Source organism: Pseudomonas sp. NFACC37-1 (assembly GCF_900101575.1).
GTDB classification, from domain to species: domain Bacteria; phylum Pseudomonadota; class Gammaproteobacteria; order Pseudomonadales; family Pseudomonadaceae; genus Aquipseudomonas; species Aquipseudomonas fluorescens_AA.
In genome coordinates this window covers 1-57,671 of the sequence record NZ_FMUZ01000014.1, presented here as the reverse complement: position 1 = coordinate 57,671, position 57,671 = coordinate 1, and the positions used below count along the sequence as shown (strand labels likewise).

The following is a 57,671-nucleotide window of genomic DNA, read 5'->3' as shown; positions in this document are numbered from 1 at the left end:
CACGCCATTCAAATCCGGCGTGACACATTCAATCTCATCAATGCCCGTCAGTCGCTGCGCGAGTGAACGCTGGCCATCGGTCGTCATGACGCAATCCTTGTTATGTGCGAGCCGCGAACGGCAACCCGTACAAAATAGGCTCCGGCTGTTCGGAATATCAAGCGCCCGGAGGCAATTAAAATCTTATGCAATACGACTGTGGGAGCGAGCTTGCTCGCGATAGCGCCGGTCCAGCCAATATTGAGTTGACTGATACACCGCTATCGCGAGCAAGCTCGCTCCCACAAGGGATTTGTGTTGCCAGGAATACTCATGGAAGGCCTGTTCAGGGCAAGTAAAGCCGGAACACCCCGCCGCCCAACACACCGCCATTGGCAATCTCGGTCCGTCCGCTCACGCCGCCGCGCTGGTGCAGCCCGGCGATTCGCGCGGCGAAGTACAGGCCCAGCCCGGTGCTGCCGCTGCTGTGGTTGATACCCTGCACATACTCGGCCTGACGCTCGATCATCTCTGGCGGATAACCTTCGCCGTCGTCATTGATGGTCAGCACCAGTTGCCCGGCTTCGTCACTCACACTGATCAGCAGCGCCTGGCGCGCATGGCGAATGGCGTTGTTGATGCAGTTGTCGAGCACCGAGGCCACCAGCTCGCGGTCGAAAAAGCCCAAGGGGCTGAGGGGATCGACATCGTAGGTGGCCATGATTCCGCGGCTGCGGAACACATCCTGATGCCCGGCCAGTTGTGCCTCGATGAAATCGTCCAGCTCGTGGTAGGCCGGGTGCAACGGCAACTGGTTGACGCCGAGCTTGTACAACCCCAGCAACTGCACCATGAGGCCATTGAGGTGGGCGAACTCGAACTCGATGACGCCCTGCTCCGAGGTCTGTCGCTCGGATTCGGGCAGGCGTTCGAGCCATTGCCCATGGGCCTGCATGAGCAAGGTCAGGGAGTTTTTCATGTCGTGCACGGTCGACGCGATCACCGTGGAAAAATCGAGGGCCTGTTCGCTGTCATTCATCGCCAAATGCCTTGCTTCGCAGTTTTTGATAACGCGCAAAACGCGCATCGGAGTCGGGCATCATGCCCACCAGTTTCAGGCAGTCGCGGCACTCCTGCAGCAGCTCCGACTCCACGCTGGTGTCGGTACCATGCAGCAGCGATTGCGCCATGTTCAGGGCAATACTGATGTTCTTCGGTTGCATCTTCAGCGCACGGCGGAACAGCTCCCGCGCCTCCGGCAATGCGCCGGTCTTGTAGACCCGCACACCTTCGCGGTTCAACTCGGCGGCGGCATTGCCCTGATTGAGGATGTTCGGGTCGTCGGTGAGCTTGGCAATGCCTTGCATCACCGCCGGGTCATCACCGTAGATTTCCGCGCAGTTCTTGAGCATCGACTCCCCGGCGCTGGTCTGGCCAAGCATTTGCAACTGCTTGGCCACCAGCAACGCGGCCTCGGCGCTCATGAACTGCTCCATGCCATCGAGGCGCTGCAAGGCCTGTTCGGTGAGCTTCTCGGCGGTTTCGGCATCGTTGAGCAACAGGCTGGTGGCCTTCATCAGCCGCGCCCGGACCTGCAACCCCGGGTCATTGAGGTTCTCCTTCGCCACGGCGCTGAGGGTCGTGTTGATCTCCAGCCGGGTGCGGGTATCGAGGCCTTTTTCGCTGCCCTTGCTGATCAGCGCGTGGGCCAGGCCGAGGTTGCTTTCCGGGTCCTTGAAGCGCGACTGCGCGCCCTGCCCGACCGCCTGGCGATAAGCCCGGGAAGCCGTGTCGTAGTCTTCGTTGGTCATCGCCAACTTGCCCAGCAACGACTGGCGACGCACGGCCAGCGGCGACAGGCGCACCGCCTCTTCCAGCACGTGCTGCGCCTGCTTGGTGTCACCTTCGGCCATCAACACTTCGGCCATGCCGTCGTACAACGCCGGCATCATAGGAAAGACTTTCAGGGCCTTTTCATAAACCGCCTTGGCCTGCCCCACCTGGCCGCGCTTGAACATCAACTTGCCCAGCCCCGCGTAGGCCCACGGCAACGGGCGATCCGCCAGGATGGAGTTGTACAGCCGCTCCAGGGCCTCGTTCTGATTCAGGTCACGCAACGCATCGGCCCGATAACGCAGGCACAACGGCCCGTAGCGCGGGTCCTGCTTGCACAAGGCGATGCAGGCATTGAGCACTTCCATCGGCTTGCCACGATCGAGGGCCTGCAGGATCGGCTTGAGCAGGGTCTTGCGCTGCTCGAGCCGCTCCAGCCGCTGGGCCAGGCCGGAGCGGTTGAACGGCTTGGTCAGGTAGGCATCCGGCTCATGCTCCAGGGCACTGAGCACCATCGCCTGGCTGGTCTCGGCGGTCACCATGAGGAACACACTTTCATGGCTGATCAGCTTCTCGACCATCAGGTCTTCCAGCACCTGCTGGCCATTCTTGCGCCCATCGCCCAGGTGATAGTCCTGCAAGATGAAGTCATAACGCTTCTGCGAGCACATGCGCAGCGCCACTTCACCGGTGTCGGCGGTGTCCACGTCCTTGACGCCCAGCTCACGCAGCATGGACCGGATCGAACTGCGGAAATCCGAGAAATCATCGACGATCAGAAAACTTTTTTGGTGGTACGCCAGCATCGAGGATGTCCAGGCAAGTAAGAAAATAACCCAATGGCATAACAACGAAACGCCGTGTCACAACCCCGAGGCGCGCAGATGATAGCCACCAGCCTGCAACGTTCAAGGGATTTCAGTAATCGCTTGGTCTGGCTGTGTCGTGACGCACATTGCGAGCCAAAACGAAGGAGACAACCGGGCTCATCGGGTTATCGGCAGCAGATGGCGTTCCGTTAAGGGGAAGGTGTGGGAGAAACCGAGTGCAGAGAATCAGACCGTGGCGAGGGAGCTTGCTCCCGCTGGGCCGCGCAGCGGACCTGTTTTTTGGCGGCTGCTGCGCAACCGAGCGGGAGCAAGCTCCCTCGCCACAAAGGATGATGTCAGGCTTCATCCCTCAAACAATCAGCAAATAACTTCACCCTCACCATTCACACCCTCCAGTAGCATCCCTCTGAGACCCGCACGCTCCAGCCGAAGCTTCACGTCCTCGCTAACGATCAATGCCCCCAAGTGTTTCTTGATACGAAAAATATGTTTTCCCTGGACCTTGGCAGGATCAATGACGAGATTCAGAAAAACGCTGTATTCGCCAGCTCGATCAGGTCGTACGGGATCATGGACCTCATATTTTTTGAAAGCGGAGCGTGATTCGTCTACGCAATCCAATTGGGTCTCGACAATCATCACATAGTAACGATCATGAGCTTGCTCGCCTGCAACCGACACAGGCTCGAGCACGACATTCATATACGGTTCATCAACGTCGGGAACGCCCAACAATGCATCCCTGGCTTTTTCACTCAAGACCGGCACAGAGGCATATCCAGCCAAGGAAAAATCCAGACTCACACCTTCCTCACGAACCTCAAGGGCGTAAGTACATGGCTCCATGTACTCAGAAGGGGGGTCGATGAAGAGCCAATTGTTGCAGTGCTTTATATCGCCCAAATACCAGCGTTCAGGAAACTGCACATCTTCCCGCAACAAGTAATACTTCATTTCAGCTCACCGCATGTCGTTGCTTAACTGAAAAGGGTCGCGCCTACGTTTAAAGCCCGAAGAAACGCTCGTAGGCCGTTTCCACCCGGACAGCAAGCTGATCAGAAATGATGACCAGGTGTTCTAGCGCAGCCGTCTCTGCGGACAATAAAGGGCTCGACACCGCTGGAACAGTTAAACCTAGCTGCTGTCGGACCTGGAAAATCGCGTGGATCTCCACAGGCAACAAATCGAAAGGCGCATATTTGAATTCAGGGTCCCACGCCCCACCGCGGTCTTCCGCATGGGTGAGGTGATATTGACATAGCTCTTCCAGAGCATGAGCCAGCCCTTGTTCATCTGTCCATTTGTCTATCACGTTTTGATAAATCCCCAGATCCATCGACTTGATTTCTGAAAGCGTCTCTCCTTGCGAATAGACTGAATAAAGCCAGAGCATGAAAGGCTCGAATCGACGCTGTTCAAGATAGCTGGAATCCACGGCGCCATTGATAGTCAGCATTCCGGCCAGCACATCGGCTACGGACGTGGCCAGATCTCGACGATCAGCCACTATCAACCCGGCCAGCAAGCATCCAGCAATGCTCAATTGGTTAGTCAAATTGGGGACGGTTTTGATGCCTTGAAGAAAACTCGTTTTTGAGAAAGTCTTGGCTTTGAGCATCAGCGCCCAATAACGGTACATTATCGAGCTTGAGACGTCTTCCCAACCAGAAGCCTCTCCATCACTGACCGCGACTTCGCCCCGAATGCCGTAATATGTCGCCAGCATCCCCAACGAGTCAGCCACATTGTTCAATCCGCTTAATGAGTCGCTGGCAAGATCCTCATCGATATAGCCAAGCTCTTGAGCCGTCAGGCCTACCGACTGGGAAAGCCAACGACGATGCCGATCAAGCCGGACGTTGATTTCATCCATTTCGATACACTCCTTTTACACCAGTACGACGTCCTTCCGCTCACCGTGCTCACTCAGGACCGCATCTGTCGAAGGATCGTTAAGTGAACCTCTAAATTGCACTTAACCAACTGATCCAGCGAAGCCGTCCCTCCAAAAAACAATGCAGGCTCAAAGCCATAGACCTCACGCTCGCCAAGTGCACCCAACTTCTCCAGCGCCCGTTCAAATAGAAACTCACCTTGATTATCCTCCAGATCATAACGCTCCTTATCAGACATAGCGAAAAATGTCTGAAGGGCTAGATCCGGATCTTTATTAGGCATTTTCAGTTTACTCATCAACGCGACGATAGAGCCCGTCGGACATGAAACTAAAATTTTCTGATTGTATTTCTCCCCCCAAGCATAAAGAGTCCCAAACTCGCTCCTTGCAATAACGTGATAATTATCTATCTGTAGAAATTCAGTACCCGCGAGCCACATATCGAGCAGATGTTTATAATCATCCGGGTTCACTGTCCAAAAAAGGCCATTGGCATATCCGCACCAACCCTCCTCCTGCCAATAGTCAAGCAGCGCGTCAGGGAGAACTTTACGGTACTTCGCAATTTGGGAATCAGACACCTGTCGATGAGATGTGGCCTCTCCCATCACGCTGATGAAATACTGGAAATCTTCATCCCTCAACTTGCCGGCGCTCCTCTGAGTAGCTCTGAAAAGAAAGGGACAGATCTATCTAAGAGCAATTAGATAATACCTACCCCCTTTCCTATCAATGCAATATCCTCGGCCCCCTACCTTCACAAAAAACCTAATCATCATAATTATAGTCAATACTAATTTTCATCCGCTCTACATCCAACGTAACTGCACACGAAGACCAAGCCTTTCCATTTTGGCACAATCCATTTTCAACATAATAGCGCCGAAGCTCAACCAACAACTCCGTCAAATCTCCCACGGCCCTGCTGTCTGGATCAAACCAACTTGAGCGGTTTGTCTTATCGAAATAATCAAACTCATAACTTCCTCCATCGCCCTCGGCAAAAAGTCTAGCTCTAACAACTATTTTCTGAGCCTCCGAGGGACCAGCGTCCAATAAAAGCTGGCCAATTTTTTGATACAGCCTCTGTTCACTCATCAGTTTCCACCTTTAGGTGCATTTTTAAAATCAACAATCACAGGACGTCCACCATCAATCGAGTACCTAACATTGAATCTATCCGGCCTGAGGCCAGCATCTGTATACACAGGCTCGATTTTTACGCTAACGTTCTTACCCTCCTTGAGTGCGGAAGCCCATGCATTCTCCATCACCTTCCACTCACCTTTGTTTAAATTCCCATTCATGGGAAGTAAATTTAACTTCTCACCAGGACCGTTAAAAATACTTGCAATCAGATGCCCTCCCTCATCACCAGCAACTCCGCATTTACCAGCGACACACTGCTGGTATGTGTTCCTATCATTTTTCACAAGCGAAAGTTCAGACTCAACCTTTTCAACGCGCCCCAAACTATCTGTTTGATATACTTTATTTCCATCAACCTTATAAATTGTATTAGGTTCAGGCTTATTGAGCTCTTTGGACCATGCGCCCTTACCACCAGAGTTAATTTCTACTTCGCGAAGCACTTTACTAGGTTTTTTTATCCCAGCACTGTAATCCCCAGGATTCTCGACAACCTTCCCATTAACGGTCGTCGTGCCAGGGCCATATCCCCCATCAAGCTTCCCGCTATACGCCCCCTCCACACTGGTCCAGTTCATCGGCTTACCAGCCGACGCTTCAGCTTTGGCAATTTTGGCCATATCGGCCATCTTTTCAAGCCCTTCCGCCCCCACCTTGATCCCGGCTTTCGCCAAGGTCAAGCCGCCCTTGGCCGCCGTCCCCACGCCCGTGACGATGGTGCCGACTTGCCAAACCAGTTCGCCAATATCCTGGCCCAATTGCACGGCACGTTCGTCGCCGCCGTGTTCCAGAGCGTCTTGGATGCGCTCGATTTTGGCGTTAGCGTCATTGACCAGGGAGTCGCCGAGTTTCTGGCGAGCCTCGGGATTGTCGATCAAGGCTTTGATCCCTTTGATCCCTTCAACCGGGTTAAGGAGGAATTGCGCCAGCCCTTCGACGTCGCTCCAACCCGCCTGCGCCAAGCCCTTGCCGATGCCGAACCGGGTCAGAACTTCTTGTTTTTGGTAGATGTACCCCCACTTGGCAACCACTTTAGCTTTACCCACCAGGTCAGCCTCAGCATATTCCTTCTCGGCCTGGACCAATTGCTGAGTCGCCAGCCAGTTGTTGTCCACCGCGGCGCCGGCCGCGCTGGTGGCGGTGGCCGGGTCCAGCGAGGAGCTGGTGGCGGCCAGCCCAGTGACGATGCTGACAATCAGGTTGCGCTTGGCTTCGCGCTGGGCTTCGCTTTCATCCGGGCTGGCTTCGGAGAACAGGCCGGTGAGCAGGCTCGATGCCGCCGCGCCCGCGGCGCCGCTGCCACAGCTCTGGCTGCTGGCGGCGGCACCTGCGCAGGCGACGATGCCGTGCAGGGCGGCGTGCAACGGCGAGCCTTCGGTGAGCTTGCCGTCCGCCACCAGGTCGCCGATGTAGCCGGCGCCCTGCTGTTGCACGTAATTGACCACCAGCCCTTGGACGAACGCACTGTTGCCGCCACTGATATTGCCGCTGGCCGCGCCCACCAGGGCAGTGGTGATCTGCCGGTAGGTACCGCCCGCGCCCCACTTGTCGGCGATGCCGCTGGCTTCGGCATTGAGGCGCTGAGCGTTGCCGAGCAGCGCCAGGCGTTCGGTGTCGGTGAGTTGGGCGTTGGGGTCCAGGGCCGCTGCCTGAGCCGCCTCGGCCTGTTTGCGCTTGAGGTCGACCTCCTTGGCCTTGTTGGCGAGCAAGGTGCTGGCCTCGTTGGCGAACGCTCCGACGATCTCGAAACCGGCACGGATTTCGTCTTCGTCGAAGATCGGCTTGAGCGTGTTGGTGGTGTCGCGGTCGCTGGAGACATCGCGGTTGAGGCTGGCGACGGTTTGCTCGCCATTCTTGCCGGTGCGCTTCTGTTGCTCGGCGTCGTTGCTGATGACGATGGTGCCGCCGCTGATGCCGCTGCGGGTGACGCTGCTGGCGTCGTCGCTGGCACTGATGGCAATCGGCATGGTGGCGCTGAGGTCGTTATCGTTCTTCGGCAAGTCGGTGCCAGGGGTTTGCGTGCCGCCGCTGGTGGCGTTGCCCTGCTGGTCCTTGCCGACTTCGCGATAGCCGCCACCGACGCTGACGGTGCTGGCGTCGTACTCGGCCTTGTTCTTGATGTCGCGGCTGGTGAGGCTGGCGGTGACCAAGCGGTTCTTGCCGTCCTGCACCGCCTTGTCGCTGCTGGCGATGACGCCGCCAACCAGGTCGGTGTTGCCGCCCACGCGAATGTCGAAGCCGTCGTCCCCGGCCTTGATGCCCGATTGCTCGGTCACGCTGGCGTAGTTGGAATCGATATCCGTGGCGCCGAAGCTGCCACTGGCACCGCTGACCGAACTCATGCCGTAGCAGAACGGCGGAATGCACAGGCTGATGCCAACGCCCAGGCTCTTCTCATCGACCACATAGGTGTTGGTGTCTTGCAGGCTTTCGATGTTCAGGTCGCCGCCGATGTCGGCCAGGACCTGTTTGCCGCTGGCCACCGCGCCTTTGAGGTTGGTGTCGCCGCCGGAGGCCAGCAGCAACTGGTTGCCGGCCTGGACATGGGTATTGGTGTGGGTGAGTCCATCGCCATCCGCTTGGCCGCGACTGCCGGATACCCCCAGGTCCAGGGTGAAACCGTTGCGGGTACCGCCCAGGGAAAAGCCGATGCCGATGCTCGCGCTGCTGCCTTTGCTGTCGGTTTCCTGCTTGTCGGTATTGCGGGCGGCGAGCAGGTTGATGTCACCGTCCGCCAGCAGGCTGGCGTTGCGTCCGGCCTTGATATCGCTGCCTTGCACGGTGATGTTGCTGGCGGCCCCGGCGCCCGTGGCGCGCAGGCGGATGTCATTGCCGGCGGTCATGGTCGAACCGGCCGCGCTGTCGCTGGTGTAGGTGGTCGTGCTTTCGTTCTTCTTGGTGCCCAGCGACAGGCTGATGTTGATCCCGCCGGCCGAACCCGGGTCCATCGCCACGGCGGTCGCCGCGTTGTTGGCGGCCAGCACGGCGGTGGCGGCGGCCAGGGCCTTCATGCGCCCGTCGTCGGTTTTCTCCGAGGCCTGTTTCATTTGCTGGGAGGTCTGGATCGCGCTGATCACCGGGTTGGTCACGGTGAGGGTGAACCCGGTCTGCTTGAACAGGGTTTCACGCTCACGTTCGCGGGTGTTGCGCGCCTCGACGACGTCGATGGTCTGCGCCGTGACGTCGATGTTGCCTTGTGGCGCCGACACCTGGCTGCCCACCTGGCGATAGCCCTTGCCCGCTTCGATCAACACATCGCCGGCGGTCGAGCCGACGGTGCTGGCCGCAGCCGTGTGCTCGGTGGTGAGGTCCTTGACGCTCTGTTGCTGGGTCCCCAGGGTGACGGCGATGCCACCGCCGCTGAACAGGCCGCTTTTCTTCACGGACTTGTCGTGGCGCTCGCTGCTGCTGGCGGTGTCGGCTTCGATGTTGACGTTGTTGTCCGCCACCAGAACCGTCTGGGTCGTGGACACCACGTTACTGCCCTTGAGGTTGATGTCGCGACCGGCCTGCACATAGGTCTGTTCGCCACTCAGGGTGGAGCCTTCGACCGAGGTCTGGCTGATCGTGTCACGGGTTGTGGTGGTCTTGCTGGAGAACATCCCGTTGCTGCCTTTGACCTTGTGCGCTTCATCGGCGAACTGGTAGTTCTGGCCGGCGGTCAGGTTGACGTCGCGCTTGGCCTCGGCGAATACCGCGCCTTGCTCGCTGGTGACACGGGCGGCGCGGGCGTTGAGGTCCTGGCCCGCGCTCAAGCGCACGTCGCCCTGCCCTTGGACCAGGGAGCCGACTTCGGTCCGGCTGGCGTCCTTGCGCCAATTGCTGCTGTTCCAGGTCAGCCCTTGCTCGTGCGCTTCGCCGACGGTGGCCAGGTTGATGTTCTTGCCCGCCTCCAGCAACGTGCTGCCGCCCTTGCCGGCATTGACCACCTGGGCCCCGGTGAGGTTGAGGTCGTTGCCGGCGCTCACACCCATCGTGCCCTGGTCGCCGCTGACGAACAGCCCGGCGACCCGCGACAGGTTGGTGCGGGTGCCTTGGGCACTGCTGCTGTCCCGGCTGCTGGAAATGACATTGATGTCCTGCCCGGCCTTGACCGACAGGCTGTCCACGGCACCGATCAGGCCGCCGAGGTTGTTGAGGTTTTCCCGCGCGGTGAGCGACGCCTTGTCGGCCTGGATACGCCCACCGAGGTTCTCGATGTTCTGCGCGGTGATCGCCATGACGCTGCGCCCGGCGAGGCTGCCACTGTTGACCAGGTCGCCGGCGATGTTCAGGTTCAACTGCTGCCCGGCAATCAGGGCGCCGGAACCGTTGAGGTCGCCCTCCTGGACCCGTACGTACACTTGCGGCACCAGCACGTTGCGGATGTCACCGTTGGCCAGGGTCACCTGCTTCTGCACCAGCCAGACAATGTCGCTGGTCAACTGGGCCATCTGCGCGGAGGTCAGGGCCACGCCAGGCACCAGTTGCCATTGGCTGGCGACGGTCACGGCGTTGTCGATCAGGGCACGGTATTGCGCTTCGTCATTGGCGTAGCCGTCGAGGAAACGCCGGCCGGTGAGTTGCGCCACTTGCTCGCGAATCAGCTTCTGCTCATAGAAACCGTCGCCCAGACGTTGTTGCGTCAGTGCCGGGTCGACTTGCAGGCGCTGCAACATGTAGTCCGACGACAGCCAGGTGCGATAGCTGGCAAAACGCGGGTCGGTTTCGACCAGGTAGCGGCTGGTGCTCTGGGGGTTGGTATTGAACAGGCTGTTGTTCGGCAATGCCAGGGATGGCCCGCCGCTGCGGATCTGCTCGGCCACGCCCTTGCCGTTCAGGGTGGTCTGGGCCGCGACCTGAACGATAGGTGCCACTTGATAGGTCCTGTCGACCGGGGCACTGACCGTGCCTGTGGCGGCGATCTGCTCGCTGACGCCCTGTGTGGCGCGGGCGCCGATCTGGGTGCCGGTACCGTTGCCTGCGGCGTTCTGGGCGAACACGGTCGGTTGCAGGGTGATGTCCTGGATCAAGGGGGCAGGCGTGTAGGCCGTGACGGCTGTTCCTTGGCGGTCCCGGCCCTTGCGCTGGATACGATAGAAATTCGTAGCGGTGCCACTGTCGGAGGTGGTGCGCTGGCCGGTCAATTCGGTGTTGGTCAAGCTGGCAATGTTGGCCTGCAACAACCCACCGGCAATGATGCGGCTCTTGTCGTTGAGCACATCGCCTGCGTTGATTTGCATCGTCCCACCAGAGAGGATCTGCGCCGGTGCCGAGGTGGCGATCTGGGTTTCCTGGACCACGCGGGTGTAGTCGTAGCGGTTCCAGTTGTCTTTGCGCCCCTCAGGCGTGTTGAGGTAATAGACCTCATCGTGACTCAGGGCAATCTGGTCACCCTGGTAGCGGTTCGGCGAACCACTGAGCTGGAACTCCTGCAAGGCCGTGCGGCTGATTTCCACCTGTTGAGTGCTGAAGTGTTCATTAGTGTTGCGCACGCTTTGCACATCGAGCGACAGGTTGCCGAGGGCCTCGATGGTCGCACTGGCATTGGTCAGCAGTTGGGCCCGGTCCTGGGCCTTGTCAGTGGCGCTCAGCGCTCCGCCGATGGCGAGGTCCCCGGCACTGAAGATCAGCGCCTGTTCGCGGTTGTCCAGGGTGCCGGTGCCAATGTCCAGCGACTCACGGGCGGCGATGGTCGCGGCGACACCGTTTTCATCGCGGTTGCTCAGTGCCGAGGTGGCGATCGCCAATCGATCACCGTACAGGCGCCCGGTGCCCAGGTTATTCAGCGACAGCGCCTGCACACGCACTTGCTGGCCGTCGATCAGGCCACGGTTGGTCAGGCTGTCGTTGATGTTCAGGCGAACCTGGCCAGCGCTGATCTCGCCGCTGGCGGCGTTGTCCAGCGTCTGCGAGTGCACCAGCAGGAGATTGCCCGCCAGCAGTTTTCCGCTGTTGTTGAAAGCCCCATCGGTGCTCAGGTCAACCTTGTTATTGGCCTGGATCTGTCCACTCAGGTCCAGGCCACTTTGCAGGCTGAACGTCAGGTCGCCCAGGCTCAGGGCCCGACCGGTGCCCGCGTAATAGGCGGCGTTGAGGGACAACAGGCTGCCGGCGAGCAACGTCCCGTCGAGGTTGTGCACCGACTGGCGACGTTGCGCCGGATCGCGATCGGTGATGGTCAGGCCGGCCCCCGAGGAAATCAGGCCGCCCTGGTTATCCAACGCTTGGCTGACGCCGATGGACAACCCTTGGTCGGCGCGCACGGCACCGGCCTGGTTGCCGAAGGTGTTGAGCGCCAGGCTCATGGCGCGGCCTTCGAGCCCCTGGTTGGCACCTTGGGTGGCGCTGTTGTCGAGCACGTCGGCAGTCACGCCCAGGGTGCCCGCGCTGCGCACCAGTCCGCCCTGGTTGTTGAGCGTCTCACCCAGCACCAACTGGACATCGCCGAGGCCCTGCAACTGACCGCCACGGTTATCCACCCGGGCGCCTTCGACCTGAACGCTCTTCTGGCCAATGATCTGGCCGCCGCTACCGTTGGTCAGGTCGGTGGCCTTGAGCACCAGCGCGCCCTTGGCCCCGAGGAAACCGGCGCTGTTGTTGAAATGGGCACTGTGGATTTCCACCGCGTCCTGGCCGCTGATGCCTTGGGTGGTGCCGGACTGAAGGTTGTTCAGCGCCTGGCTGCCGGTGTCGATGAACAGCTTGCCCTTGGCCTGGATCAGGCCCGCCGCGTTGCGCAACTCACCGCTGCGCAGATCGAGGGTCGCGCCGGCATTCAACGTGCCCTGGCTGTTGTCCATCAGCAGGCCGTGGCTGTTCAGGTCCAAGGCCTGGCCACTGATCACCCCGCCCTGGTTATTCAAACCTTGGGCCGACAGCGTGATATCGCCCAGCGCTTCAAGGCGCCCGCCGCTGTTGTTCAGCGCATCCGCCGAAACACTGACCAGCAACCCGGACTTCACCGAGCCCAGCACGCCGTTGGTGTTGTTCAACTGCCCGGCGATGATCTCCATGCGCTGGGTCGCGGCCAGGGTGCCACCGATGTTGTTCAAGCGATCGAACGTTGCGTCCAGCTCACCGCCGGCACTCACCGTGCCTTGGGTGTTATCCAGCGCCTCGCCGCTGATCTTTGTCGTACCGCTGGCAGCCAGCGTCCCGCTGCCGTTATTGATCTCTTTGTCGGCCGTGACGGTCAACGCACCGTTATCGGTGGCGAGGACTTTGCCGCCCTGGTTGTTCAACGTGCCGACCTTCAAGACCACCGCTGCGGGACCGCTGACTTGCCCGGCCTGGTTGTCGAAGCGTTCACGGGCGGTGACCTGCAACGGTTGCGCGCCGGTCTGGAGAATGCGCCCACGCTGGTTGGACAGGGTCGTGGTGTCGAGCGTGATCTGTTGGCCTTGGGTCAGGCCGTCATCGACCACCACCTCACTGGCCTTGACGCTCAACTTGCCATTGCTCGCCAGGGTGCCTTTGCTGCCGGCCAACTGGTTGGCCTGTATGTCCAGGGTGCCTTTACCGGCGTGCTCGACCTTGCCGTTGCCGTTGTCGAGGCGATTGGCGCCAAGCTTCAGGTTGCCGGCGTTGGAGGCTATACGGCCACCGCTGTTGTCGAGCGTGGCGGCGGCGGTGATCGAAGTATCGGCGATACCCGTCTGCACCAGTTCACCACCGGTATTGGACACATCCCGCGCACTCAATTGCAGGTTGCCAGCGCTGACTTTCGCCCCATCGGTGCGCAGGGTCTTGGCCGCTTTGGCGGTCAGCACCTGGGTCGCATCGACTTGGCTGCCACTGAGGTTGGCATCGCCGGAACTGGCCGTCAGAGTGACGTTGCGGCCCAGGGTCTGGCTACCGCTCAGGTCCAGGTCAGCGGCCCCGACGCCGAGATCACCGCCGGCAAGGTTCTGGCCTTGCGCCTTGATCGTGGTGGCCCGCAGCGCGAGGTTGCCGCTTTTGCCCAGCTTGCCGTCCGCACCAACGCCCGCCGCCAGGCTCGAGGCCTTGGTGCTGCGAATGGTCTTGGCGGTGAGTGTGGTGTGGTTCTGGCTGGCAACGGTGCCGCTGTTGTCGATATCACCGACGCTGTCGAGCCTCAGGTCGCCCTTGGCGTAGAGCGTGCCGCTGTTTTCAACGCTGGCGGCAGTGATTTGCGTCGCCGTTGCGCTGCTGATCGCACCCTGGTTTTGCAATTTGCCGTCGGCGCTGATCACCACCTCGCCAGCCATGGCGCCGATCTGCCCGGCGTTGCGCACACCCACGCCGGACTCCGTGCCCACCAGCATGATCTTCCCGGCATACATGCCGCCGAGCTTGGCAACGTCGATGGCAACGGTGGGTTTTTCTCCCTCGGCGCCTGGCAGCGGCGTGGCCTGGGTGTTGTCGGCATTGACCTGATTACGTCCGGCGGTGACCTTCAAGTCGTTGGCCCATACCCCGGCGTTGACCTGCACCGAGCGGGCAATCAGGTCCGTGTAATCGGCCTCGCGGGCATCCAGGCCTTTGCCTTCGATGTTGATCGCGCCGCCCTGCACGGTGTAGCCCGTGATGCGACCGTTCTCCAACTGCGCCCGGCCGGTGCTGAGGGTGGCCCGGTCGGCGTTGATGAAGCCGCAACCGTTGCAAGTGATACCGGATGGGTTGGCGATGACCACTTCGGCACGCTGGCCGGCGACTTCGACGTAACCGCGCAATTGGCTGGGGTTGCTGGAGTTGACTTCGTTGAGAATGACCCGCGCGCTGCCATTGCCCAGCATCGGGTTGCCTTCGATCCAACCGCCCAGTTTCGTCTGGCTGTTGCCCGTGCCGTTGTTGAGGATCACCCCCCGGCTATCGACATCGAACTGGTTGTAGGTGTTGCGCGAGACACCGCCAGCGCTGGGCGCGCGGATATTCACCTGCGGCGTGCCGTTGGCGCTCTGTATCACCGTCGGTCGTTGGCCCGCCGGAGCGCCTGGATCGGCGACGATGGTGCCGGCCCAGGTCGGTGCCACGCTCAAGGACACCAGGCCGATCGCTGTCATCACGGCAAAGCGCAACGCCCCCAGTGTCGCCGTGCAAGCCGCTGCGCCCGTCGTCGGTCCGGAGCGGGTCCCCGGCGCCTTGACCTGGCTGGTGACGTTCTCGGCCACGACCATCAACAGCCCGCGGGCCTTGTTGAAAACGATTCGGTAAAGATGCTTGTTCATAGCAATTCCATTTGCGGAGCCTGCCCGCACGACCAGTGGTTGGAGTTACGCTTCGACTGCCAGCGGGTGGGCGGCAAACCAGGCCTGGGCCTGTTCGGGGATGACCCCGATCCCTTGGAATGTCTTGACCCGCAGGCCACGCTCGTCGCCTCGGTGATAGAGGGCCCGGGCGCAGCGATCGATGAAAAGGTGACGTTGCAACAAGCGGCGCAATACCGCCGTGTGGCCAAAGGGGGCGACCCAGTCGTTGAGCCAGAGGCGTTCGCCGCTGTTCCAGTCCTCTTGGCTCAGCGCCAGCGGCGACTGGCGCAGGTAACGTTGCTCTGCTGCCTCGTCGAGGTTGAGCCAGGACAGGTAGAACACCGGCTTGCCGTGTTCGGAGCCGAGCACGAACTGGCGATGCTTGAGCGCCGGCAACAGCAACGTCGGCAAGGTGTGCAACGGCGCATCGCGATGGGCCTTGGAATGCATCCACAACCAGGTGGCGGAGCCGAACACTGCGGCTTCGCTCCAGGGTTCGTCGATCAGGCCGGGAGCGATAATGTCTAGCGTCTCGAACTGCATGGGATCACCTCAGAATGACCAGATGACGGTGAACGCGCTGGTCACGTTGGCCGTCTCGAAACCATCGGGTTTCTTCAACGGCGTACCCACCGACCAGTCATAGGACAGGCCCTTGTAACCGCCGCGTATGCCCACCACGGCCCCCGCCAGGCGCTGGCCGATCAGGAACTCACTGGATTGGCCGCTGACTTCGCCATAGTCGATGCCGGTGTAGAGCTCCTGGCCGGTCTGGCCCAGGGACAGGCCGATTTCGTTGCGCAGGGTCCAGCCACGGTCGGCGGAAAGAATGTTTTCACCATCGAAGCCGCGCACGCTGTAGCGCCCGCCGATGGAGAAGCGATCCTGGGGCACCAACGGCGTGCGGTTCCATTGCGCGCGCCAGCCACCGATGTAGCGCAGGCGCTGATCGCCGACCTGGAACGGCACCTGCAATTGGGCATCGGCGGTGATGATCTGCGAGCGCGACGTACCGGCGTCGAAATCTTCCTCAGGTGCCCTGAGCGCGTCGTGGGCACCGGTGCCGCGACGATAGGCGACACCCAAGTCAAGAATCGAAGCGCCAATGAACTCCCGATGGTCCAGCCCCAACTGCCAGCCAGCCATGCGGCGTTTCTGGTTGCCGACCTCGGTGTCGTCGATGAAATTCTCCGACGAGCGCGTCCACAGGCTGCCCCAGGCGGTGGTCTTGCGAACGGCGTCGCGGTACAGCAGGCGTGACAGGCGCACCTCGTTATTACGACTCTCGCCTCGGTACTGATAGGTTTGGTTAGCACCGGCAACAGACTGTTCGTAGTTGTATTCGCTGCTGGTGAACCCCAACTGCCAGTAGCCGAACGGCAGCGAATAATGCAGCGTGCTGCCATCGGAACCGCGGTGCCCGGACTCGCCGCCGCCCAAGTCATGGTTGACGCTGGCGTAGAACAAATCGTTGAGCGACAGCAGGTTGTCCAAGGACAGCGATACGTTGCCCTGGTATTTGCCCGTGCTCTTGCTGCCGGAATTGTCCACCGACAGGCTCACCCGGGCGGGGAACCGCTGGCTCCAGGCGATCACCACGTCGCTCTCACCGGGCCTGGCGTCGGCGGCACGGGCTGGCGCGATCTTGATGTCGGCCTCAGCGGTCGGCACGCGCTTGAAGTTCTCCAGCGCCTGCTCGATGTCGCGCAAGTTGAGCAGATCGCCAGGACTGGCCGGCATCGCGTTCCAGGCATTGGCGCGGGCGCTGGTGCCCTCCTCGAAACGAATCTCGCGAATGCGCCCTGGCACCAGGGTCAACACCAGCACCCCACTGTTCAAGTCCTGGGCTTCGGCGAGCACACGAGTGGTGACGTAGCCGGCCTCGATGATCGCGTTCTGCATGCGCTTCATCGTCAGGTTGATCCCGCCACCACCGAGGCAACGACCGATGGCGGGATCATCCTTGGGATTGGCGGCGCGCAACGCCCACTGGAATTTTTCCGACGCCTCGCCGATCAGGCGGATGTCATTGATGGCGAAGCAAGGCGTCTCCTTGGCAGGCAAGCGCTCGATACCCTCATCCACGGGTGCCGCCTGCAGGCGCACGTCCGGCCGGGATTCCAGTTGCTCCCTCAACCCCCGCTCGCGCTCTTGCTGGCGCAATAGTTCGTCTTCAGGTCCAGCCGCTTGCGCAGCGCTCCACGCGCCCGTCATCCACGCCGCTATCAGCAGCAGGGCGAGACGCTTGGCGTTCTGTGCGGATGAACGGGTTCCACCAGCCCAACGGCGAGGGCTGTTCGGGTTAAGCGTTCGGCAGGGTGCGGCTGGCTGCATGTCACATCCTTGTGGCCTGAATCGAAGACACGGTGAGTCAGGCCCGCCGGAAGCGGCATTGACACTGACACAGATAAATAACGAGGTACGTAATCCATCGGAAACGAAGGAAAAGTCCTACAACGTACCGAGACGGTCTGATAGCAGAGTGGGGAGAAAGTTTCCCGTGACCGAAATATGTTCGATACAAATGGGTAAAAATGGGCAGTTGGTCACAGCTTGGGGGAGTGAGGCGCTATGCGAGGCATGAACGGCACGCCCAAGCCTGGTTTGAATCGTACGGGGGGATGGGACTCAAGCAGGAAAAGTGAGCGGCAATTGCGCTAACCCACTGTTGATAATGGTGTCCCAGGGCAGGTTCGAACTGCCAACCTTCCCCTTAGGAGGGGGATGCTCTATCCAATTGAGCTACTGAGACACAAGCCGACCACGAGAAACGTGGTGCGCGGGACGGCGTGCATGGTAACGACCTGCCCTGCGTTTGTCATGTCGTCGCTGTTTTTTAAGTGTAGGCAAATGGTACCGCCTGGAAGACAGACAAGGCCCTAGCGGCCGATGATGGCCACCATTCATCTGTCCCAGGCTCGTTTATCCTAGTAAATCGGCCATTTGCCACTATCCTGTACAAGACAGGGACGGCAGGTGCTTTTGTCCATTTCCGTTATCCGCCAGACGGTATGGCACAACGACACAATTCGACGGTCACAAAATGCGAACCTGTTGTTTTTTTCCAACCAGTCCGCATTTTTTGATGAAAGGTGCTGGCATAACGCCTTTACCCGGATCAGAATTTGTCACAGAATTGGCGCCAATGATCTGGCAATTTTGAGGCATGATGCGGGCCTCTTAACAATTCAGGTTGAACATTTGGCAGTGGAGCTTGTCCTATCGACATCCTGCGGCCAATCCCGAGAACCGCTCCCCTGAACTAACCGGTTAAATAAATATGCGCCCAATGACAAAGGCAATTTATTCCAGCCGTACGGCTGACAAGTTCGTCGTGCGTCTGCCAGACGGAATGCGGGAACGCATTGCCGAGGTGGCTCGTAATCATCACCGCAGCATGAACTCTGAAATCATTGCGCGCCTGGAGCAAAGCCTGATTCAGGAAGGCGCACTGGGTGAAGAGCTGAGCATGCGTCTGGACAGCCCAGAGCTGTCTTTGCATGAGCGCGAGCTGCTTCAACGCTTCCGACAACTCTCCCACCGCCAGCAGAACGCTCTCGTTTCGCTGATTGCACATGACGTAGAGATGGCCGCAGACGCGACCTGATCACAGCCAAAACACTCAAGCCAGCCTCGTGCTGGCTTTTTTGCGCCTGGCGTTTGGCCCAGCTGAAATGCATGACAGCACACATATCGTGAACACCCACGACCCCATGTGGGAGCGAGCTTGCTCGCGATAGCGGTGGTGCCGTTGCATAGCGGCTGGACCTGCCGGCTGCTCTTGCTTTGGACGCTTGATCTCGACGCCCCATCAATCGAAAGAAGCGCAAAAAAAAAACGGCGCTTCCCATTTCTGAAAGAAGCGCCGTTTTTTCCAAGTGGACAGTTTATGCCAAGCAGGCAGGTTTCTTGATGAGCGATTCAGAGCAGGAAAATCGTCGCCAACCCCAGGAAAATGAAGAACCCGCCACTGTCGGTCACCGCGGTAATCATGACACTGGCACCCATGGCAGGATCGCGCCCCATGCGGGCCAGGGTCATGGGGATCAAGACCCCCATCAAGGCCGCCAGCAGCAGGTTGAGCGTCATTGCGGCCGTCATGACCACCCCCAGCGACCAGCTGCCATAAAGCAGATAAGCCACCACACCAATCACCCCTCCCCAAATCACGCCGTTGATCAAGGAGACCGCCAGTTCCTTGCGCATCAAGCGCGATGTATTGCCGGTGCTGACCTGGTCCAGTGCCATGGCACGGACGATCATGGTGATGGTCTGGTTACCGGAGTTGCCACCGATACCGGCGACGATAGGCATCAGCGCCGCAAGCGCCACCAGCTTCTCGATGGAGCCTTCGAACAGGCCAATGACCCGGGAAGCGACAAACGCCGTGATCAGATTGATCGCCAGCCAGGCCCAGCGGTTACGCAGGGACTTCCAGACCGAAGCGAAGATGTCTTCTTCTTCGCGCAGACCGGCCATGTTGAGGACTTCGCTTTCGCTTTCCTCACGAATCAAGTCGACCATTTCATCGATGGTCAGACGGCCGATCAACTTGCCGTTCTTGTCGACCACCGGTGCGGAAATCAAGTCATAACGTTCGAATGCCTGGGCCGCATCGTAGGCATCTTCGTCCGGGTGGAAACTCACCGGATCGCTGGCCATGACCTCGGCCACCTGCTTTTCCGGGTCGTTGACGAGCAAACGCTTGATGGGCAACACGCCCTTGAGCACGCCGTCGTAATCGACCACGAAAAGCTTGTCGGTATGACCGGGCAGTTCCTTGAGACGACGCAGGTAGCGCAAGACCACTTCAAGGCTGACATCCTCGCGGATCGTCACCATCTCGAAGTCCATTAACGCACCGACCTGCTCCTCGTCATAGGACAACGCCGAGCGCACACGCTCACGTTGCTGGCCGTCGAGGGCCTCCATCAGTTCGTGGACAACGTCCCGTGGCAGTTCGGGCGCAAGGTCGGCAAGTTCGTCGGCGTCCATTTCCTTGGCCGCCGCCAGCAACTCATGATCATCCATGTCGGCGATCAGGGTTTCGCGAACCGAGTCCGACACTTCGAGCAGGATGTCACCGTCCCGATCAGCCTTGACCAACTGCCAGACCGTCAGACGCTCTTCCAGGGGCAAGGCTTCAAGAATGTAGGCGACGTCGGCGGAGTGCAGGTCATCGAGCTTGCGTTGCAGCTCGACGAGATTCTGCCGATGGACCAGGTTCTCGACCCGGTCATGATTCGGGCCTTCCTGGCGATGCGTCAGGTCTTCGACGACCCGCTGGCGCTGCAGCAGCTCAACGACCTGAGCGAGACGATCCTGAAGGCTTTCCTGCGTTTTTTTTACTTCTACTTGGGTCATAGGCGAACTCCACTCCCAGCAGTGGAGCACGCCGGAAGGATCAATCAGTTAATTCATGATTGGCAAAACTAAATATTGAGTAACTACTGGGTAAGTCCATGGAGATATTCCAAAGCCCCGGCGGGGCTGACGGGCGCAATCATACACCGCTTGACGCTTTAAAACGCTAAAAAATCATGGCAAGAACAAGCGCTTGCGAGACAAACCTGAACGCAGGCTGAACCTTTGCCTTTACGACGACTTATCCGGAAAAGAAAACACACGCCTCGACAGAAATGCGGCGACTACCCTGTTCTCCTGCACCATCAAGGAGGACGACCGGATGCCCATCAACCACTACCTGATCCTGCTCGCCAGCCTGCCCTGCCTGCCTTTGTGGGCCGCCGGGCAAACCGTGCATCGCTGCGAAAGCATCGCGGGGCACGTGACATTCACCACCTTGAGTTGTGGCCCGGGTGAAGCCCTGTCACTCCAGCAGATCCATCCCTACAGCCCAGGTTCGATCGAGCCGACGACCGAGGCGATGTTGCCCGAAGCGGAGCGCTGGCAAACATCCGGCAACACAACCATGCGCAAGGAGCCGACCGTGGTCGGCCAGTTCCAGGACCGCTGCGGGAACCTCATCGATGCCAGGCAACGCCGCGATGCCATTCTGGAACGACGAATCGTCGCCGGCATGAGCCAACAGGACGTCGAGAGCGCCCTGGGCAAGCCAGACTCAATCAAGATTCGAAATTCGAGCACACGGTATACCTACAAGGCGAAGAAAGGTCGCAGCGCAGAGGTCGTGTTCGATGAAAGGGGGTGCGTGAAAGGCAAATCGTAGACAGCAAAAAGCCCGCGTTTAACGCGGGCTTTTTTGTGTTTGGTGCACTCGACAGGATTCGAACCTGTGACCGCTCGGTTCGTAGCCGAGTACTCTATCCAGCTGAGCTACGAGTGCATTTGTTGCCGCGCATTATAGGTCGTCAAATCCTTTTGTAAAGCGCTTTTTTCAGTAATTTCAATCACTTACTGATCAAGCCAGGTTCTGACGCACTAAACGAATAATGGCGGAGAACGGGGGATTCGAACCCCCGACACCCTTTTGAGGTGTACTCCCTTAGCAGGGGAGCGCCTTCGGCCACTCGGCCAGCTCTCCGCAACACGGGGCGTATATTAACCACCTTCATCCCCGTTTGCAAACATAAAAATCGATAAAAATTAATGGCTTGGTTCGTCGTCCTTCTCTTTCTTGATACGCAGGTAAATTTCCTCCCGGTGTACAGCAACCTCTTTCGGGGCGTTGACGCCGATACGCACTTGGTTTCCTTTGACGCCGAGCACGGTCACGGTGATTTCGCCATCGCCAATAATCAGGCTTTCTGCACACCGACGGGTCAGAATCAGCATACCTTTCTCCTCACGCAATTCACTTAAGGGACAACAGTCTGCAAAAAAAAGGCATTGGACCTACAACCGAAACGGTCGAAGCCTACAGGCCTAGTATTGACCAGCGCGGGCAAAAGAACAGTTTTGGGACGCGCCATTCAGAAAAACAAAGGGCGCGGTCCAGCCGCGCCCTCTGGATAACGCTTTACTCGCCCTGCTGGGCAGCAGCGTCGAGTTCGAAAGCCGTGTGCAGGGCGCGCACGGCCAGCTCCAGGTACTTCTCTTCGATCACCACGGAAACCTTGATTTCCGAAGTAGAGATCATCTGGATGTTGATGCTTTCCTTGGCCAGGGATTCGAACATGCGGCTGGCCACGCCTGCGTGGGAACGCATGCCGACACCAACGATCGAGACCTTGGCGATCTTGGTATCGCCCACCACTTCCCGGGCACCGATCTCGCCAGCGGTCTTTTTCAGGATCGCTTCGGCAGACTGGTAGTCGTTGCGGTGCACGGTGAAGGTGAAGTCAGTGGTGTTATCGTGCGAGACGTTCTGCACGATCATGTCGACTTCGATGTTCGCGGCACTGATCGGGCCGAGAATCTTGAACGCCACGCCGGGGGTGTCTGGCACGCCACGGATGGTCAGCTTGGCCTCATCGCGGTTGAAAGCGATGCCGGAAATGATCGGCTGTTCCATGGATTCCTCTTCATCAATAGTAATGAGGGTGCCCGGACCCTCTTTGAAGCTGTGCAGAACGCGCAGCGGAACGTTGTACTTGCCGGCGAATTCGACCGCCCGGATCTGCAACACCTTCGAGCCGAGACTGGCCATTTCCAGCATTTCTTCGAACGTGATCTTGTCCAGGCGCTGGGCCACAGGTACCACCCGTGGGTCGGTGGTGTAGACACCGTCCACATCGGTGTAGATCTGGCATTCGTCAGCCTTGAGAGCCGCCGCCAGTGCTACGCCCGTGGTGTCGGAACCGCCACGGCCGAGGGTGGTGATATTGCCCTGCTCGTCCACGCCCTGGAAACCGGCGACAACCACGACACGGCCAGCCTTCAGGTCGCCGCGAATCTTCTGGTCGTCGATCTGCAGGATACGCGCTTTGTTGTGCGCGCTGTCGGTCAGGATACGCACCTGGTTGCCGGTGTAGGACACCGCCGGCACGCCACGCTTGATCAGCGCCATGGCCAGCAAGGCAATGGTCACCTGCTCGCCAGTGGAAACGATCACGTCCAGTTCACGGGGAACCGGTTGCTGGTCGCCGCTGATTTGCTTGGCCAGATCGATCAGACGGTTGGTCTCGCCGCTCATTGCCGACAGCACAACCACCAGGTCATCGCCCGCTTCACGGAATTTCTTAACCTTGTCGGCGACTTGTTCGATTCTCTCGACAGTGCCGACCGAGGTGCCTCCAAATTTCTGTACGATCAAAGCCATTTCAAAGCCGCCTCTGCCCATGAAGGGCGCCCAATAAATCACTCAAACAGCGGCCGGGCTCGTCACTAGACCACGAGCCCGGCGACGCTGCCTTAAATACCCTGCTCTACGAATGCAACGGTCTGGGCCAGTGCCGCGTCCAGGGCGCCGACGTCGGTACCACCGCCTTGCGCCATGTCCGGACGACCACCGCCCTTGCCGCCCACTGCCGCAGCGGCCTGCTTCATCAAATCACCGGCCTTGAGTTGGCCAGTCAGGTCTTTGGTCACGCCTGCGACGAGAACGACCTTTTCCTCATGGACACTGCCGAGCAGGATCACTGCGCGGCCGAGTTTGTTTTTCAGTTGATCGACCAGCGCCAGCAGCGCCTTGCCATCCTGGCCGTCCAGACGCACGGCTAGCACCTTCACGCCCTTGACGTCCACCGCCTGGGCCGACAGATCGTCGCCCGCGGCGCTGGCGGCCTTGGCCTGCAACTGCTCGAGTTGCTTCTCCAGCAGGCGGTTGCGCTCCAGCACAGCCGACAGCTTGTCGATCAGGTTGTCGCGACTGCCCTTGATCAGGGTTGCCGCTTCCTTGAGTTGTTCTTCGGCCGCGTTGAGGTACGCCAGGGCCGCGGCGCCGGTGACCGCTTCGATCCGGCGCACACCGGATGCCACGCCACCTTCGCTGATGATCTTCATCAGGCCGATGTCGCCGGTCCGGTTGGCGTGGATGCCACCGCACAGTTCAACGGAGAAGTCGCCCATGCTCAGCACGCGCACGCTGTCGCCGTACTTCTCGCCGAACAACGCCATCGCGCCCTTGCGCTTGGCGGTCTCGATGTCGGTCTCTTCGGTTTCCACCGGGGAGTTCTTGCGAATCTCGGCGTTGACGATCTCTTCCAGCGCCTTGAGTTGCTCAGGCTTGATGGCTTCGAAATGGCTGAAGTCAAAGCGCAGGCGCTGACTGTCCACCAACGAGCCCTTCTGCTGGACGTGCTCGCCCAGCACCTGGCGCAACGCCGCGTGCAGCAAGTGGGTGGCGGAGTGGTTCAGCGACGTGGCATGGCGCACCTCGGCGTCGACATGGGCGGCCACCGGGGCGGCGATCATCAGGCTGCCCGACGCCAGCACGCCGTGGTGCAGGAACGCGCCGCCGGTCTTGGTGGTGTCACGCACATCGAAACGCGAGCTGCCCGCCTGCAAGTAACCGCTGTCGCCGATCTGGCCGCCGGACTCGGCGTAGAACGGGGTCTTGTCCAGCACGATCACGCCTTCCTGGCCTTCGCTCAGGATGTCGACCGATTGCCCGTCCTTATAGATGGCAACGATCTTGGCCGAGCCGGTGGTGCCGGCATAACCGGTGAACTCGGTGGCCACGTCTACCTTGACCAGGCTGTTGTAGTCCATGCCGAAGGAGCTGGCGGAACGCGCACGCACCCGCTGGGCTTCCATCTCGCGCTCGAACCCTTCCTCGTCGAGGGTCAGGTCGCGTTCGCGGGCGATGTCGCCGGTCAGGTCCATCGGGAAGCCATAGGTGTCGTACAGCTTGAACACCACATCGCCCGGGACCACGTTGCCCTTGAGTTCGGCCAGGTCCTGCTCGAGGATCTTCAGGCCTTGCTCCAGGGTCTTGGCGAATTGCTCTTCTTCAGCCTTGAGCACGCGTTCGATATGCGCCTGCTGGGACCTGAGCTCCGGGAAGGCGTCGCCCATCTCGGCCGCCAATGCCGCGACGATCTGATAGAAGAAGCTGCCCTTGGCGCCCAGCTTGTTGCCGTGACGGCAGGCGCGACGGATGATCCGGCGCAGTACATAACCACGACCTTCGTTGGAAGGCAGCACGCCGTCGGCAATCAGGAAGCCGCAGGAACGGATGTGGTCGGCGACCACTTTCAGCGAGGCCTGGTTGTCGTTGGTGCAACCGATGGCCTTGGCCGACGCGCTCAGCAGACTCTGGAACAGGTCGATTTCGTAGTTGGAGTGAACGTGCTGCAGCACCGCACTGATCCGCTCCAGGCCCATGCCGGTGTCCACCGACGGCGCCGGCAGCGGATGCAACACGCCATCGGCGGTGCGGTTGAACTGCATGAACACGTTGTTCCAGATCTCGATGTAGCGGTCGCCGTCTTCTTCCGGCGAGCCGGGTGGGCCGCCCCAGATGTCGGCGCCGTGATCGTAGAAGATCTCGGTGCAAGGGCCGCATGGACCGGTGTCGCCCATGGTCCAGAAGTTATCGGAGGCGTAAGGCGCGCCTTTGTTGTCGCCAATGCGCACCATGCGCTCTGCCGGGACACCGACCTCTTTGGTCCAGATGTCATAGGCTTCGTCGTCAGTGGCGTAGACCGTTACCCAAAGCTTTTCCTTGGGCAGGTTCAGCCACTTGTCGGACGTCAGGAAGGTCCAGGCGAAGGTGATGGCGTCACGCTTGAAATAGTCACCGAAGCTGAAGTTACCCAGCATTTCGAAGAACGTATGGTGACGTGCGGTATAGCCGACGTTTTCCAGGTCGTTGTGCTTGCCGCCGGCACGCACGCACTTCTGGCTGCTTACCGCACGGGTGTAGGCACGTTTTTCCTGGCCCAGGAAGCAGTCCTTGAACTGGTTCATCCCCGCGTTGGTGAACAGCAGGGTCGGGTCGTTGCCCGGAATCAAAGAGCTGGAGGCTACTCGGGTGTGGCCTTGCTCTTCGAAGAAGCGAAGGAAGGCTTCACGGATTTCTGCGCTTTTCATTAGGTTCTTCCACGGAGGCTGCGGCCAAAGGCCTGTGCAAAACGTCAACAGACGAAGCAACGGCAAAGGGCCGCATTATATCGGCCCTGCGCGTGGGGTACAGCGTGTTTATACGATAGAAACTGTCAATTGCCCCGGTTAGCGGGTCATTGGCGAGAAAATTCGACGAAAGTGGCGATCACCTGATCGATTTGCGCCGCGCTCACGTCCATGTGCGTCACCAGTCGCAGGCGTGGCGCCGCGCTGAGCTTGACGCCCCGTTCATCGGCAAACGCCTTGATCGCCTCGGCCCGCTCGCCCATTTGTACGTAGACCATGTTGGTCTGCACCGGCTCGACCTCGTAACCCGCCCCACGCAAGCCCTCGGCAAGCCGCTGGGCATTGGCGTGGTCATCGGCCAGGCGCTGGACCTGATGTTCCAGGGCATACAACCCGGCCGCCGCGAGGATCCCGGCCTGGCGCATGCCGCCACCGACCATCTTGCGCAGGCGGCGGGCCTTGCCGATCAACTCGACGCTGCCGCACAGGACCGAGCCCACCGGAGCGCCAAGGCCCTTGGACAGGCACACCGACACCGAATCGAAATGTTGCGTGATCTGCCGGGCGTCGACATTCAGCTTGACCGCGGCGTTGTACAGCCGCGCCCCGTCCAGGTGCAGGGCCAGGCCATGCTCCTGGGTGAAACGCCGGGCACGGGCCAGGTATTCCAAGGGCAGCACCTTGCCCTGCATGGTGTTTTCCAGGGCCAGCAGGCGGGTGCGGGCAAAGTGAAAATCATCGGGCTTGATCGCCGCGGCGACGTGCGCCAGGTCCAGGGAACCGTCCGCCTGCACCTCGAGGGGCTGGGGCTGGATCGAACCGAGCACCGCCGCACCGCCGCCCTCGTATTTGTAGGTGTGGGCCTGCTGACCGACGATGTACTCATCGCCGCGCTCGCAGTGGGCCATCAACCCCAACAGGTTGCTCATCGTGCCCGTGGGCACGAACATCGCCGCGGCAAAGCCCAGGCGCGCCGCCAGTTCGGCTTCGAGGCGATTGACGGTCGGGTCTTCGCCATACACATCATCGCCGGTCGGCGCGCTGGCCATGGCATCCAACATGCCGGCGGTAGGTTGGGTGACCGTGTCGCTGCGAAGATCGATAACACTCATGAATCTGGCCTCGGGTTCTGGTGGGGGAATTCCCTTTCGAAGGGCAATTACTGCGGGCATGGTGAAGAATAATCAAGACTGATCGACGGAAAGCCTGAAGATTATCCAGAACACCTGTGGGAGCGAGCTTGCCCGCGATGGCGGCAGTGTATCCAGCATCAACACAAGCTGAACCACCGCTATCGCGAGCAAGCTCGCTCCCACAGTAGGTTATGTGTTAAAAATCCTGCGTCGCCAAAAATCATGGCGGCAAAACGTTCTCAGGGCGGGGTGTAATTCCCCACCGGCGGTAATTGCACGCAACGTGCATAGCCCGCGAGCGCTTGGTGCTACACCGCTTTTTGGGGTGTAGCGGCAAGGTCAGCAGACCCGGTGTGATCCCGGGGCCGACGGTCATAGTCCGGATGAAGAGAGAACGGGATTGGCACCCAAGGGCCGACTGCGACTGTCCGTGCGCGGCGTACCCTCGAATCCCCTTCGATTCATGACGCCCTGTTTTTCACACAAACAGGAACCAGAACATGCAACCCACTGCAATCGACAGCAAAAGCAAAAGTCATCCGGGCGAGCGCATCGCGTTCATCCAGGCTTGCTGGCACAAGGAAATCGTCGACCAGAGCCGTAAAGGCTTCGTCGCCGAAATGATCACCCAGGGTTACCAGGAAAGCGATATCGACTTCTTCGAAGTCGGCGGCGCCTTCGAGATTCCGCTGCACGCCAAGCTGCTGGCCAAGTCAGGCCGCTACGCCGGCATCGTCGCCGCCGGCCTGGTGGTGGACGGGGGCATCTACCGTCACGAGTTCGTCGCCCAATCGGTCATCAGCGGCCTGATGCAGGTGCAGTTGGAAACCGAAGTGCCGGTGTTCTCGGTGGTGCTCACGCCGCATCATTTCCATGCGGGGGAAGAACATCAGAAATTCTTCTTCGAGCATTTCGTGCACAAGGGCCAGGAAGCGGCGAAGACTTGCGCCGATACCTTGCACAAGACCCGGGCGTTGCGTCGCAGTGAGCAGCGGGCGGCAGCGAGCTAAACATCACCCAAAAAACTGTGGGAGCGGGCTTGCTCGCGAATGCGGTGTGTCAGTTAAACAATATTTTTACTGACATACCGCATTCGCGAGCAAGCCCGCTCCCACATTTGAAAGATGTGGCTTCAGGCCAGGTTTTCGTCAGTCGCCGGTACGATCAGGATCCCGGCCCGCAAGCCATTCTTGACCTTGGGGTTCGGGAAAATGATCCGGGCGCCCTCCTCTTCGATCACCCAGCGGGTCTGGGCGATGTCCTCGGCCAGCACATAACCTTTTTCAAGCTCGGAGAAGTTCTCGATGTCCGCCGGCAGGTTCAGGCGGAAACTGTCGCTGTGCTTGATGATTTCCCGTGCCACGCTGAACAGTTGGAGACCGTCGAGGCCTTCATCCAGATCAGGCTCGTTGCCTTCGATGATCTGTTGCAGGCGGGTTTCCAGCAGGCTGACGTTGACCCCGTCGTTCTGCCCGAATGGCCGGGCCTTTCCCAGCTCCAGGGTGAAGGACTCGGCGCCGAGCTGATCGTAGGTGTAGGCACTGAAGACGATAGACGGCTTGTTCTGCAGCAACACCGCCTCCATGCCCGCGGCACACAGGCGCGCCAGCTCACGGCGTGAATGCGCGCGGCCTTCCTTCCATGGATAAAGGGCGAACTGCTCGATTTTCGAGCCGCGGATAGCGGTGTGCAGGTCGTAATGCAAGCGACTGCGCTCCGGCCGACTGAAGAAACTGGCGGCCAGCCGCTCCAGCTCGCAGGCCCGCAGCGCTTCAGCACCGCCACTGAGCTCATGGCGACCATTGAACAGCCGGTTGACGTCCTGTTCGACGAAACGCTCACCGCGCCGGATGGCCTCGGGGTTGCCGAACAGGAACAGAATGCGTGCCCGCGGTTTCAGGTCGCCACGGGCAATGTCGTGCAGCAGGCGGTCGAGCAATTCGATCGGCGCGGTTTCATTGCCGTGGATACCGGCCGACAGCAGCAGGTCCAGGCCGTTATCCCGGGCTTCGGGCGGCTTGACCTCCAGCGCGCCCTCGCTCAACCAGCGCATCCGTACGCCTTCGACAGTCAGTTGAGTCTTCTCCGCCGGTTCACGGCCGGCGAGGGTCAGTTCAAGCAGTTTGCCGAGGGCGAGCATAGCGCGGTTTCCTTAGTGGTCGTGGCCGCAATCCGGGCCATGGACATGGTCATCGTCGCCGACGTCCGCCGGTTCCATTTCCAGTTGCAGGCTGACCAGGTTGGTCGCCAATGGACGCAACAACAGGTTGGCGTATTCCTCGTCCCCTTCCTCGACATCGACGCCGATCAGCAACTGACCGCGGCCATCCTGCTGGATCCACAACTCCTTGCCTTGCCACATCACCGCGACACGGGTGCAGGAGGTTTCCAGTTGGGTGCCGTCGGTGTCTTCAAGGATCAGCTGCAGGGTATCGCTCATGTCTTCAGGTTCTCGTCTGGGGATAAGGCAGCGCGCCCTGCTTTGACTGTAGTCAGGTCGCGCGCGCTTTCAATTGATCTGGAAAGGATAAACCGCGCCAAGTTTAAGGATTTGTGTCAGTTCATCCAGTGCCCCACGGCATTCGAGCAGCAACTGTGGGTCTGCCAGGTCATTTTCGGTCATGCGGTCGCGGTAGTGGCGCTCGACCCATTGGGTCAGCGAATCGTACAGCGGCGCGGTCATGATAACCCCTGGGTTGACGGCCGCCAGCTCGGTTTCATTAAGGGCCACGCGCAACCTCAGGCAAGCCGGGCCGCCACCGTTCTGCATGCTTTGCTTGAGGTCGAAGACCTTCACTTCGCGAATCACCCCGCCAGCGCCCGTCAGGCCTTGCAGGTATTGCCAGACACGTTCGTTGCCGCGGCATTCTTCCGGCACGATCAAGAGCATCGAGCCGTCGGGACGCGACAGCAACTGGCTATTGAACAGGTAGGAACGCACCGCGTCATCGACTGTAACCGCCGAACGCGGCACGCACACCGACTGAAATTTCCCACCGACCTTGGCGAGCTTGCCGCTCAGTTCGGCCAGCATCCTGTCGGTCTCGAGAAACGCGTCCTCGTGATAGAACAGCACTTCGCCATTGCCCACCGCGATCACATCGTTGTGGAACACACCCTGGTCGATCACCGACGGATTCTGTTGGGCGTACACCACGCCCTCTTCCCTCAGCCCATGCAAGCGGGCAACAGCCTGGGAGGCTTCCAGGGTCTGGCGCGCCGGGTATTTCTGCGGTGCGGGATAACGGGTGTCGAAGGCGCTGCGACCGAAGACGAAGAATTCGACGCCGGCCTCGCCGTAGGCGCGGCAGAAACGGGTGTGGTTGGCCGCGCCTTCATCGCCGAACTGCGCCACCGCCGGCAACGCGGCGTGGTGGGCGAAGTGCTGCTGGTCGGCAAACATCGCCCCCAACACACGACTGGTGGTCGGGTGTTCGATGCTGCGGTGGTATTTGCAATTCAGGTTGGCGGCGGTGAAATGCACGCGTCCATCGGCGGTGTCGGCGCTTGGGCTGACCGTGGCGGCGTTGGCCACCCACATGCTGGAAGCCGAGCAACTGGCGACCAGCAACGGCATCGCCTCTTTCGCGGCCTGCTGGATCACCTGGGCATCGCTGCCGGCAAAGCCCAACCGGCGCAGGGCCGCCACGTCCGGACGCTCCTGCGGCGCCAGCACACCTTGCTGGAATCCCATGTCCATCAGCGCTTTCATTTTCGCCAGGCCCTGCAACGCCGCTTCCTTGGGGTTGGAGGACTGCTGGCTGTTGCTCTGGGACGCGACGTTGCCGTACGAGAGCCCGCCGTAGTTATGGGTCGGCCCCACTAGACCGTCAAAGTTGACTTCATAGGATTTCATCAGCGAGGCTCCACGAGAATCTGTTTTTTATAGGCATCAAATAACAACCGCATCGCGGCCTTCGCGAGCAAGCTCGCTCCCACATGGATTGCGCAGGACCCTGTGGGAGCGAGCTTGCTCGCGATCGGGGTTCACACCATTCTCACGCCGGGGGTCAGGGCAGCCGGCATGACAAGGCTTGGCGTTTCCAGGGAAGCCACCGGGTACGCGCAATAATCGGCCGCGTAATAAGCACTGGCGCGATGGTTGCCCGAGGCACCGACACCGCCGAACGGGGCGCTGCTGGCGGCACCGGTCAGCTGTTTGTTCCAGTTGACGATACCGGCGCGGCTCTGCAGCCAGAATTGCTGGTAACGCGCCAGGGAATCGGACAGCAACCCGGCGGCCAGGCCATATTGCGTATTGTTGGCCTCGGTGATGGCCGCGGCGAAGTCCGTGTAGCGGATCACTTGCAGCAACGGCCCGAACAGCTCTTCATCAGGACGCTCGGCTACGGCCGTCACATCCAGGATACCCGGCGTCAGCAAGGCCGCCTGGGGCTGCGGCTGGGTCATGGCCAACAGCGGCACGGCGCCTTTGCCCAGCAAATGGTTTTGCGCGTCCATCAGCGCCTTCGCCGCGCCCAGGGAAATCACCGAACCCATGAACGGTGCCGGTTGCTGGTCGAAGGCACCGACTTCAAGGGTCGAGCTGACCGCCACCAGGCGCGCCAGCAAGGCATCGCCCCAGGCGCCTTCCGGCACCAGCAGGCGACGCGCACAGGTGCAGCGCTGCCCGGCGGAAATGAAGGCGGACTGGATAATGGTGTAGACCGCCGCATCGACGTCCGCCACCTCATCCACCACCAGCGGGTTGTTACCGCCCATTTCCAGCGCAAGGATCTTGTCCGGGCGCCCGGAAAATTGTTGATGCAGCAGATTGCCGGTGCGGCTGGAGCCGGTGAAGAACAGCCCGTCGATACCTGGGTTCGCCGCCAGGGCGATACCGGTTTCCCGCGCACCTTGCAGCAGGTTCAGCACACCCGCCGGCAGACCGGCCTCGACCCAGCACTTGACTGTCAGCTCGGCGACTTTCGGCGTCAGCTCGCTTGGCTTGAACAACACGCTGTTGCCGGCCAGCAGCGCTGGCACGATGTGGCCATTGGGCAAGTGACCGGGGAAGTTGTAGGGGCCGAAGACCGCCACCACGCCGTGAGGCTTGTGGCGCAACACGGCGGTGGCGTCGCCCAGGGGGCCGCTCTTCTCGCCGGTCCGCTCGCGGTAGCTCTGCACCGAAATGGCGACTTTGTTGACCATGCTGGTCACTTCGGTCGCCGCTTCCCACAACGGCTTGCCGGTTTCTTCACCGATGCACTGGGCCAGTTCGTCAGCGTGGCTTTTCAGGGCCGCGGCAAAAGCTTCCAGCACCTGGAGGCGTTCATCCAGCGAGCGCCGTGCCCAGTCCGGGAACGCCTGGCGCGCGGCCTGCACCGCCGATTCCACTTGCGCCGCCGTGGCACCGTTGCCCGACCACAATACTTGCTGGGTCACTGGGTTCAACGACTCAAAGAGGTCGCCCTGGCCTTCCAGCCAGCTACCTGCGATGTACAACGACTTCATCATTTCGACTCCCGGGCAGCGGACAACGCAACGGCACGCACCTGATCGCCGGCATTGAGTTGAAGACGTTTGGCGGTCAGCGGATCGACCACCAGAGTGCCTGCGGCGAAACGCGCCGGTGCAGCGGTGATGCGGCAGTCTTCGCGCTTGCGGTTATGGATGAGGAACGGCGTGGCGTCATCGCCCGGCGTGCCAATGGCCAGCACCAGCGCCTGGCTGTCGCGAATCGCGCGGATCTTGCCGGTTTCGCACTCCACCGCCGGGCCGGCGTCGAAGATGTCGACGTAACCCTGATAGCTGAAACCTTCGCTCTTGAGCATCGACAAGGCCGGTTCAGTGTCCGGATGAACCTGGCCAATCACGGCCCGGGCATCTTCGGACAGGAAACAGGTGTACAGCGGGAATTTGGGCATCAGTTCAGCGATGAACGCCTTGTTGCCCACGCCGGTAAGGTAATCGGCCTGGCTGAACTCCATTTTGAAGAAATGCCGGCCCAGGCTTTCCCAGAACGGCGAACGTCCGTTGTCGTCGGACATGCCGCGCATCTCGGCAATGATCTTGTTGCCGAACAACTGCGGGAACTCGGCGATGAACAACAGCCGCGCCTTGGCCAGCATCCGGCCATTGAGGCCACTGCGGTAGTCGGCGTGGAGGAACAGCGAGCACAGCTCGGAATTGCCGGTCAGGTCATTGGCCAGGAACAGGGTCGGGATTTCCCGATAGATGTTCAATTCCTGGGAAGCGCTGACCGTCAGGCCGACCCGAAAGTTGTACCAGGGCTCACGCAGCCCCACGGCACCGGCGATGGCGGAAATGCCCACCACCCGACCATCGTCGTCTTCGAGCACGAACAGGTAGTCCGCATCACCGCGCCCGGCTTCGCCGCTAAAGGTCTTCTCGGCCCAACCAACCCGATGGGCCAGGCGCTCTTCGTTGGCCGGCAAGGTGGTCAGGCCGGTGCCCGTGCTGCGGGCCAGGGCGATCAGAGCGGGTAAATCGCTGCTGCGTACGGGACGAACGATCATGCTATCTCCTCAAACGGGCCGCTTGCGCCACCCGCGAAACTCATTAAACCGCCACCAGGCGCACGCTGGCGCCTTCGCCAACGCCCAAGGCTTCGGCCGCTTCCATATCCAGGGTCACCGGTTTGCCCGGCGCGTAGTCGAGTTCGAGCAGCACGGCGCGGTAATCCTGCAACTGGGCATTGGCCACCAGGTATTGGCGGCCGGCGCCCTTGACCGGCTCGCCGATCTTGACCGGCACCACGCGGCTCTGGGCGATCGAGCGGATGCCCGAGACGCGGGCATGCAGGGTCGGGCCACCGTCGAAGATGTCGATGTAGTGATCGGTCTCGAAACCCTCGCGCATCAGGATGTCGAAGGTGATCTGCGCCCGCGGATGCACCTGGCCCATGGCTTCCTGGGCGGCATCCGGCAACAGCGGCACATAGATCGGGTAATGGGGCATCAGCTCGGCGAGGAAGGTACGGCTCTTCAGCCCGCACAGGCGCTCGGCGGCGGCGTAGTTGAGGTCGAAGAAGTTGCGACCGATGGCGTCCCAGAACGGCGAGTCGCCATTCTCATCGCTGTAGCCGACGATCTCGGTCACCACCGAATCGGCGAACCGCTCCGGATGACTGGCGACGAACAGCAGCCGCCCCCGCGAGTTGAGTTCCGACCATGGCGAGCCCACCAGCTCCGGCACCACGTAGAAACTGGTCAGCAGGCTGTTACCGGTCAGGTCGTGGCATTGGGAAAGCACGTGGATCTTGTTGTGGATCTTCAGCTCACGGGAGGCGTGAACGAAGGTCTCGTTGCGAAAGCTGTAGAACGGCTCGGAATAACCGGCCGACGCGACGATGGCCGAACAGCCCGTCAGTTTGCCGGTCGTGGTGTCTTCAAGGACGAAGAAATAGCTCTCTTCACCGTTGAAGCTGACTTCGGCGGCAAACGAGGCTTCGCTTGCGGCGATCTTGTCGCTCAGGCGCTCCACATCATCCGGCAAGGAAGTGACACCGATCGGACTGTCCGCAGCCAGACGCTGTACCTCGCCCAGATCCGCCATTTGCGCGGGGCGCATCACCAGCATGGTGTCACTCCTTAACTTGAAATAAAGGGTTCGACCATAAGGGTCGATACATGAAAAAAATACCGGACCGACTACCGCATCCGTTCAAGCGTGGGAGCGGGCTTGCTCGCGAAGAGGCCATCACTTTCAACGAAGATGTTGACTGATCGATCGCCTTCGCGGGCAAGCCCGCTCCCACATTTGGATCCTGTCCGGCCCTAAGGGATCAGGCCTGGGTCAGCTTCGCCGCGGCCCGCTCGAAGCGGTCCAGGCCGGCGTCGATGTCGGCATCTTCCACTACCAGGCTCGGGGCGAAACGAATCACGTCCGGGCCGGCTTGCAGGATCATCAGGCCTTCCTGTTCGGCGGCGTTGAAGATGTCCTTGGCCTTGCCTTTCCAGGCATCGTTCAGCACGCAGCCGATCAGCAGGCCCAGGCCACGCACTTGGGTGAACAGGCCGTACTTCTCGCCGATCTGCTCCAGGCGCGCCTTGAACTTGGCGTGCTTGGTTTTGACACCACCGAGCACCTCAGGGGTATTGACCACATCGATCACCGCCTCGGCCACCGCGCAAGCCAGCGGGTTGCCGCCGTAGGTGGTGCCATGGGTGCCGACGACCAGGTGCTTGGCCAGGGCTTCGGTGGTGAGCATCGCCGCAATCGGGAAACCACCGCCCAGGCTCTTGGCGCTGGTGAGGATGTCCGGGACCACGCCGTAATGCATGTAGGCGAACAGATGACCGCTGCGGCCCATGCCGGTCTGCACTTCGTCGAACACCAGCAGCGCGTCGTGGGCATCGCACAGGTCGCGGGCGCCTTGCAGGTAGGCCTGCTCGGCCGGCAGCACGCCGCCCTCGCCCTGAATCGGCTCCAGTACCACGGCGCAGGTCTTGTCCGAGATGGCGGCCTTCAATGCGGCCAGGTCGTTATAAGGAACGTGGGTGATGCCGGTAATTTTAGGCCCGAAACCGTCGGAGTACTTCGACTGCCCGCCGACGTTGACGGTGAACAGGGTGCGACCGTGGAAGCTATTGAGCGCGGCGATGATTTCGTATTTTTCGCTGCCGAAACGATCGAACGCAACACGACGGGCCAGCTTGAAGGCGGCCTCGTTGGCTTCGGCGCCGGAGTTGCAGAAAAACGCACGCTCGGCAAACGTCGCGTTGACCAGCTTGTGGGCCAGGCGCAGGGCCGGCTCATTGGTGAAGACGTTGGAGACGTGCCACAGCTTGTTGGCCTGTTCGGTCAGTGCGCCGACCAGCGCCGGGTGGGCGTGGCCCAGTACGTTGACTGCAATACCGCCAGCAAAGTCGATCAACTCACGACCGGATTGGTCCCATACGCGGGAACCGGCACCACGCACAGGTATGAAGGCAGCAGGTGCATAGTTGGGAACCATAACCTGGTCGAAATCGGCGCGTTGTACCGCGGCTTGCTCAACGGACATCGGAGTCTCCTGATGAGGAACACCCGCCTGGAACTGGCGGGCTTGGTAAGGATTGTAAGGACAGTTTTCAGCCCGGCCTTGCCGCCAAGCGACAACTTCTTATAGCGCCAACCCACGTTTTGCGCGGGTTTACGGCAATGCGACAAATAGCGTCGCAAAGGCGCAGTTTAAACGTTGGCGCGAGGTTTGAGGCAGCGACAATCACATTTCCCCTACTTGCTGCCCCCCCCTGTGGCGAGGGGATTCATCCCCGCTGGGTTGCGAAGCGACCCCAAAGCCAGGCAACTCGGTGTGCCAGATAGATTGCATTGACTGTCTTGGGGCCGCTTCGCAGCCCAGCGGGGATAAATCCCCTCGCCACAGAGTGTTGTGTCTGCCCCAACCACAGATGTTGTGCCAGCCTAGCCACAGGGACTCGTGCCTGCCCCAACCACAGATGTTGTGCCAGCCTAGCCACAGGGACTCGTGCCTGCCCTAGCCACAGATGTTGTGCCAGCCTAGCCGCGCTCGGAAGGCACCGAGGACAATTCGAACGGGCTGCTGCTGCGCCGCTGGTTGCGATCTTCCCGCGGCGTGGCGCCGAAGAAGTTGCGGTAGGCGCTGGAGAAGTGCGGCCCCGAGGAGAAACCGCAGGACAGGCCGATCTGGATGATGGATTTGCTGGTCTGCATCAACATCTGCCGGGCCTTGTTCAGGCGCAGCTCCAGGTAGTACTGGCTGGGCACGCGGTTGAGGTATTGCTTGAAGATCCGCTCCAGTTGCCGGCGGGACACGCACACATGCTGGGCGATTTCGTCGGTGGTCAGCGGCTCTTCGATATTGGCCTCCATCAGCAGCACGGCCTGGGTGAGCTTTGGATGGCTGGAGCCGAGGCGGTTCTGCAACGGGATGCGCTGGCGCTCGCCACCTTCACGAATGCGCTCGACCACCAACTCTTCCGACACCGCGCCGGCCAGTTCCGCACCGTGATCCCGGGCCAGGACCGCCAGCAACAGGTCCAGCACCGACATGCCGCCGCAAGCGCTCAGGCGATCGCGATCCCAGTCAAACAGATGGCTGGTGGCGATGACCTTGGGGAAACGTTCGGAGAAGTCATCCTGCCAACGCCAATGCACAGCGGCACGGTAACCGTCGAGCAAACCCAACTGGGCCAAGGGATAGACACCTGCCGACAAACCACCGATCACGCAACCGGCACGCACCAGTTGCTTGAGGGCGCTGCTCAGGGGCGAGGCCAGGGCGGTCGGCGGCTCATCGGCCAGCAGGAACAGCTTCTGGAACCCCTCGAGCTTGCCGGCCCAAGGCTCGCCCGGCAATTGCCAGGCGCCGGCGGCCGGCGGCTCGGCCTGCAAGAACGACAGCTCGTAGACCACATCCGGATGCACCCGCTGAGCGACACGCAAGGCCTCCTCGGCCAGCGCCAGCGTCAAGGCTTTAGTGCTGGGCCAAATCAGGAAACCAATTCGATGGGCAGTCATGGCGGGCGATCCGAAGCGAAAACAGTGTTAAAGCCAAAAGCGGCTGCAACCAAATTAGACCATCTGGCGCGCGGAGCGCAGCATGACCCAAAACAGGTGCGAAACGGGAGCGATTACTTGAGGCTGCCCGAAAGAAATTGTTGCAGGCGCTCCGATTGCGGATTGACCAGCACTTCACGGGGGTTGCCGCTTTCTTCGACGATGCCCTTGTGCAGGAACACCAGTTGGTTCGACACCTCGCGGGCAAAGCCCATTTCGTGGGTCACCACCACCATGGTCCGACCTTCCAGGGCCAGGGCCTGCATCACCTTGAGCACGTCGCCCACCAGTTCCGGATCCAGCGCCGAAGTCGGTTCGTCGAACAGCATCACCTCAGGCTCCATCGCCAGCGCACGGGCAATCGCCACGCGCTGCTGCTCGCCGCCGGACATGTGGCCCGGGTAGGCATCCTTGCGATGGGCCACGCCGACCTTGTTCAGGTAGTGCTCGGCCTTCTCCCGCGCTTCAGCCTTGGCCACGCCCAGTACGTGCACGGGCGCCTCCATGATGTTTTCCAGCGCGGTCATGTGGGACCACAGGTTGAAATGCTGGAACACCATCGACAGCCGCGAACGCATGCGCTGCAGTTGCTTGGGGTCCGCGGCCTTCATGGCGCCATCCTTGCCGGCGACCAGTTTCAGCTCTTCGTTGTTGAGCAGAATCTTGCCGGCATGGGGCTGCTCGAGCAGGTTGATGCAACGCAGGAAAGTACTCTTGCCGGAGCCACTGGAGCCGATGATGCTGATCACATCGCCAGCGGCGGCCTTCAGGGACACGCCCTTGAGCACTTCGTGACTGCCATAGCGTTTATGCAGGTCTTGGACTTCAAGCTTGTACATGCGGTCGGTTCTCACAAAACGTCAGTCGTTGAGCAGTCGATCGGATCGATGCGTTATCAGTGCTTGCGCGGGGCCAGGTAACCCAGCCAGCGGCGCTCGGCCAGTTTGAACAGGCGCACCAGGATGAAGGTCAGGCACAGGTAGAAAGCGCCAGCCGTGATGTAGGCCTCGAACGGCAAGTAATACTGCGCATTCACCGTGCGCGCCGCGCCGGTGATGTCGATCAGGGTCACGATGGAGGCCAGGCTGGTGGTCTGCAACATCATGATCACTTCGTTGCTGTATTGCGGCAGCGCCCGACGCAAGGCCGACGGCAGCAGGATCCGGCGATACAGCTTGTAGCGCGACATGCCCATGGCCTTGGCCGCTTCGATCTCACCATTGGGCGTGGCCCGCAGGCTGCCGGCGATGATTTCGGCGGTGTAGGCGCTGGTGTTGATGGCAAACGCCAGGCACGCACAGAACGTCGCGCTGGACAACCACGGCCAGAGGAAGCTTTCGCGCACGATCGCGAACTGCGCGAGCCCGTAGTAGATCAAGAACAGCTGCACCAGCATCGGCGTGCCGCGGATCACGTAGGTGTAGAGCCAGGCCGCCATGTTGACGATCGGCTGCTTGGATACCCGCATCAGCCCCAGGGGCAACGCCGCCAGCAAGCCGAAGAACAGCGACAGGGCCAACAATTTGAGGGTGGTCAGCAAGCCACTGAAATACAGCGGCAAGGCTTCATAGATGACGTTGTAGTCGAAGATCATAGATCAGCCGCCCTTACGCCTACCGAGTAGCGCTTCTCAAGGTGACGCAACGCCAGCAACGAGACACTGGTGATCACCAGGTACATCGCCGCCACTGCGAGGAAGAAGGTAAAAGGCTCGCGAGTAGCATCCGCCGCCTGCTTGGCCTTGAACATCATGTCTTGCAGGCCCACCACGGAAATCAGCGCGGTGGCCTTGGTCAATACCAGCCAGTTGTTAGTGAAGCCCGGAATCGCCAGGCGGATCATCTGCGGCACCAGCACCCGGAAGAACACCTGGAAGCCGTTCATGCCGTACGCCATGCCCGCCTCGGCCTGCCCCTTGGGAATCGCCATGAATGCACCGCGAAAGGTCTCCGACAGGTACGCACCGAAGATGAAGCCCAGGGTGCCGATACCGGCTGCCAGGGGGTTCAGGTCGATGTAGTCGTCATAGCCGAGCATCGGCGCCACGCGATTGAGCAAGTCCTGGCCGCCGTAGAAAATCAGCAGGATCAGCACCAGGTCGGGAATGCCGCGAATGACCGTGGAATACAGGTCGCCCAGCCACGCCAGCCAGCGCACCGGAGAAAGGCGCAACGCAACGCCGATCAGACCCAGGACGATGGCCAGGGCCATGGACGACAAGGCGAGCTCAAGCGTCAACCATGCGCCATCGAGGATGACAGCCCCGTAGCCTTTCAACATGATTCAGGTCCTCGAAAGTGGGATGAAAAAATGGCGCAAACCGCAGAGATCCTGTTGCTTGCGCCATTTCGCACGAGTGGCGGGACGTCGTTACTTGCCGTAGATGTCGAAGGCGAAGTATTTGTCCTGGATTTGCTTGTATTTGCCGTTCTCGCGGATGGCGGTGATCGCGCCATTGATCTTGTCTTTCAGCGCATCGCCCTTGCGAACCGCGATACCGATGCCGTCGCCGAAGTATTTCTCGTCGGTGAAGGCTGGACCTACGAATGCGAAGCCCTTGCCGGCATCGGTCTTGAGGAAGCCGTCATCCAACAGGGTAGCGTCTGCCACGGTGCCGTCGAGGCGGCCGGCGGCGACGTCCAGGTAGATTTCGTTCTGCGAACCGTACGGCTTGATCTCGGCACCCAGCGGGGCCAGGACTTCACGGGCGAAACGCTCGTGGATCGAACCGCGCTGCACGCCGATGTTCTTGCCCTTGAGCTCGGCCAGGTTGTCGCTGACCTGGGTACCGGCCTTCATCACCAGACGGGCCGGGGTGTTGTAGTACTTGTTGGTGAAATCAACGGACTTCTTGCGATCTTCAGTGATGGACATGGACGACAGGATCGCGTCGATCTTGCGCACCTTCAGCGCCGGTATCAGGCCGTCGAACTCCTGCTCGACCCATACGCACTTGACCTTCATTTCTTCGCACAGCGCATTGCCGATGTCGTAGTCGAAACCGACGATGCTGCCATCCGGGGCTTTCGAGGCGAACGGAGGGTAAGCCGCTTCGATACCAATCTTCAGGGGTTTCTCATCAGCGAAGGTCGGCAGGGACAGCACGGACAGTGCCAGGGCGCCAAGCAGCACAAGTTTCTTCATCTTGGGACTCCATCGGTAAAGGGCAAAAACGGCAGAGTGAGCAACAGCCCAATATGCGAATGGGTGGAACGAACGTGGGTGCTGCGTCCTGGGAAGCTCACGGTTTATTCGACGCGAGCCACGACGAGCGAGTGATCGGCATTCTAACGACAGGCCCGAAGCCGATATTTCTTCAATGCGACAACAAATTACAGAAGCACCGAGAAAGCGGTTCGAGCATATTGACAGCCCCGCAAATTCATGCAAGAGCAAAAGAAGGGAAACCGATCTATGCTGCAAATAGCGGGCCCATTATTCGCAAACCCTTCTAATCCGGCAAGCACAGCGTGTCGGCTTATTTTCCAGAACGCCCGAAGCCGCCCTATGCCGGGGCTTCGCGTTTCACATCGCCCCGTTGTGGCGCCTTTGGTTACACATTTCGAAACACCGGTAACGTTCAGACACCTCCCACTTCAAACGCCGATATTTATTCATTCGCCGAACCCGTGGCGAGGGAGCTTGCTCCCGCTGGGCTGCGAAGCAGCCCCAAGCCAGGCACCGCGGCCTTTCGAACCCCCAACCTGTGGCGAGGGGATTTATCCCCGCTGGGCTGCGAAGCAGCCCCAAAGCCAGGCACCCCGGTCTTTCGAACACCCAACCTGTGGCGAGGGGATTTATCCCCGCTGGGCTGCGAAGCAGCCCTAAAACCAGGCACCCCGGCCTTTCGAACACCCAACCTGTGGCGAGGGGATTTATCCCCGTTGGGCTGCAAAGCAGCCCCAAGCCAGGCACCGCGGCCTTTCGCCCCCCCAACCTGTGGCGAGGGGATTTATCCCCGTTGGGCTGCGAAGCAGCCCCTAAAACCAGGCAACTCGGTGTATCAGGAAGAATGAGTTGAGGATCTTGGGGCTGCTTCGCAGCCCAGCGGGGATAAATCCCCTCACCACAAGGGCTATATGACGCGCACAAAAAAGCCCCGCCAGGCAAATGCCAGGCGGGGCTTCTTGAGGTCACAAACCGCCGTCAGGCAACGTTCATGGTCTTGTGTGTCTCGATCAAGTGCGCCACCACACCCGGGTCGGCCAGGGTGGAGATATCACCCAACCCGTCGTACTCCGCCGTGGCGATCTTGCGCAGGATGCGGCGCATGATCTTGCCGGAACGGGTCTTCGGCAGCCCTGGTGCCCACTGGATCACATCCGGCGACGCAATCGGACCGATCTCCTTGCGCACCCAGTTCTTCAGTTCCAGGCGCAGGGCCTCGCTGGTTTCTTCGCCGGCATTGAGGGTGACGTAGACATAGATGCCCTGCCCCTTGATGTCGTGCGGCACACCCACCACCGCCGCTTCGGCGACTTTCGGGTGGGCGACCATGGCGCTCTCGATCTCGGCCGTACCCATGCGGTGGCCGGACACGTTGAGCACGTCATCCACTCGACCGGTGATCCAGTAGTAACCATCCTCGTCGCGACGGGCGCCGTCACCGGTGAAGTACATGCCACTGAAGGTCTTGAAGTAGGTGTCGACAAAGCGGTCATGATCGCCGTACAGCGTACGCGCCTGGCCTGGCCACGAATCGAGGATCACCAGGTTGCCTTCGGCGGCGCCTTCGATCAGGTTGCCGAGGTTGTCCACCAGCGCCGGCACCACACCAAAGAACGGGCGAGTAGCCGAACCCGGCTTCAACGCCGTGGCGCCTGGCAATGGGCTGATCAGCACGCCACCGGTCTCGGTCTGCCACCAGGTGTCGACGATCGGGCAACGTTCCTTGCCGACATTCTTGTAGTACCAGTCCCAGGCTTCCGGGTTGATCGGCTCGCCCACCGAACCCAACAGGCGCAGGCTGCTGCCATCGGCGCCTTCGACGGCGGCGGTGCCCGAGGCCATCATCGCGCGGATGGCGGTTGGCGCGGTGTAGAGGATATTGACCTTGTGCTTGTCGATGACCTTGGCCACCCGGGTGATGTCCGGGTAGTTCGGCACGCCTTCGAACAGCAGCGTGGTCGCACCGTTGGCCAGCGGGCCGTAGACGATATAGCTGTGGCCGGTGACCCAACCCACGTCGGCGGTGCACCAGTAGACCTCGCCTGGCTTGTAGTCGAACACGCGCTCATGGGTCAACGCTGCATACAACAGGTAGCCTGCGGTGGTGTGCTGCACGCCCTTGGGCTTGCCGGTGGAACCGGAGGTGTAGAGGATGAACAGCGCTTCCTCGGCGCCCATTTCCTTCGGTGCGCAAACGGTGCCGGCCACTTTCATCAGGTCTTCGTACCAGATGTCGCGGTGCTGGTTCCACTTGATGCCACCACCGGTGCGCTTGCACACGATGACTTTCTGGATGCTGCTGGTTTCCGGGTTGGTCAACGCATCATCGACGTTGGCCTTGAGCGGGATCTTCTTGCCGGCGCGAACGCCTTCGTCGGCGGTGATCACCACTTTGGATTTGCAATCGATGATCCGGCCGGCCAGCGCCTCAGGGGAGAAACCGCCGAACACCACCGAGTGAATCGCACCGATCCGGGCGCAGGCAAGCATCGCGACCACAGCCTCAGGGATCATCGGCATGTAGATGGTCACCACGTCGCCACGATGCACGTCCTGGCCACGCAGGGCGTTGGCGAACCTGCAGACTTCTTCGTGCAGTTCGCGATAGGTGATGTTGCGGCTCTCGGACGGGTCATCACCCTCCCAGATAATCGCAATTTGATCGCCGCGCTCGGCCAGGTGACGGTCGAGGCAGTTGTAGGACACGTTCAAGGTGCCGTCGGCGAACCACTTGATATCGACATGGTGATCGTCGAAGGAGGTCTGCTTCACCGTGGTGAAAGGCTTGATCCAATCGAGGCGCTTGGCCTGCTCGCGCCAGAAGCCGTCCGGGTTGACGACCGACTGCTGGTACATGGCCTTGTAGGTCGCCTCGTCAGTCAGCGTATTGGCCGCAACCTCGGGACGAACGGGATACACAGAAGCCGCACTCATCTTTCTTACCTCGGTGAATAGTTGTTTTTGTATGGTCCCGTTGTAGCCCGGGGCGGGCCTATAGAACCATTCGACGATGGTAGTAACAAGTCCCTACAAAATGTCGGTACTAACCTGAAACCCCCTCCCGCCAGGCTTTTCCCTGTGTGGGAGCATGCCCCCCCTCCCACAGTTTGTCCTACACCACAGACCCAATGTGGGAGCGAGCTTGCTCGCGATGACGGCAGCACCTCCAACATAGATGCCACAGACAACCCCACCACCTGTAGCGATTATTACCAGATCAACCAACAGTGTTTATCAAAACCAAGGCTTTTTGCGCCCAGCCCCACTCCCTAAAATTCATCTCGCCAACCGGCAAACACGATTAACGCAACACAGCCCCCACGAAGGCCGTTAATCCAACTTCCAATACACGTTCCACACGCAACCCCAAAAAGGTTGCGTGACCCCACTCGACCTCAAGAAAGGTGAATTAGATGAAAGCTTTATGGGTTCTGGTCCTCGGCAGCCTTTGCGCCACCGCGATGGCAGACGAGGTCCCGACCGATGTCGCACAGCAAAAACCCGCCATTGAGGAGTACACCTACTCCACCCACCTGGATATCGCCAAAGTCATTTCCATGAGCGACATCCCCAATGTCTGCGAAGTAGTGCCAGCGAAGATGGAATACGACGACTCCAAGGGCCAGCGCCATATCCTGCGCTACAGCGTCATGGGCAACGGCTGCTCCAACGGCTGATCGACTTCGAACGAACCAGGAGCAACCACCATGAAAAGCAAACTGTTCTTCGCCTTGGCCCTGTCGGTACTGGCCGCCAATAGCTTCGCCGCCGACGGTTTCGATCGCACCGGTTCCGCCGCCGCCACCGACCGCTACAACCCCACGGATGCTGCCACGGTCGCCACCGACGATCACAACCACACCGACCCGACCACGGTCGCAGCCGATGGCAACGACCGCACCGGTTCGGCCCGTACCGATTGATCATTACTGGCATTTTCCACGGCCCGGTTTCGATCGGGCCTGGTTGTGTCTGGAACCGCTGAAAACCCTCCGAAAACACAACATGTAGTGCAAAACCGCAAAAAACGCTCGTTTTTTGATCAAAACCAACCGCCGTTCGACCCAGGCAAAAAAAATCTTCGGCGGCCAAAGCCTTGTAAATACTCGCTCCCACGCAGATATGCCCTTCGCGACGCCTTCTGTGAGCCATTTCGCCGCAGCACGTAGGCAAAAAAGTCCTTATAATGCCGCCTCAAACGGGCCTGCAATATTCCCTTACAGGGGATCAAGGCTGCCTGAAGCCCACGCCAGCGCCAAATGCCTCCCGGCGTTCTGCGCCGCTTCGGAACGACCCGTACATTTTTCTGTTTATTGCCTGCGTCAGCTGCTGCAACAAACGATTTTTCAAGATCCACCGCGGCCAGTAGGCCTTCATCGGGCATCTGGCCCTCACGCAGGAGACGACACGTCATGCTGAGCTGGGACGAATTCGACAAAGAAGACGGCGAAGTTGCTGTAAAAGGCGCCAACGCCGGCCACGCTTCTGAAGCCAACATGGACCGCCTCGACAGCGCCGGCGGTGCCGCCGCCCTCGAAGCCCGGGCCGTGACGGCCAACGACTCGGCCGCGATCATTCGCGCCAAGGCCGCCCTCGACAAACTCGATGTCGCCGAAGGCCTCGCCGAACTCGAAGGCGCCTCCGCCCGTGTCGCCGTCGATGAAAAGCGCATGATCAACTGCCGCGCCGACCTCAACCAGCTCGTACCTTTCAAATACGACTGGGCCTGGCAGAAGTACCTGGACGGCTGCGCAAACCACTGGATGCCGCAAGAAGTCAACATGACCGCCGACATCGCCCTCTGGAAAAACCCGGAAGGCCTGACCGACGACGAACGCCGCATCGTGATGCGCAACCTGGGCTTCTTCTCCACCGCTGACTCCCTGGTTGCCAACAACCTGGTCCTGGCCGTGTACCGCCTGATCACCAACCCGGAATGCCGCCAGTACATCCTGCGCCAGGCCTTCGAAGAGGCGATCCACACCCACGCCTACCAGTACTGCATCGAATCGCTGGCCATGGACGAAGGTGAAATCTTCAACATGTACCACGAGATCCCATCGGTCGCGAAAAAAGCCGCCTGGGGCCTGAAGTACACCCGTTCGATCTCCGATCCGAAGTTCGAAACCGGCACCCCGGAAACCGACAAAGAGCTGCTGCGCAACCTGATCGCCTACTACTGCGTCCTGGAAGGCATCTTCTTCTACTGCGGCTTCACCCAGATCCTCTCCATGGGCCGCCGCAACAAAATGACCGGCGTCGCCGAGCAGTTCCAGTACATCCTGCGCGACGAATCCATGCACCTGAACTTCGGCATCGACGTGATCAACCAGATCAAAATCGAAAACCCGCACCTGTGGGATGCCGAGATGAAGGAAGAAGCGACCCAGATGATCCTGCAGGGTACGCAGCTGGAGATCGAATACGCCCGCGACACCATGCCTCGCGGCGTGTTGGGCATGAACGCGGCGATGATGGAGGACTACCTCAAGTTCATCGCTAACCGTCGCCTGTCGCAGATTGGTCTGAAAGAAGAGTATCCAGGCACGACTAACCCGTTCCCTTGGATGAGCGAGATCATGGACTTGAAGAAAGAGAAGAACTTCTTTGAGACGCGAGTGATTGAGTATCAGACGGGTGGGGCTTTGAGTTGGGATTGACTCCTCAGCCAATTTCGGTTTGACGATGCTTCGCTGCATTGATAAACAACAACGAAAGCCCCGACAAAATCGGGGCTTTTTATTATTCAACGTTTAACTTTCCAATACCGCAGTCACATAAAGAAGATAGCCATTAAAGGTCACACAGAAAAATTCATTATATAAAAATCATTAAAAGTCAATTTTAATTATACTCGCACACCCCACCAAGAAGCGGAGAACAGACAGCATGCTGGAAGCAAAATTCTATGAAACATACTACTTCTGCAACATAATAAAGAATATTTTGCACTATCCAGATGACTACCTTAGAAAGCTTAATGCATTTTACGGTGATGGGACTATTTATTACAGACTGGGCACCTTTAGAAAATATTCCGCCCTACATGAACTCATAGAATTTATAATCGAGGATGTTTATTACGAACAAGCAGATGAAAAATTCTTGTCAGAAAAGAAAGCACTGCTTGAACGCTTTAGAGAATTACCTATTCTTTTGCGACATATGAGGCCCTGCACATTGCCCATTGAGCGAGCTCTAGAGTACCACCAAATGACGCATCAAAGCTTCGAAGCTTTTCTAGACAATCAAGAAAAACATTTTACCGACTGTAACGCAGATGACGTCTATGAATACATTCTAGAGCTGCGAGAAAGCGGAATCTTCGAACTGCTAATTGAGCACATTACAAAGGAAGTATTTCATGTTCTGTTTCAAAACCGTGAGCTAGTAAAAGTCTTCAACATCATGATGGCCGACGCCCTCGAGAGGGAAGAGGACTCCACTCCTCCAGTAGAAATTGAAGAGCTATTTTCAAAGCCGGGCATATTGAAACGCGTAGCCATCCCCAAATGGGTGCGCCGCGCAGTTTTCTATCGAGATCGAGGCCGTTGTGTGCTTTGCGATAAAGATCTATCTGGCCAAGTAAATTTGGAAAATCAAGAAAACTATGACCACATAGTACCACTAGCAAAACATGGCCTAAACGACGTATCAAACATCCAATTGCTTTGCAAAGAGTGCAATCAGAACGAAAAACGCGCCGGCGAAGCTGTTACATCAAATAAATATCAGTCTTGGTATAAATACTAATCACATTATATGCCCCTCTATCAAAAATAGTCATTACACCCACTTGAAACCACAAAGATAGACAATTTTTTCAGATATAGCACATGCATCGACGGTACAAGAGTTCGACATTCTTCATAAAATCAATGTCGAACTGAGAGCCTTGCGCACTGTACTGCTTGGCGTCCTAAAAATAAAAAATCATGATATCTACCTTGTCCTGCTATACATACTCTGCGCAAGACACTAAGGGATCCCGAATATCGCATAAGTTCTCTTTCTCCAAGATTTTTTTGCTCGCTACCTCATACACAACTGATGCAATTTTACTGGCCAGCAATGGCGGCACAGCATTTCCGACCTGATGAAACTGCTGAGTTCGATTTCCTTGGAAGAAGTAGTTATCAGGAAATGTCTGAAGTCTAGCAGCCTCTCTGACTGTCAAGCTTCGGCATTGCTTGGGATCGTAGTGAATAAAATAATGACCATCTTTGGATATATGGCTAGTAATAGTTGTAGCCGGAAGATCTTCCAACTGCACTCTAAAACGATCACTGAACTTACCACTTTTCCAGTTTTTGTGTGCAGGTGCAAGTCCCGAGAGCGAGAATTGCAAATGGCCTTTTGGAGATGTCTTGTACGCCCGGGCGTAGACACTGGCAAAAATATATCTACGCAGGTCTGAAGGCATATGCCCCCGCGCATCATGATTCAGCCAGTATGCCAAATTGTCATCACGATACCAGCGGTCCAAGTGTTCATTCTTGGTCCTTCCATCACCTTGGCGGCGGGGAACTCGAAGCGCCCCTACCTCCAGAGAAGCCGATAGCAGAGAGTCACGTGCGATTTTCATCTCAGAGCCCAGCATCGGTTCAACTTTAGAGTCGACCTCGGATCTGAGTTCATCGAGCTGGTTTGCAACCTCTCTGTACCAAGCCTCGTTGTCATCACGCTGCTTGGTCAAGCGACTACGCAGTTCGGGAAGATCACCCAAGACCTGCTTTGTACTGACTCGCTCAACTATCTCGAGGATGCTTCCATGCTCGGGAATATTCCCTTGGCTATCCAGAGCTATACCTAAAAGGATTACTCGATGCCTCGCTTGAGGAATTCCATGCTCCTCAGCCTTGATGATAAAACCACGAGGGTCCACCTTGAGCACATCCTCACCCGGACCGAAAGACTGGCCAGTTACAAATGAGCAGATGCGGTATTTTGTGCCAGGAGCAGAATCACCGAGCGCTTTGTTAGGATCAGTAAGGTCTTGCAATATCTGCGCGAAGATACCCTTACCGGCAACCTTCGAAGACAAAATTCCTTTTACGTTTTCCATTACGAAAACCGCTGGCTTTCTCTCCTTGATGATCCTTAGATATTCCCTGTAGAGAAAATGTCGGTGATCATTTTCGGCGTTGTAATCGGCCTTGGCTTGGTTGCGCGCTCGCCCAACAATTGAATAGGCTTGGCAAGGAGGGCCACCAATCAGCACCCAAGGTCGATCTTCGAGTCGCTCGTCCAGAATATCGTCGAGCTCTCGATCACCTCTCTCTGACCCCAAGGTGATGCACCTAGCCTCTTTCTCAGCTTCATCCCACTGGGCTTCGCTCATATCACTGAAAGGCTTCGCACTATGGCCGTTGCAAAAATCGTAGTAGTCACATAACCGATCAGGATTTTTCAGCTTGAGAAGTCTGTAAAACGCTCTCAATTTGAGTGTTTCCCGAGCAACGGGGTCCATTTCGGCAGATACCACGATTTCGAACCGGGTTCCGTTACCAGAGGATGCGAACCCCTCACCAAGGCCTCCAGGTCCCGCAAAGAGATCGACGATCTGGATCGGCCTTGAAAGCTCAGTATCACATTCGCTGGCGGTAACTCGGCCTAACGGTAAATTCATCTGGGATTCAGTCATGGATATAGTCAGTAAAGAAGTCAGGTCTCGCATGATGGCCGCCATTCGTGGTAGCAACACGTCTCCCGAAATGAAGGTCCGCAAGCTGCTTCATCGGCATGGTTTCAGGTATCGATTACATTCTCGAAAACTTCCAGGTCGGCCAGACCTAGTGCTTCCTCGCTACAACGTCTGTATTTTTATCCACGGCTGTTTCTGGCACAGGCACCCAGGGTGCCGATATGCCAGTACCCCTTCCACCCGAATTGACTTTTGGCACCAGAAATTTGAGCAAAACGTGAATCGGGACCTAAGAAACCGAAACGAACTGCTGCAATCTGGATGGCGCGTCATTGAGCTTTGGGAATGTGGAATACGCCGTCCGGAAGCGGATATGTACTGGTTGCTGAAAACGATTCCGGATTGTAATCAAAAATTCGTGGCCTGGCCCGAGTTTCCCGCTAGCCCCCATCTGCCATGAGAATTCACGGGCTTCAGTATTCGATTTCCAACCGTTCCAGCAGATACTTCAGTGCCCCCTTTTCCCCTCTCGAGAGGCTGGTGACGCGCCCGGCCACCAGTTTCTTGAGCGCATCCATATTCTTTGGCGAAGCAACCCCGTTCTGTCTAGCCTGCTCCATGATCTCAGCAGCTCTGTCGGCCAGCCCTAAGAGGGCAATATCAAAATCGACCTCCTGGTTCTTGATCGCCTCTCGCTGCCCCTGCCGTGTTTCATCTCCGTACTCCTGCAAGGAAACTCCATACTGCTTCATTGAATGTCCGGGTAAACCAACCCTTCCCTTGACGTACTGCGTCCAGCAGAATTCCCTCTTGGCGAACTCGGATACGTTTCGCACGCTTTCCGGAGGCGACTTGAGAATCTCGGACACCGTCCAAGCCTCCGCGAGCATCCAATCGAGGAGAGCCCGAGGAACCTCCTGCTCTCGCCAGATTCTGTCCAGATCGATTTGAAGGTCACCTGCTCGAAACCCCTCAGCACAAGCTGCAATGGTGTAGGTGACTATCTGGGCCTTGTAGCCACGATCACTGCGGTACCATTCAGAGCTCTGCACAATTTCATCGAGTCGGAGAAAAAGGAGAGCCTTGGCCATGGCACGACGAAACCACGTTTCCGTAACCTTGGAAGCGTCATCCAATCCAGCAAGCACTGTTATGAACCTGCTGAAGCATTTCTGCGCCCCTTCACTGACATGATGAGGCTTGCCTTCAAAAGAAAGCTCGTATTTGGCGAGATCGGTCTTGGTTAGTAGCTGGGATCTCGGATAGATCAGCTCAAGCCTGCTGCGCTCGGCCTTCGACTTGTAGGCAAAAAGATTCTTGTATTGCCCCCTGGCACGCTCGTAGAACCATTTGCTGCTGTGTAAGGCGCCCGCTCTCTGCGGAACAGCCACATCCTTGGAAAGTCGCTCAATCCTAATCTGGACCGGGCTGTTGGATGCTAAGTCGGCGAGGGAAACTTTGTTCTGGGTGTTCGCATATTCGGAGATACAGGGAACCACCTCCTCGAGACGCTCCTCGTCAACAACTGACAGCTTGACCTGAACATACACCTGATCGAGATTACGCCCCAGCCCGTCTCTGGCATAGAGCAAGGATGCTGTAGTCTGGCCACCATTGACGATCTGAAAACCTCTGATGCGGGAGATGGCAAACCTACCTCCTTCCTGCTTGCAGGTATCAACCGCTGAAGCCGTGGCAGTAATTCCGTTGTTATAGGCAAAGAACATTCCGGGCTCTTCCGCAATGGTCCGGAGGATGCCCTTGTTCACACTGGTTCTCGCCTGCAGATAGCTCCTGACATTCTGTTCCAACAGCCGATTGCCAAATGCTGCAAATACCTTCGCCAAAGCACCTCCAGGCATAGCAAACAGGTAGCTCTGATAACTATCGGCTCCGGTCAATATGGGTAGACACTCGATAGCTCCTCCAAAGTCCTCATCGAAGTCGATCTGGACCGGCTCGCCACCGACGGACGAAATTCTTGCATAGCGCTCGATATCTAGGACGTTGACGTGCAACGTCAACGGACCGACATCCCGGGTCTCGAAAACACTCTTGCGGACGCGGAGATGGCAGTTAGTGAAGAGAATGACACGCAGACGTCTGATTCTGCTGCCGTACTGTTGAATCAGCGCAGCAAGCTGATATGCAGGGCTTGCCTCCTCCAGACTGGCGACAAACTTTTGGCTCATGGCGGCCTTGAAGAACCGTTCAACACCGTCGACGACCTTGTCCACATCTCGGCTGTTGATGGCAGGCATGGCCACCTCCTGCCGATAATCGCAGACTGCAAGATAAAACTCGCCGACCTCGGAGCTGTCATCGCTGAGCATGCCCAGCGCGTAACCATCAACGCGATATCCTCCAGGACCTTCCTTCAGCACCGGACAATAGTCCATGTCCGGCGTATCCCCATTTTCTGCTGCCAGAGTCGAATAGACCCGAAAAAATTCGGTAATTTGCAGTTCATGCCCAGCAACACTGCCGACGCGCACTTCTTCGAGTAGCTCCTCGTACTCTTCCTGAAGCTCAGCCATTGATCAGCGTCCCCAGATCCATCTGCTCAATTCGGTAATCCTCGACAGTTTCACAAGCAATGTCGTATTTCACCCGAGTAATCCCGTCAGGGACGGTAGAAGGGACGAGTCGCGGAAAACCCTCCGCAACGCGGTAGACCCTTACAGCATCTAAGTTGAATTCTTCACTGGCATAACCAGCGTCATGCTGATATCCGACGAGGAACAACTTCCGCTGAAACTCCATCAGACCGGAATGGCTACCAGAAAGCCGGAAGGAAATATCCGCAACAAGTGACGCTAGACTGATTCCAGTTTCCGAAACCGTGAATCTGTGTAGAGCCACACAGAGCTCCCGTCCATCACCATCAAGCTGTTCAAGCGAGGACACCCTGATCAAGAAAGGCTGGGTAGAAAGCTGAGATTTGACTTCGATTCGAACATTGTTCAGGCCGATATCGTTGGTATCGCCGTCCGGCCCCCGCCACCCTCGGGTGACCACTTCAGGAGCAATCCCGCAATCGTCGATTAACCACTTCACCAGACAGAGCTCACCGAGCAGACCGAGCCTCTCCCTGAAAGACATTTCCTGCGACCGTCCTCGACGTAGCAGATCTGCCCAGCGATTCAGCCGCACGGCAAATATGTTCGCGGCTCCGGCAGGGGTTTCCGATCGAGAAGATGCATCTGCGAGATCTGCGCAGATGATCGAGAAGAGATCCTTCAACTGATGATCCGTTAGGCAGAGCACAAGACGATGCCCCCCGTCGATCTCGCAGTGACGGACTGACACATTCTCAAACTCCGGCAAGTTTGAGCCATTCAGCTCAGACGCGTCGGACTCCAGAATGAATTCTCGCTCGCCTAAACTGGAATAAGAGATGAACATATCTAGGAGATGATCTGGGCACACCCTAAAGCGCCCAGCTCCTCGACCGAGATGCACGATCTCATCCCACTTGGCAATGAAGTCACTCATCACTATCGAGTTCTTCATCCGAATCAGCCTCCTGCCGCTGGCGCTCCATCATCTGGGCCAGACGCTTGGTCACCGCATATTCACGCGGTCGCGGATCCACCCCCGTGTCGGGAAATGCGAGACTGATCGATACCACAGGCTTGCCAAGCTCAAAGTTAAGTTTCTTGTCTTTCTCCGTGTCTTTCAACCCGAACGCCAGAAGGTGTATTAAGAGGAGAGGCCGTGTCCTAGCCATCAGGTACTGTTTCTCGGGGCTAAACTTGGAAAACTCTGGAAATTCCCCCTTTAACTTCTCAAACTGTTCGGGCAGATCCTCTCTTTCGCCATACGGAAGATCAGTTCGTGCAGCATCTGCAACGACATCTTTTGCCGTTATCTTCACCACACTGGGGTCGTCTGATTTGGAAATCCCGTTTTTTCGTACCCGACAATAGATATTCTGGCCCTCACGAGCGAAGGGAAAGTTTATCCCCGGATCACCGGTTCGCCGGAATGGGATTGCAATGTCCCATAACGCCAGTTCTCCGTCGGCGCGGTCAGAAATATAATCTGACGTGAGGCTCCGCCCCTCATACCCCAATGCAAAATGCAGTTGTGGAAGCTTGAACTTCCCTAACAACTCTTGTACCAGCGCAACACCAACTTTCGTCCATACCCTAGCGCCGTCATCGGGCTGTTCATTATTAGAACAATCTGTTACAAGTTTCTCCACGAGAGACATTACAGCAGCGTAATGGTCGTCATTGGTATTTCTGTCATTGAACAGCTCGAAAGCCTGCAGATGCTTTGTAGAAAGATCAACTGCCATCAGCACTGGTTTGGTGGCCCGCATCTTGTTCGCGGCAGTAATAGCAATACCTGTGGGACTTTGGCGAACTTTAAGGCCAAATTCATTAGGCGTAATACCCATCCGCTCCATGCGAACGAGATCTTCCCGTAATTCTTCCACCGCATCGCTTACCTCGCGAAAATCTCCTAACATCTCACTAGTAGCGTGGATCCGACACAGCCGCTCATAACCCGGTCGATAGCCAAACCAGCGCCCCATCTGCAATAGTGTGTCTGCAGCACCGACATTTCTCAGGACGTACGATACTGCGAGCCCCTCCAGCGTAAGCCCACGTGCCAAGGCCAAACCGCCGACTGCTATAACATGCATGCCGGTCTCTGGAGCTTTCGTGTAATCCAGACCACCGCCTTGCATGTTTACCAAGCGGACCTCGACAGATGCCAAGCCCCGCCGCAACGCGCCCCGAACATCATCCCAGTTGAAATCACATTGCTTTCCATATTCCTTTTCCCAAGATTGATGCAGTCGTGCAAGCAACTGCGAACTTTCCCATGAGCTGCTGGAGGCCCAAGCATCAACAGCAGCCTTAAGATCCTGAAGCAATAAATATATGAGGTCGTGGACTTGACGTTGAACGGCGTTGAATCTACTAACATTTACCAGCATCGACGAATGCCTGTGGCTCTCACCCTCAAGAACACGGATTGCTCTGAATAGGGCGTATTCAAGAACTGCATCCTTGAGACTTTCCGGCAGCTCGCTAACTGGCTTCACAGACTTGTGGCTCAATGGAAGCAGATCAAGGTAGTCTTCGGGTATTTCGCGAATGCAGGCCTCGAACAACTCGCCACCGTCGGAAAACAACTTCTCGGCACCGATGTAATTTCCTGGCGGCTCAAGTGATTTAATGAAGTGTTCCGGAAAAAGATCATCCTTGAGCATGCTATCTTCGGTATCCGGATCAATGAAAATATTGGCAAACGGCGTCGCCGTATAGCCAACATATGAAGATCGCCGCGAACAGTTCAGCAATTCACGTATCCGAGCATTGATGCGTGTGGTGACGCCCGGATCCTTTGCCGTATTGACCGAAGCATTGTCCGCTTCGTCATCGATTAACAACATCGGCCCCTCGAGCTGCCCCCCCTGACGGAGGCCCCTCAGCCAGTCGGCAAGACGAGCCAAAACCTGTTCATTTTTTTTGGTAACAAATAGAATTGGATCGGCAAAATTGCCTTCAGTAGCTCCAACACCTTTCGCCGTTTTCACACTGAAATCTGCATTCTGCGTAGTTCCACAGAAGGGATGCCTTATTTCCCCCCCCTCATCCTCGAGCCCCTTGAGGACATATGAGACCGGGTATATTTCCGAAACAAAGTTGTCGCCGAGAGATGACTTCCCAACAAACGCCTGATCCAGCCTGACCTGAGTCTGATATCTCAACGAATTGGTCAGCCCAGCGAGAACCACGATTATCCGATAACCTGCATCCGCAGCCTTGGCGATTAAAGCAGAGTAGTTCGTGGTCTTTCCCGACTGCACATGACCCATAACCAGACCACGACGGCGCCAAGAATCAACCTCCAGAGGATCGCCCAGATATCCCATAATCTCGTCGGTAACCTTGTCGACGGACTGGACTACCTGAATAGGAAGAATCGAATGATCTAGCCAATACTTCTGCAGTCGGCGCCAGTAGTAGGAGTCGATCTCCCCCTTCCGTCCAGGGTACCACTCTTGGAAATCGGTCTTGAGGACATGCCCCTCTCCCTGCTGGGTGCCATATATCGTTTCCAGATGTCTGATCAGGCGAATCGCCAGCTCTTCATCGAGAATACTTGCCAGAGCAGAGACTTCCTTCACATGTGTTTCCAGAAATCCTTGCGGTACTGGAAACCGCCCCTGAATCCGTCTGTCTATCTCAACTCGCAGAAAGCTCAAGCTAGCATCAAAGTCCATTCGACATTCCCCATTTCCTAGTCGTATTTTTACGAACATAACTTTCCGTATAGGTCCACTGACTTGCAAATGGCTCCATTCCGGCGATGAATTGCAGAAACCCCTTCATCTCCGGAGTGCTATCACAGCTCTGCAAATAGTTGATCATGCATTGATCAATCAGCGACTCAAACTCCTCCACAGAAGTGGAACACTGACTCACTCCTGCCTCGGCATCTTTCAGAAACATCTCAGTCGGGAAATAGGATTCAAGCAACCGAAGCACCGCATCGAAATCCCCAGACAAACCGGGTTGTTCCATAAGCTGGGCCACCATTGGATGCTCGCGGTTCACGCGATAGCGGATCTGCCCGTTCTTTACATATCGCCGCCAGACCGAGTGGACCTCAAGTCTATCCAGAGCAACACCCTTGTTGCGATGCACTCGAATCGAGCGCTGATTGAAACGCCTCACCACGTCCTGCAGCCTGCGCTTCAAAACAGCGGGTAGCTGGGCATCGGATTTATCCACGGTTATTCGCCACTCGGCATCCAGCGTATTCGGCAAATCCACCCGAACCCGCGTCAACTGAGTGAGCTCCCCATGCGGCACTAGACGAAACCAAGTCCCGTAGATGATTAGACGTCGATTCCTATATACATAAAAACCTTGGTTTCGGACCATGCCCTCTGGTCCGCCCAGCTTTTCCTGATCCTCAGTCGAGAGTTTAGAAAAATGGGGCAGGACATAGGGCTGAACCGTGATCTGCTCCCCACTTGGCATGACGATATTTTCCGCATCCAGTGTCTGGGTAGCATTATGTGAGGTCATAAAAGGATCGATAGGGAGGAGCTGATTTCCATTGATGACAATCGTCAGTCGTCGCTTGCCCTCACCGGCAAGGTAACGATGAAATATCAGTGAGAGTTTCTGAATGGCGTGGGCAATAGTTTGAGTGAGCGACTCGTCGACTGAAACGCTGTGCTCTCGATTCAGAAGCCTGTCTGAGTGACTCCATATAACCTCTGTTCCGGAAGGAGTATCCGGCGTTCCATCAAGTAAGTGCAGAGCATCGGTTCCCTCCACGAGGTCCATGCTCCAGTCATCGATGTCGTCAATATCCCAGCGTGCGGCAGTAATTGCGCTCTGCTGCCAAGAAACAACTGTCAAAACACGCGCTTGGGAAAGTGATGCAGATTTCAGTCCCCATCCGAATCTACCCAGATCATCAGGCTCGCGTTCGACTTGAGGGTTGGCGCTGGCGGGGCGCATAGCGACGGTCAGGGTCCCTCTCGCCATACCAACACCGTCATCTCTAATCCTTACCACCACATCATCCGGTTTCGGGACAAAGGTAATATCCACCCGTTTCGCCTGTGCCTTGATGCTGTTATCTATCAGGTCAGCCAGAGCTGCTGCCAGATCGTAGCTGCCAAAGCTTCTGGCAGTGGCCATCAAGTCTCTAGCCAATGGGGGATTGGTAATTTTCATTCTCTGTCCTAGAGCTGCACTGCTTCCAAAATAAGCTCACTGCACAATAGACGAGTAAGTTTGCCCCATCAATAAATAGATGGCTCAGCGCCATCAATCGAGACGAAGAAAAGGCAGCTACCCCAAAGCCATTTAGAGAAATCTCGACGGTTATCGACTTGAACTGAAACATGATGGAGCACTTCGAGAGGTTGACCGTACAACATTGACCCCCTAGGCTTTCGGTTCGGCGCCTAAGAAACGCCTCAACCAGAGCGGCCCTCCGCACCCGACAGTCAGCGGCTTTTTTTCGCCTGCGGTTTCTCTACGCCTGCGAAAATTCCCCGTTATGTCGGGAGTGGGCGAATACAAGACCCGAAAGGGGAATATGTCTGAACTGGTCAAGTAATCCCGGACACCGATTACGGTGTTTATGCCGCTTTTTGCTCCATGGCTATTGGCGACAGGTAGTTGTTGTAGCTGTGGAGCCTGGTGCGGTTGTAGTACATGAAGAAACGCACCATGTCCGTTTTTGCCTCCTCGATCAGGCTGTAGCCATTGCGAGGTACCCACTCTGACTTCAGCGTGCCGAAAAAACGCTCTGTTGGAGCGTTGTCCCAGCACTGTCCCCGATGGCTCATGCTTTGCACAATGCCGTGGCGGGTCAGTTCTTCTTGAAACTTGCGACTGGTGTACTGACATCCTTGGTCTGAGTGAAACATCAGCCCTGGGG

General features: G+C 58.4%; 42 protein-coding genes, 3 tRNA genes and 1 riboswitch. Of the genes, 8 read left to right on the top strand and 37 right to left on the bottom strand.

What is annotated here, in order from left to right; translation table 11 throughout:
- Positions 1–325: 325 nt before the first annotated feature.
- The 10 genes from BLP82_RS16205 to BLP82_RS16160 form a co-directional block, all read right to left on the bottom strand.
- Positions 326–1,018 carry a sensor histidine kinase gene (locus BLP82_RS16205; RefSeq protein ID WP_060741029.1) on the bottom strand — a complete coding sequence of 231 codons (693 nt, stop codon included), beginning with the start codon at positions 1,016–1,018 and terminating at the stop codon, positions 326–328.
- The gene (locus BLP82_RS16200) at positions 1,011–2,618 is read right to left on the bottom strand and encodes a tetratricopeptide repeat-containing response regulator (protein ID WP_072412240.1); all 1,608 of its coding nucleotides are present in this window, start codon (positions 2,616–2,618) and stop codon (positions 1,011–1,013) included. Before BLP82_RS16200 ends, BLP82_RS16205 begins: the two co-directional genes overlap by 8 nt.
- A 381-nt stretch (positions 2,619–2,999) precedes the next feature.
- Entirely contained in the window at positions 3,000–3,596 is a 597-nt protein-coding gene (locus BLP82_RS16195) for an imm11 family protein (protein ID WP_092169904.1), read from the bottom strand.
- Between the two features lie 49 nt (positions 3,597–3,645).
- Positions 3,646–4,515 (bottom strand): hypothetical protein, encoded by an 870-nt coding sequence (locus BLP82_RS16190; protein WP_092169900.1) that lies wholly within the window; start codon positions 4,513–4,515, stop codon positions 3,646–3,648.
- 53 nt (positions 4,516–4,568) lie between these two features.
- Positions 4,569–5,183 (bottom strand): GAD-like domain-containing protein, encoded by a 615-nt coding sequence (locus tag BLP82_RS16185; protein ID WP_092169895.1) that lies wholly within the window; start codon positions 5,181–5,183, stop codon positions 4,569–4,571.
- A 124-nt stretch (positions 5,184–5,307) separates the two neighbouring features.
- Entirely contained in the window at positions 5,308–5,637 is a 330-nt protein-coding gene (locus BLP82_RS16180) for an immunity protein YezG family protein (protein WP_072412253.1), read from the bottom strand.
- Positions 5,637–14,858, bottom strand: coding sequence for a two-partner secretion domain-containing protein (locus BLP82_RS16175; protein WP_092169887.1), 9,222 nt, complete (start codon positions 14,856–14,858; stop codon positions 5,637–5,639). The genes BLP82_RS16180 and BLP82_RS16175 overlap by 1 nt, the downstream gene beginning before the upstream one ends.
- 45 nt (positions 14,859–14,903) lie before the next feature.
- On the bottom strand, positions 14,904–15,422 hold the full coding sequence (locus BLP82_RS16170) for a toxin-activating lysine-acyltransferase (RefSeq protein WP_092169883.1): 519 nt from the start codon (positions 15,420–15,422) through the stop codon (positions 14,904–14,906).
- A gap of 9 nt (positions 15,423–15,431) precedes the next feature.
- Positions 15,432–17,093 (bottom strand): ShlB/FhaC/HecB family hemolysin secretion/activation protein, encoded by a 1,662-nt coding sequence (locus BLP82_RS16165; protein WP_092169879.1) that lies wholly within the window; start codon positions 17,091–17,093, stop codon positions 15,432–15,434.
- Between the two features lie 461 nt (positions 17,094–17,554).
- Positions 17,555–17,631 (bottom strand) — tRNA-Arg (locus BLP82_RS16160).
- A gap of 528 nt (positions 17,632–18,159) precedes the next feature.
- Here BLP82_RS16160 and BLP82_RS16155 point away from each other — a divergent pair.
- Complete coding sequence (locus BLP82_RS16155; RefSeq protein WP_092169876.1) at positions 18,160–18,486, top strand: Arc family DNA-binding protein; 327 nt, start codon at positions 18,160–18,162, stop codon at positions 18,484–18,486.
- Between the two features lie 314 nt (positions 18,487–18,800).
- On the opposite strand, the gene mgtE is transcribed toward BLP82_RS16155, so the two are convergent.
- A complete protein-coding gene (gene mgtE, locus BLP82_RS16150; protein WP_060741018.1) occupies positions 18,801–20,243 on the bottom strand; it encodes a magnesium transporter in 1,443 nt (480 codons plus the stop codon).
- Between the two features lie 322 nt (positions 20,244–20,565).
- Between mgtE and BLP82_RS16145 the strand changes: the two genes are divergently transcribed.
- Positions 20,566–21,069: a cell envelope protein SmpA gene (locus BLP82_RS16145; protein ID WP_092169872.1), complete on the top strand. Its 504-nt coding sequence runs from the start codon at positions 20,566–20,568 to the stop codon at positions 21,067–21,069.
- 40 nt (positions 21,070–21,109) lie between these two features.
- Here the strand turns inward: BLP82_RS16145 and BLP82_RS16140 are convergent.
- From BLP82_RS16140 to ltaE, 6 genes are all read right to left on the bottom strand, one after another.
- A tRNA-Arg gene (locus tag BLP82_RS16140) sits at positions 21,110–21,186 on the bottom strand.
- 107 nt (positions 21,187–21,293) lie between these two features.
- Positions 21,294–21,384, bottom strand: a tRNA-Ser gene (locus BLP82_RS16135).
- Positions 21,385–21,446: 62 nt separating this feature from the next.
- Complete coding sequence (csrA, locus tag BLP82_RS16130; protein WP_003178872.1) at positions 21,447–21,635, bottom strand: carbon storage regulator CsrA; 189 nt, start codon at positions 21,633–21,635, stop codon at positions 21,447–21,449.
- A 184-nt stretch (positions 21,636–21,819) separates the two neighbouring features.
- Positions 21,820–23,061 carry an aspartate kinase gene (locus BLP82_RS16125; RefSeq protein WP_060741016.1) on the bottom strand — a complete coding sequence of 414 codons (1,242 nt, stop codon included), beginning with the start codon at positions 23,059–23,061 and terminating at the stop codon, positions 21,820–21,822.
- 92 nt (positions 23,062–23,153) lie between these two features.
- A complete protein-coding gene (gene alaS / locus BLP82_RS16120) occupies positions 23,154–25,775 on the bottom strand; it encodes an alanine--tRNA ligase (protein ID WP_092169864.1) in 2,622 nt (873 codons plus the stop codon).
- Positions 25,776–25,921: 146 nt separating this feature from the next.
- Positions 25,922–26,926: a low-specificity L-threonine aldolase gene (gene ltaE / locus BLP82_RS16115; RefSeq protein WP_092169860.1), complete on the bottom strand. Its 1,005-nt coding sequence runs from the start codon at positions 26,924–26,926 to the stop codon at positions 25,922–25,924.
- Between the two features lie 252 nt (positions 26,927–27,178).
- A riboswitch (FMN riboswitch) is annotated at positions 27,179–27,347 on the top strand.
- Between the two features lie 100 nt (positions 27,348–27,447).
- Between ltaE and BLP82_RS16110 the strand changes: the two genes are divergently transcribed.
- Positions 27,448–27,957, top strand: a complete 510-nt coding sequence (locus tag BLP82_RS16110; RefSeq protein WP_092169856.1) for a 6,7-dimethyl-8-ribityllumazine synthase — start codon at positions 27,448–27,450, stop codon at positions 27,955–27,957.
- 122 nt (positions 27,958–28,079) lie between these two features.
- Here the strand turns inward: BLP82_RS16110 and astE are convergent, their stop codons facing one another.
- The 13 genes from astE to acs form a co-directional block, all read right to left on the bottom strand.
- Positions 28,080–29,087: a succinylglutamate desuccinylase gene (astE, locus tag BLP82_RS16105; RefSeq protein ID WP_092169853.1), complete on the bottom strand. Its 1,008-nt coding sequence runs from the start codon at positions 29,085–29,087 to the stop codon at positions 28,080–28,082.
- 12 nt (positions 29,088–29,099) lie between these two features.
- Positions 29,100–29,387: a hypothetical protein gene (locus BLP82_RS16100; RefSeq protein ID WP_003178862.1), complete on the bottom strand. Its 288-nt coding sequence runs from the start codon at positions 29,385–29,387 to the stop codon at positions 29,100–29,102.
- 69 nt (positions 29,388–29,456) lie between these two features.
- Complete coding sequence (astB, locus tag BLP82_RS16095) at positions 29,457–30,803, bottom strand: N-succinylarginine dihydrolase (RefSeq protein ID WP_092169850.1); 1,347 nt, start codon at positions 30,801–30,803, stop codon at positions 29,457–29,459.
- A gap of 131 nt (positions 30,804–30,934) precedes the next feature.
- Positions 30,935–32,404, bottom strand: a complete 1,470-nt coding sequence (gene astD, locus BLP82_RS16090; RefSeq protein WP_170842325.1) for a succinylglutamate-semialdehyde dehydrogenase — start codon at positions 32,402–32,404, stop codon at positions 30,935–30,937.
- Positions 32,401–33,426 (bottom strand): arginine N-succinyltransferase, encoded by a 1,026-nt coding sequence (gene astA / locus BLP82_RS16085; RefSeq protein ID WP_092169841.1) that lies wholly within the window; start codon positions 33,424–33,426, stop codon positions 32,401–32,403. The genes astD and astA overlap by 4 nt, the downstream gene beginning before the upstream one ends.
- Before the next feature lie 43 nt (positions 33,427–33,469).
- The gene (gene aruF, locus BLP82_RS16080) at positions 33,470–34,489 is read right to left on the bottom strand and encodes an arginine/ornithine succinyltransferase subunit alpha (RefSeq protein ID WP_092169837.1); all 1,020 of its coding nucleotides are present in this window, start codon (positions 34,487–34,489) and stop codon (positions 33,470–33,472) included.
- 205 nt (positions 34,490–34,694) lie between these two features.
- Entirely contained in the window at positions 34,695–35,915 is a 1,221-nt protein-coding gene (locus BLP82_RS16075) for an aspartate aminotransferase family protein (RefSeq protein ID WP_072346413.1), read from the bottom strand.
- A 497-nt stretch (positions 35,916–36,412) separates the two neighbouring features.
- Positions 36,413–37,393 (bottom strand): GlxA family transcriptional regulator, encoded by a 981-nt coding sequence (locus BLP82_RS16070; protein ID WP_060741007.1) that lies wholly within the window; start codon positions 37,391–37,393, stop codon positions 36,413–36,415.
- A 113-nt stretch (positions 37,394–37,506) separates the two neighbouring features.
- Positions 37,507–38,271: an ABC transporter ATP-binding protein gene (locus BLP82_RS16065; RefSeq protein ID WP_053124413.1), complete on the bottom strand. Its 765-nt coding sequence runs from the start codon at positions 38,269–38,271 to the stop codon at positions 37,507–37,509.
- 56 nt (positions 38,272–38,327) lie between these two features.
- Positions 38,328–39,026, bottom strand: coding sequence for an ABC transporter permease (locus BLP82_RS16060; RefSeq protein WP_092169833.1), 699 nt, complete (start codon positions 39,024–39,026; stop codon positions 38,328–38,330).
- A complete protein-coding gene (locus BLP82_RS16055; RefSeq protein WP_014339811.1) occupies positions 39,023–39,712 on the bottom strand; it encodes an ABC transporter permease in 690 nt (229 codons plus the stop codon). Before BLP82_RS16055 ends, BLP82_RS16060 begins: the two co-directional genes overlap by 4 nt.
- Before the next feature lie 90 nt (positions 39,713–39,802).
- Complete coding sequence (locus BLP82_RS16050; protein WP_072408612.1) at positions 39,803–40,576, bottom strand: ABC transporter substrate-binding protein; 774 nt, start codon at positions 40,574–40,576, stop codon at positions 39,803–39,805.
- Positions 40,577–41,578: 1,002 nt separating this feature from the next.
- Positions 41,579–43,534 carry an acetate--CoA ligase gene (gene acs, locus BLP82_RS16045; RefSeq protein WP_092169829.1) on the bottom strand — a complete coding sequence of 652 codons (1,956 nt, stop codon included), beginning with the start codon at positions 43,532–43,534 and terminating at the stop codon, positions 41,579–41,581.
- A gap of 479 nt (positions 43,535–44,013) precedes the next feature.
- On the opposite strand from acs, the gene BLP82_RS16040 reads away from it, so the two are divergent.
- Positions 44,014–44,277, top strand: a complete 264-nt coding sequence (locus BLP82_RS16040; protein ID WP_025215112.1) for a DUF2790 domain-containing protein — start codon at positions 44,014–44,016, stop codon at positions 44,275–44,277.
- 30 nt (positions 44,278–44,307) lie between these two features.
- Complete coding sequence (locus tag BLP82_RS16035) at positions 44,308–44,523, top strand: hypothetical protein (protein ID WP_092169826.1); 216 nt, start codon at positions 44,308–44,310, stop codon at positions 44,521–44,523.
- Between the two features lie 119 nt (positions 44,524–44,642).
- Here BLP82_RS16035 and BLP82_RS30555 read toward each other — a convergent pair whose 3' ends face one another.
- A complete protein-coding gene (locus BLP82_RS30555) occupies positions 44,643–44,984 on the bottom strand; it encodes a hypothetical protein (RefSeq protein WP_139197865.1) in 342 nt (113 codons plus the stop codon).
- Between the two features lie 28 nt (positions 44,985–45,012).
- On the opposite strand from BLP82_RS30555, the gene BLP82_RS16030 reads away from it, so the two are divergent.
- A complete protein-coding gene (locus BLP82_RS16030) occupies positions 45,013–46,260 on the top strand; it encodes a ribonucleotide-diphosphate reductase subunit beta (protein WP_092169823.1) in 1,248 nt (415 codons plus the stop codon).
- Between the two features lie 229 nt (positions 46,261–46,489).
- Positions 46,490–47,353, top strand: coding sequence for an HNH endonuclease (locus tag BLP82_RS16025; protein ID WP_092169819.1), 864 nt, complete (start codon positions 46,490–46,492; stop codon positions 47,351–47,353).
- Positions 47,354–47,555: 202 nt separating this feature from the next.
- On the opposite strand, the gene BLP82_RS16020 is transcribed toward BLP82_RS16025, so the two are convergent.
- Positions 47,556–49,244, bottom strand: a complete 1,689-nt coding sequence (locus tag BLP82_RS16020) for a DNA cytosine methyltransferase (RefSeq protein ID WP_371914137.1) — start codon at positions 49,242–49,244, stop codon at positions 47,556–47,558.
- Here BLP82_RS16020 and BLP82_RS16015 point away from each other — a divergent pair.
- Complete coding sequence (locus BLP82_RS16015; RefSeq protein ID WP_092169815.1) at positions 49,243–49,704, top strand: very short patch repair endonuclease; 462 nt, start codon at positions 49,243–49,245, stop codon at positions 49,702–49,704. The genes BLP82_RS16020 and BLP82_RS16015 overlap by 2 nt on opposite strands.
- A 13-nt stretch (positions 49,705–49,717) precedes the next feature.
- Here BLP82_RS16015 and BLP82_RS16010 read toward each other — a convergent pair whose 3' ends face one another.
- From BLP82_RS16010 to BLP82_RS15990, 5 genes are all read right to left on the bottom strand, one after another.
- A complete protein-coding gene (locus tag BLP82_RS16010; protein WP_092169811.1) occupies positions 49,718–51,781 on the bottom strand; it encodes an AIPR family protein in 2,064 nt (687 codons plus the stop codon).
- The gene (locus BLP82_RS16005) at positions 51,774–52,757 is read right to left on the bottom strand and encodes a PD-(D/E)XK motif protein (RefSeq protein WP_092169807.1); all 984 of its coding nucleotides are present in this window, start codon (positions 52,755–52,757) and stop codon (positions 51,774–51,776) included. Before BLP82_RS16005 ends, BLP82_RS16010 begins: the two co-directional genes overlap by 8 nt.
- Positions 52,732–55,488, bottom strand: coding sequence for a Z1 domain-containing protein (locus BLP82_RS16000; protein WP_170842324.1), 2,757 nt, complete (start codon positions 55,486–55,488; stop codon positions 52,732–52,734). Before BLP82_RS16000 ends, BLP82_RS16005 begins: the two co-directional genes overlap by 26 nt.
- A complete protein-coding gene (locus BLP82_RS15995; protein WP_092169799.1) occupies positions 55,478–56,959 on the bottom strand; it encodes an ATP-binding protein in 1,482 nt (493 codons plus the stop codon). Before BLP82_RS15995 ends, BLP82_RS16000 begins: the two co-directional genes overlap by 11 nt.
- Positions 56,960–57,369: 410 nt before the next feature.
- Positions 57,370–57,671 (bottom strand): integrase core domain-containing protein (locus tag BLP82_RS15990; protein WP_139197864.1); only part of this gene is annotated, 302 nt, incomplete at its 5' end.

Excerpts from the sequence above, each read along its gene's own strand:
- BLP82_RS16205 (WP_060741029.1), bottom strand. The coding sequence starts at position 1,018 with ATGAATGACAGCGAACAGGCCCTCGATTTTTCCACGGTGATCGCGTCG.
- BLP82_RS16200 (WP_072412240.1), bottom strand. The coding sequence starts at position 2,618 with ATGCTGGCGTACCACCAAAAAAGTTTTCTGATCGTCGATGATTTCTCG.
- BLP82_RS16195 (WP_092169904.1), bottom strand. The coding sequence starts at position 3,596 with ATGAAGTATTACTTGTTGCGGGAAGATGTGCAGTTTCCTGAACGCTGG.
- BLP82_RS16190 (WP_092169900.1), bottom strand. The coding sequence starts at position 4,515 with ATGGATGAAATCAACGTCCGGCTTGATCGGCATCGTCGTTGGCTTTCC.
- BLP82_RS16180 (WP_072412253.1), bottom strand. The coding sequence starts at position 5,637 with ATGAGTGAACAGAGGCTGTATCAAAAAATTGGCCAGCTTTTATTGGAC.
- BLP82_RS16175 (WP_092169887.1), bottom strand. The coding sequence starts at position 14,858 with ATGAACAAGCATCTTTACCGAATCGTTTTCAACAAGGCCCGCGGGCTG.
- BLP82_RS16170 (WP_092169883.1), bottom strand. The coding sequence starts at position 15,422 with ATGCAGTTCGAGACGCTAGACATTATCGCTCCCGGCCTGATCGACGAA.
- BLP82_RS16165 (WP_092169879.1), bottom strand. The coding sequence starts at position 17,093 with ATGACGGGCGCGTGGAGCGCTGCGCAAGCGGCTGGACCTGAAGACGAA.
- BLP82_RS16155 (WP_092169876.1), top strand. The coding sequence starts at position 18,160 with ATGCGCCCAATGACAAAGGCAATTTATTCCAGCCGTACGGCTGACAAG.
- mgtE (WP_060741018.1), bottom strand. The coding sequence starts at position 20,243 with ATGACCCAAGTAGAAGTAAAAAAAACGCAGGAAAGCCTTCAGGATCGT.
- BLP82_RS16145 (WP_092169872.1), top strand. The coding sequence starts at position 20,566 with ATGCCCATCAACCACTACCTGATCCTGCTCGCCAGCCTGCCCTGCCTG.
- csrA (WP_003178872.1), bottom strand. The coding sequence starts at position 21,635 with ATGCTGATTCTGACCCGTCGGTGTGCAGAAAGCCTGATTATTGGCGAT.
- BLP82_RS16125 (WP_060741016.1), bottom strand. The coding sequence starts at position 23,061 with ATGGCTTTGATCGTACAGAAATTTGGAGGCACCTCGGTCGGCACTGTC.
- alaS (WP_092169864.1), bottom strand. The coding sequence starts at position 25,775 with ATGAAAAGCGCAGAAATCCGTGAAGCCTTCCTTCGCTTCTTCGAAGAG.
- ltaE (WP_092169860.1), bottom strand. The coding sequence starts at position 26,926 with ATGAGTGTTATCGATCTTCGCAGCGACACGGTCACCCAACCTACCGCC.
- BLP82_RS16110 (WP_092169856.1), top strand. The coding sequence starts at position 27,448 with ATGCAACCCACTGCAATCGACAGCAAAAGCAAAAGTCATCCGGGCGAG.
- astE (WP_092169853.1), bottom strand. The coding sequence starts at position 29,087 with ATGCTCGCCCTCGGCAAACTGCTTGAACTGACCCTCGCCGGCCGTGAA.
- BLP82_RS16100 (WP_003178862.1), bottom strand. The coding sequence starts at position 29,387 with ATGAGCGATACCCTGCAGCTGATCCTTGAAGACACCGACGGCACCCAA.
- astB (WP_092169850.1), bottom strand. The coding sequence starts at position 30,803 with ATGAAATCCTATGAAGTCAACTTTGACGGTCTAGTGGGGCCGACCCAT.
- astD (WP_170842325.1), bottom strand. The coding sequence starts at position 32,404 with ATGATGAAGTCGTTGTACATCGCAGGTAGCTGGCTGGAAGGCCAGGGC.
- astA (WP_092169841.1), bottom strand. The coding sequence starts at position 33,426 with ATGATCGTTCGTCCCGTACGCAGCAGCGATTTACCCGCTCTGATCGCC.
- aruF (WP_092169837.1), bottom strand. The coding sequence starts at position 34,489 with ATGCTGGTGATGCGCCCCGCGCAAATGGCGGATCTGGGCGAGGTACAG.
- BLP82_RS16075 (WP_072346413.1), bottom strand. The coding sequence starts at position 35,915 with ATGTCCGTTGAGCAAGCCGCGGTACAACGCGCCGATTTCGACCAGGTT.
- BLP82_RS16070 (WP_060741007.1), bottom strand. The coding sequence starts at position 37,393 with ATGACTGCCCATCGAATTGGTTTCCTGATTTGGCCCAGCACTAAAGCC.
- BLP82_RS16065 (WP_053124413.1), bottom strand. The coding sequence starts at position 38,271 with ATGTACAAGCTTGAAGTCCAAGACCTGCATAAACGCTATGGCAGTCAC.
- BLP82_RS16060 (WP_092169833.1), bottom strand. The coding sequence starts at position 39,026 with ATGATCTTCGACTACAACGTCATCTATGAAGCCTTGCCGCTGTATTTC.
- BLP82_RS16055 (WP_014339811.1), bottom strand. The coding sequence starts at position 39,712 with ATGTTGAAAGGCTACGGGGCTGTCATCCTCGATGGCGCATGGTTGACG.
- BLP82_RS16050 (WP_072408612.1), bottom strand. The coding sequence starts at position 40,576 with ATGAAGAAACTTGTGCTGCTTGGCGCCCTGGCACTGTCCGTGCTGTCC.
- acs (WP_092169829.1), bottom strand. The coding sequence starts at position 43,534 with ATGAGTGCGGCTTCTGTGTATCCCGTTCGTCCCGAGGTTGCGGCCAAT.
- BLP82_RS16040 (WP_025215112.1), top strand. The coding sequence starts at position 44,014 with ATGAAAGCTTTATGGGTTCTGGTCCTCGGCAGCCTTTGCGCCACCGCG.
- BLP82_RS16035 (WP_092169826.1), top strand. The coding sequence starts at position 44,308 with ATGAAAAGCAAACTGTTCTTCGCCTTGGCCCTGTCGGTACTGGCCGCC.
- BLP82_RS30555 (WP_139197865.1), bottom strand. The coding sequence starts at position 44,984 with ATGCCCGATGAAGGCCTACTGGCCGCGGTGGATCTTGAAAAATCGTTT.
- BLP82_RS16030 (WP_092169823.1), top strand. The coding sequence starts at position 45,013 with ATGCTGAGCTGGGACGAATTCGACAAAGAAGACGGCGAAGTTGCTGTA.
- BLP82_RS16025 (WP_092169819.1), top strand. The coding sequence starts at position 46,490 with ATGCTGGAAGCAAAATTCTATGAAACATACTACTTCTGCAACATAATA.
- BLP82_RS16015 (WP_092169815.1), top strand. The coding sequence starts at position 49,243 with ATGGATATAGTCAGTAAAGAAGTCAGGTCTCGCATGATGGCCGCCATT.
- BLP82_RS16020 (WP_371914137.1), bottom strand. The coding sequence starts at position 49,244 with ATGACTGAATCCCAGATGAATTTACCGTTAGGCCGAGTTACCGCCAGC.
- BLP82_RS16010 (WP_092169811.1), bottom strand. The coding sequence starts at position 51,781 with ATGGCTGAGCTTCAGGAAGAGTACGAGGAGCTACTCGAAGAAGTGCGC.
- BLP82_RS16005 (WP_092169807.1), bottom strand. The coding sequence starts at position 52,757 with ATGAAGAACTCGATAGTGATGAGTGACTTCATTGCCAAGTGGGATGAG.
- BLP82_RS16000 (WP_170842324.1), bottom strand. The coding sequence starts at position 55,488 with ATGGACTTTGATGCTAGCTTGAGCTTTCTGCGAGTTGAGATAGACAGA.
- BLP82_RS15995 (WP_092169799.1), bottom strand. The coding sequence starts at position 56,959 with ATGAAAATTACCAATCCCCCATTGGCTAGAGACTTGATGGCCACTGCC.